Source organism: Streptomyces lancefieldiae, assembly GCF_031845825.1.
In the GTDB taxonomy this organism is placed as follows: domain Bacteria; phylum Actinomycetota; class Actinomycetes; order Streptomycetales; family Streptomycetaceae; genus Streptomyces; species Streptomyces lancefieldiae.
In genome coordinates this window covers 1-57671 of record NZ_JAVRFH010000009.1, presented here as the reverse complement: position 1 = coordinate 57671, position 57671 = coordinate 1, and the positions used below count along the sequence as shown (strand labels likewise).

Below are 57671 nucleotides of genomic sequence, written 5' to 3'. Positions count from 1 at the left end.
TCGTACTCGTCCCAGTACTTGTCCATCGCCTCGCCCCAGGCTTCGGCGTCCCAGCCGGCGTCGGCGTCCATCTCGCCCAGCTCCCCGACCTGGTCGAGGGCCGCGAGTTCGACACGGCGGAACATGGCGTTGCGGACCAGGACGCGGAAGGCGCGTGCGTTGGCGGTGACCGGGCGCACCTGGTCGGCCTTCTCCTGCGCCTCCTCGGCGGTCATCTCCTCCGGGTTGGCGAGCTGCTCCCACTCGTCCAGCAGGCTGGAGTCGACCTGGCGCACCATCTCGCCGAGCCACTCGATCAGGTCCTGGAGGTCGTCGGACTTCAGGTCGTCGGGGATCGTGTGGTCGAGAGCCTTGTAGGCGCTGGCGAGATAGCGCAGCACGATGCCCTCGGTGCGGGCCAGTTCGTAGTGGGAGACCAGCTCCGTGAAGGTCAGCGCCCGCTCGTACATGTCCCGGATCACCGACTTGGGCGACAACGGATGGTCACCGACCCAGGGGTGGCTCTTGCGGTAGGTGTCGTACGCGTGGAAGAGCAACTCCTCCAGGGGCTTCGGGTACGTGATGTCCTGGAGGCGCTCCATGCGCTCCTCGTACTCGACGCCGTCCGCCTTCATCGCGGCCACGGCCTCACCGCGTGCCTTGTTCTGCTGGGCGGCGAGAATCTGTCGCGGGTCGTCCAGTGTGGACTCCACGACGGACACCATGTCCAGCGCGTAGGACGGCGACTCCGGGTCCAGCAGCTCGAACGCGGCCAGTGCGAAGGTGGACAGTGGCTGGTTCAGCGCGAAGTCCTGCTGCAGGTCCACCGTCAGACGCACGATGCGCCCCTCGGCGTCCGGCTGGTCGAGTTTCTCGACGATGCCGCCGTCCAGCAGCGAGCGGTAGATGGCGATCGCCCGCCGGATGTGCCTGAGCTGCTGCTTGCGCGGCTCGTGGTTGTCCTCCAGCAGGTGGCGCATCGCCGCGAAGGCGTTGCCGGGCCGGGCGATCACCGACAGCAGCATGGTGTGCGTGACCCGGAAGCGGGACGTCAGCGGCTCCGGCTCGGAGGCGATGAGCTTCTCGAACGTGTTCTCCGACCAGGCCACGAAGCCTTCGGGAGCCTTCTTGCGGACGACCTTGCGCCGCTTCTTCGGGTCGTCGCCCGCCTTGGCGAGCGCCTTCTCGTTCTCGATGACGTGCTCGGGGGCCTGGGCGACGACGAAGCCCTCCGTGTCGAACCCGGCGCGCCCGGCCCGGCCGGCGATCTGGTGGAACTCCCGGGCCCGCAGCGTGCGCACCCGGCTGCCGTCGTACTTGGTCAGGGCGGTGAACAGCACGGTGCGGATGGGGACGTTGACGCCGACGCCGAGGGTGTCCGTTCCGCAGATCACCTTCAGCAGGCCGGCCTGAGCGAGTTTCTCCACCAGCCGTCGGTACTTGGGCAGCATCCCGGCGTGGTGCACTCCGATGCCGTGCCGGACGTAGCGGGAGAGATTGCGGCCGAACTTGGTGGTGAAGCGGAAGTTGCCGATCAGCTCGGCGATCCGGTCCTTCTCCTCACGCGTGCACATGTTGATGCTCATCAGCGCCTGTGCCCGCTCCACGGCCTGCGCCTGCGTGAAGTGCACGATGTAGACGGGGGCCTGCCGGGCCGCCAGCAGATCGGTGAGCGTCTCCGTGAGCGGCGTGTAGCGGTACTCGTAGGAGAGCGGCACGGGACGGATGGCCGAGCGGACCACCGCCGTGGGACGGCCGGTGCGGCGCGCGAGGTCCTTCTCGAAGAAGGAGACGTCGCCGAGCGTGGCCGACATCAGGACGAACTGGGCCTGCGGCAGTTCCAGCAGGGGGATCTGCCAGGCCCAGCCGCGGTCCGGTTCCGCGTAGAAGTGGAACTCGTCCATGACGACCTGGCCGATGTCGGCATGCTTGCCGTCCCTCAGCGCGATCGATGCCAGGACCTCGGCGGTGCAGCAGATGACGGGGGCGTCGGCGTTCACGGAGGCGTCGCCGGTCAGCATGCCGACGTTCTCGGTGCCGAAGAGCTTGCACAGCTCGAAGAACTTCTCCGACACCAGCGCCTTGATCGGCGCCGTGTAGAAGGTGACCTCGTCCCGGGCCAGGGCGGCGAAGTGGGCGCCCGCCGCGATCATGCTCTTGCCGGAGCCGGTGGGCGTCGACACGATCACGTTCGCGCCGGACACCACCTCGATCAGCGCCTCTTCCTGATGGGGGTAGAGAGCGAGACCGCGTTCCTGGGCCCACGACTCGAAGGCTTCGTACAGGGCGTCGGGGTCGGCGGTCGGCGGCAGCTGGTCGATGAGGGTCACGCCCCCATCTTGCCTGGCCTCGGCCGTGATGGGGGAATCGGCTGTCCGCATGAAGATCACGAAGGCTACGCTGGGTCGCCGACGAGGCATCAGCGGTCCCGGACAACTGGACAGCGGCACACGAGGAATGGGGCGGGCAACGGCGATGATGGGACCAGCACACTCACTCTCGGGCGCCGCGGCCTGGCTCGGTGTCGGGGCGGCGACCGCCGCCGCAGGGCACCCGATGCCCTGGCCGGTGCTGCTCGCCGGAGCCCTGATCTGCGCGGGCGCGGCGCTCGCCCCGGATCTCGACCACAAGGCGGCCACCATCTCCCGGGCCTTCGGTCCGGTCTCACGGGGGCTGTGCGAGATCGTCGACAAGCTGTCGTACGCCGTCTACAAGGCCACGAGGAAGCAGGGCGACCCGCGCCGCTCCGGCGGTCACCGCACGCTGACGCACACCTGGCTGTGGGCGGTTTTGATCGGCGCGGGCACGTCTGTGCTGGCCATCACGGGGGGCCGCTGGGCGGTCCTGGCGATCCTCTTCGTGCACATGGTGCTGGCCATCGAGGGCCTGCTGTGGCGGGCGACCCGCGGTTCCAGCAGCGATGTGCTGGTCTGGCTGCTGGCTGCCACCAGCGCGTGGATCCTGGCCGGGATACTGGACAGGACGGACGGCGGCGCGGACTGGCTGTTCACCGCACCGGGCCAGGAGTACCTGTGGCTGGGGCTGCCGATCGTGCTCGGCGCGCTGGTGCACGACATCGGCGACGCGCTGACCGTCTCGGGCTGCCCCATACTCTGGCCGATACCGGTGGGCCGCAAGCGCTGGTACCCGATCGGCCCGCCGAAGGCCATGCGGTTCCGTGCCGGCAGCTGGGTGGAGCTGAAGGTGCTGATGCCGGCGTTCATGGTGCTCGGCGGGGTGGGCTGCGCCGCGGCGCTCAACTTCATCTGAGGGGCCCGGGGGACCACAACCGTCTGCGTCCCGACGGCGGCGGTCCCGGCTCCCCGGGCGTGAGCCGCAGCCGCTCAGCCGGTCCCGCCGGCGTCTTGGCCCTCGCCGCTTCCGTAGCGCCGCTCGAAGCGCGCGACACGTCCTTCCGAGTCCACGGTCCGTGCCTTGCCCGTGTAGAAGGGGTGGCTCTCCGAGGAGATCTCCACGTCCACCACCGGGTAGGTCTCACCGTCGTCCCACGTGATGGTCTGGTCGCTGGTCGCGGTGGACCGGGTGAGGAAGGCGTACCCGGCGGCGCGGTCACGGAAGACGACGGGCTGGTACTCGGGGTGCTTGTCCTGCTGCATGGCGGCTCCTCTTACGGCGCGGATCATCGGGATGACGGCGCGGGAACGCCGCCGCGGGTGGGGTCAGCCGGGCAGGGAGTCCTCGTCGACGACGTGCACCGCGGCCTCTTCGGCGGAGGCGGCGGCACCGTCGATGCCCACGTCCATGGCGACCAACGCCGGCTCCTCGTCCTCGTGCGCCCCTTCGTCGGGCGCCACGAGCCGGCCGGAGCGGTCCGTGCCGACCTCGTTGTCCAGGAGTTCGCCGTCGGTGCCCTCGGAGTCGCCGAGGCCGTCTCCGTCGGGTGCGAGGACGTCCGGTTGCTCCTCGCTGAGCCGCTGCTCCAGCGTCTCGCCCCTGTGGCGTTCGGCGGCCGTCACACCGGTGTGCTCCACCGCCCAGGGGCGCTCGGGCGGGGACCAGCCACGGTCGAGGGGGTCGTCGACACCGTCGTACTCGAGAGTGTCCTCCGCGTCGAGCAGCCCGGTGTCCTCCCGCTGCTCGGAACCGTCGGGCTGGTAGACGTCATCTCCCCATCCGTCGACGCTGTTCACGGGTACCTCCAGGGGGGTGGGGACGGGCCCCTTCTCACCGTGGACCGCGGCGGGCCGCCGCTGCACGGGGCACAGGCATCGCCCGTCGCCGAGCCACACGGCTCCCGGGCCTTCCCCGAGCCGGTGCCTCCTCCCAGCCTTCCACTCCCGTTCGGGACCACGCAACGGCACGGACTCGAGCCGGGTACCCCGCAGCGCCCCCGGCCCGGCCCCGCCTCGTCCCCGGCCCGGCCCCGCCTCGTCCCCGGCGGGCCGGGGCCCGGGCCCCGGACGTCACGGGCGGGCCCGGTCGGTGAGCGGAGGGGGCCACCGATCACCGGCTTGGTCCGACCAGGTACCCGGTGCCGTCCGGCCCAGCACCGGGTGGGTCGGATCGAGTACCGGCCTTCGCCCGACCGTGCCCGGCCTTCGCCCGACCATGCCCGGCCTTCGCCCGATCACGCGGAGGCACCGGTCACGCGGAGGCACCGGTCACGCGGAGGCACCGGCCGATCGGACGGGGTCACCGGCGGGCCCGGTCTCCAGCGGACCGGTCATGGCCCGGACCGGTCATGGCCCAGCGGTCCCGGCCCAGACCGATCCTGGCCGACTGGTCACGGATCGGATCCGAGGCCGGCCGACTCAGTCATGGCCCGGACCCATCGCGGCCGGCCGGTCGTGGACCGGAGCCGTCCCCGGCCGGCCAGGATCGGTCCGGGCCATGACTGACCGGCCGAGCCCGGTCGTGGCCCGGCCGGGCGGGGGACCACCCCGCTCCGGTGGCCGACGGGCGGGCACCGGTCACCCGTGCCAGGACCGCCACAGCGCCGCGTAGGCACCGTCCGCCGCGACCAGTTCGTCGTGGCTGCCCAGCTCGCTGATCCGGCCGTTCTCGACGACCGCGATGACGTCCGCGTCGTGGGCGGTGTGCAGACGGTGGGCGATGGCGACCACCGTACGGCCGTCCAGGACCCGGGCCAGGGACCGCTCGAGGTGGCGCGCGGCCCGGGGGTCGAGCAGGGACGTCGCCTCGTCCAGCACCAGGGTGTGCGGGTCGGCCAGCACCAGGCGGGCCAGCGCGATCTGCTGGGCCTGCGCCGGTGTGAGCGCGAAACCGCCCGAGCCGACCTCGGTGTCCAGGCCCTCGTCGAGCCCGCGCGACCAGTCGTCCGCGTCGACCGCGCCCAGCGCCGCCCACAGCTCGGCGTCGGTGGCGCCCGACCTGGCGAGGCGGAGGTTGTCGCGCAGGGAGCCCACGAAGACGTGGTGCTCCTGGTTGACCAGGGCGACGTGGGAGCGGACCCGTTCGGCGGACATCCGGGACAGTTCCGCGCCACCCAGGGTGATCCGGCCCTCCCGGGGACCGTAGATGCCGGCGAGGAGCCTGCCCAGCGTGGACTTGCCGGCGCCCGAGGGGCCGACCAGGGCGACCCTCGTGCCCGGGGCGACCTCCAGCGACACCTTGCGCAGCACGTCCACGCCCTCGACGTAGCCGAAGTGCACCCGGTCGGCGTGCACGTGCCGTCCCTCGGGAGCCAGGGAGGAGTCCCCGGCGTCCGGCTCGATGTCCCGCACGCCCACCAGCCGGGCCAGGGACACCTGGGCCACCTGGAGCTCGTCGTACCAGCGCAGGATCAGACCGACCGGGTCGACGAGCATCTGGGCGATCAGCGCAGCGGTGGTCAGCTGACCGACCCCGATCCAGCCCTGCAGGACGAACACACCGCCGATCAGCAGGACGGAGGCGAGCACGGTCACATGGGTGACGTTGATGACCGGGAAGAGCACCGACCGCAGCCAGAGCGTGTAGCGCTCCCAGGCCGTCCACTCCCTGATCCTGCGCTCCGAGAGCTCGATGCGACGGGCATCCAGACGGTGGGACTCGACGGTGCGCCCGGCGTCCACGGTCTCGGCGAGCGCGGCGGCCACGGCGGCGTACCCGGCGGCCTCCGAACGGTAGGCGGCAGGGGCCCGCCGGAAGTACCAGCGGCAGCCGATCACCAGCAGCGGCACCGCGATCAGTACTGCGGGCGCCAGCGGCGGCGCCGTCACCACGAGCCCGCCGAGCAGCAGCACCACCCACACGACACCGATCGACAGCTGGGGCACCGCCTCGCGCATGGCGTTGGCGAGCCGGTCGATGTCCGTCGTGATCCGGGAGAGCAGATCACCCGTGCCGGCCCGCTCCAGCACGCCGGGCGGCAGCCCGACCGACCGCACGAGGAAGTCCTCGCGGAGATCGGCCAGCATCCGCTCGCCGAGGATGGCTCCGCGCAGCCGTACCTCCCGCACGAACGCCGCCTGGACGAGGAGCGCGCACACGAACAGTGTGGCGGTGAGCCCCAGGTGCAGTTCGCGTGCGTCGTCGGTCACCCGTTCCACGAGCCCGCCCAGCAGGTAGGGGCCCGCCATGGAGGCGACCACGGCGACGGTGTTGACGGTGACGAGGAGGAGGAACGCGCCGCGGTGCCGGCGCAGCAGTTCTCCCGCGTAGGCGCGTACGGTCGCGGGCGCGCCGACGGGCAGGGTGCTCGCCGCCGTGGGGGCCGCCGGGTCGTACGACGGGGGCGCGACGCCGATCATGCCGTCTCCTCGATCTCTTCAAGTCGGTGCAGTACGTCGTCCCGGTGCAGTACGTCGTCGCCGAGGACGCCGTCGTCCGGGTCCCTCTCGGAGTCCCGGTCCCTCTCGGAGTCCGGGTCCCTCTCGGAGTGCCGGTCCCTCTCGGCGCTCAGGGCTTCCTCCGGCCCGTTGCCGGGCTTGTCCCCGTCCCGGTGCGCCGAGGTCTCCTCGTCCGTCTCGCGGGTCACCACCGCGCGGTACCGGGGCTCGGTGTGCAGCAGGTCCCGATGGGTGCCGACCGCGGCGACCTCGCCGTCGTGCAGGAAGACGATCCGGTCCGCGCGGTCCAGCAGCAGCGGCGACGAGGTGAACACCACCGTCGTGCGCCCCGCGCGCAGGGTCCGCACGCCTTCGGCGATCCGTGCCTCGGTGTGGGAGTCCACGGCGGAGGTGGGTTCGTCCAGGACGAGTGCCTCGGGGTCCGTGATCAGGGACCGGGCCAGCGCGAGCCGCTGGCGCTGGCCGCCCGACAGCGAGCGGCCCCGTTCGGTGATGCGGGCGTCCATCGGGTCGTCCGCGCCGAGCGATCCCTGCGCGAGGGCCGCCAGCACGTCCCCGCACTGGGCCGCGGTCAGCGCCTCCTCGGCGCCGACAGCCCCGGACGCGGGCACGTCGAGCAGCTCACGCAGCGTGCCGGAGAGCAGCACCGGATCCTTGTCCTGGACCAGGACGGCGGTGCGGGCGGTCTCCAGCGGCAGCTCGTCCAGTGGCACCCCGCCCAGGAGGGCCGACGTGCCCTCCTCCGAGGGGTGTCCGCCGAGGCGTTCCGCCAGGCGGCCGGCCGCGTCCGGGTCGCCGCACACCACGGCCGTGAACCGGCCCGTCGGCGCGAGGAGCCCGGTGGTCGGGTCGTACAGGTCCCCGGTCGGGACCTCGGCGGCGCGCGACCCCGTCGTGTCCGTGGCCCGTTCCAGCGCCAGCACCCGCGCGGCCCGCTTGGCCGAGGGCCGGGAGAAGGAGTACGCCATGGCGATCTCCTCGAAGTGCCGCAGCGGGTAGGTGAGGATCATGACGGAGCTGTAGACGGTGACGAGTTCGCCGACGCCGATGCGGCCCTCGCGGGCCAGATGGACGCCGTGCCAGACCACCGCGATCAGCAGCAGCCCCGGCAGCAGCACCTGGATGGCGGAGATCAGGGACCACATCCGCGCGCTGCGCACGGCCGCGCGGCGCACCTCCTGGGAGGCGTCGCGGTAGCGGTCCAGGAAGAGCTCCTCGCCGCCGATGCCGCGCAGCACACGCAGCCCGGCGACGGTGTCCGAGGCGAGTTCCGTGGCGCGGCCGGCCTTCTCGCGCTGGACGTCGGCCCTCCGGGTGGCCCGGGGCAGGAGGGGCAGCACGGCGAGGGCCAGCACCGGCAGCCCCACGATCACGACGACGCCGAGCGCCGGCTCGTAGACGACCAGGGTCACGCAGACCAGCACGATCGTCAGGGCCGCCGCGGTGAAGCGGGAGACGGCCTCCACGAACCAGCCGATCTTCTCGACGTCGCCGGTGGAGACGGCCACGACCTCGCCGGCCGCGACGCGACGGGTCAGTGCCGACCCCAGCAGCGCGGTCTTGCGGGCCAGCAGCTGCTGGACGCGGGCCGCGGCGGTGATCCAGTTGGTGACGGCGGCGCGGTGCAGAAAGGTATCGCCGAGCGCGTTGCCGACGCAGCACAGGGCCATCAGGCCGCCGGCGAGGGCGAGCCGCGTGCCGGAACGGTCGACGACGGCCTGGACGGCGAGACCGACGCAGAAGGGCAGGGCGGAGACGGAGGCGAAGTGCAGCAGGCCCCAGGCCAGCGACTTGAGTTGCCCACCCAGCTGGTTCCGGAACAGCCACCACAGGAATCGGGGGCCCGAGCGTGCGTCCGGCACGCCCGGGTCGGGATACGGAAGGTCTTGGATCTGCATGGCGTCCCAGTGGCTCGTGTCAGGGGTGCCGTTGCAACACGGCATCAAGAGGCTGCAAACCGTGACAGGTTCGCGTCGCGGTGGGCCCAAAATCAAGCGGTTTTCCGCGGTGGGGTACGAATCCGGCTTCCGGGAGCGGGTGCGAGGATGGACGGATGCGGACTCGTGGTGCACGGCGGACGGCGGCCGGTACGGCGGCCCTTGGAATCCTGCTGACGGTGGCCGCCTGTGGCGGCCCGTCCGGGAGTCCCGCGGACGCCGGAGCGAGCCGATCCGCCGGTGGGCCCGCGGCGAGCGGCCCCGCGGCCGACCCGACACGGATTCCCGGCGTCGGCGACCGGCTCCACAAGCGCATACCGGCCGACTCGCGCCAGGTCGTGGCGGTGTACGGCGACGGCCGGGACTCCGCGGACTCCACGGTCGTGCTGTACACGAAGCAGGGGGCCGCCTGGCATCGCGCCCGCAGTTGGCCGGCGCACAACGGCACGAAGGGCTGGACGACCGACCATCACGAGAACGACAGGCGCAGCCCCGTCGGAGTGTTCACACTCAGCGACGCGGGCGGCGTGCTCCCGGACCCGGATCCGGCTCCCGGCACCGGGCTGCCGTACACCCGGTCCGCCGCCTTCGCGGCGCCGCGGTGGTGGTCCAGGTCGTACTGGCACGACTTCGACTACGTCATCGCCATCGACTACAACAGGGTCGAGGGCACCTCGCCGAACGACCCGACCCGTCCCGAGGGCGCGTCCAAGGGCGGAGGGATCTGGCTGCACATGGACCACGGCAGCGGTACGTCCGCCTGCGTCAGCTTGCCCAAACCCGCGATGGAGTATCTGCTGCGCACGCTGCGGCCGGACCGGCATCCGGTGGTGGTGATGGGGGACAGGGCGCACCTGAAGCGCTGACACGTTCTCACGGTCCCACCGTGCGGTGCCCCCGCCCGGCGTCGGGTCCGTCGACCAGCGTGTCCAAAAGCACGCCGAGCACCGCGCGCTGCTCGTCCGTCAGCGGGGCCAGGATCTCCTCCGCGGCGGACCGCCGGGCGCCTTGCAGCTCGCGCAGGGCCGCGCGTCCGTCGTCGGTGAGCTCGATCCGGATCACCCGGCGGTTGGCCGGGTCCGGGACACGGCATACCTTCCCGGTGGCCTCCAATCCGTCGACCAGTGTCGTCACCGCACGGGGCACGACCTCCAGGCGCTCGGCCAGATCGGTCATCCGGGGCGGCGAGCCGTAGTGCGCCAGAGTGCGCAGCAGCCGGGACTGGGCCGGGGTGATGCCGAGGCCGCGGTGCTCGAGATGGCGCTTCTGGATGCGGTGCACCCGGCGGGTGAGCCGCAGCAACTGCTCGGCGAGCAGGCCGTCGGGATCGGGGGCGGTCATGCGGGAACAATATCAGGACGACGTTCATTGTGAGTATAGGTAACAATGAGCTACGATCCGCAAGGTTGGTGACAGTCCGGGCATGCCGGCCGTCCGCAGGTTTCGCCGGTCCCCCTCGCCGTCCTCCGAAGGAGCCCATGCACCCCGATCGCGATTCCACCTGGACCGCACCCGCCGACGCCAAGGAACAGCCCCGGCAGGTGCGCCGCATTCTGAAGCTGTTCCGTCCCTACCGCGGCCGTCTCGCGGTCGTCGGACTGCTCGTCGGCGCCGCGTCGCTGGTCTCGGTGGCCACGCCCTTCCTGCTGAAGGAGATCCTCGACGTCGCCATCCCCGAGGGACGCACGGGCCTGCTGAGCCTGCTCGCCCTCGGCATGATCCTCGGCGCCGTCCTCACCAGCGTCTTCGGCGTACTGCAGACGCTGATCTCCACGACGGTCGGCCAGCGCGTCATGCACGACCTGCGCACCGCCGTCTACGGCCGGCTGCAGCAGATGTCCCTCGCCTTCTTCACGCGCACCCGTACCGGTGAGGTCCAGTCCCGCATCGCCAACGACATCGGCGGCATGCAGGCCACCGTCACCTCCACGGCGACCTCCCTGGTCTCCAACCTCACCAGCGTGGTCGCCACGATCGCCGCCATGGTCGTCCTCGACTGGCGTCTCACCGTCGTCTCGCTGCTCCTCCTGCCGGTGTTCGTGTGGATCAGCCGCCGCGTCGGCAGGGAACGCCGGAAGATCACCACCCGTCGCCAGAAGCAGATGGCCGCGATGGCCGCGACGGTCACCGAGTCGCTCTCCGTCAGCGGCATCCTGCTCGGCCGCACCATGGGCCGCTCCGACTCACTCGTCCGCGCCTTCGCGGACGAGTCCGAGGGCCTGGTCGACCTGGAAGTGAAGTCGAACATGGCGGGCCGCTGGCGCATGGCCGTCATCACGATCGTCATGGCGGCCATGCCGGCCGTCATCTACTGGACCGCGGGCATCGCCCTCCGGTTCGGTGGCCCCGACGTCTCCCTCGGCACCATCGTCGCCTTCGTCTCGCTCCAGCAGGGGCTGTTCCGCCCGACCGTGAGCCTGCTGTCGACCGGCGTCCAGATCCAGACCTCGCTCGCGCTCTTCCAGCGCATCTTCGAGTACCTCGACCTGCCGATCGACATCACCGAGCGGGACGAGCCCGTCCACCTCGACCACGTCAAGGGCGAGGTCCGCTTCGAGAACGTCGAGTTCCGCTACGACGGCAAGGGCGGGCCGGTCCTCGACGGCATCGACATCACGGTCCCCGCGGGAAGCAGCCTCGCGGTCGTCGGCCCGACCGGCGCCGGCAAGTCCACGCTCGGCCACCTGGTGCCGCGGCTGTACGACGTGACGGGCGGCCGGGTCACCCTCGACGGGATCGACGTGCGCGACCTCGACTTCGACACCCTCGCCCGCGCGGTCGGCGTCGTCTCGCAGGAGACGTACCTCTTCCACGCCTCGGTCGCCGAGAACCTGCGCTTCGCCAAGCCCGACGCCACCGACGAGGAACTCGTGGCCGCGGCGCGCGCGGCCCAGATCCACGACCACATCGCCGCCCTGCCCGACGGGTACGACACGGTCGTCGGCGAGCGCGGCCACCGTTTCTCCGGCGGCGAGAAGCAGCGCCTGGCCATCGCCCGCACCATTCTGCGCGACCCGCCCGTCCTCGTCCTCGACGAGGCGACCAGTGCGCTGGACACCCGCACCGAGGCCGCCGTGCAGGACGCCATCGACGCCCTGTCCGCCAACCGCACCACGCTCACCATCGCGCACCGCCTGTCCACGGTCCGGGACGCCGACCAGATCGTCGTCCTCGACGGCGGACGTCTGGCCGAGCGGGGCACCCACGAGGAGTTGCTGGAGCGGGACGGGCGTTATGCGGCGCTGGCCCGCCGGGACACCCGACTGGAGCCTACGAAATGACGATATGCCGTGTTTGTTCGCTCATGGGGGTTACCGTGCCCGCATGCAGACGAACACTCGGCCACGGAACACGAGAGGCAGCAGAAGAGCGATCCGACTGACGCGCCGGGGGCGTCTCGCCCTGATCGTGACCGGGGCCGTTGTCGCCGGGAGCGCCGTGGCGGTGCCGCTGCTGAGGACGGACGACGAGGGCGTGACCCGCCCCACGTCCCGCCCCACGTCCCTGTCGATCCCCGAGGGCCGGCGCGCGACCCAGGTCTACGGGGCCATCGACAAGGCCCTGGCCCTGCCCGTCGGCACCACCAAGAAGTCCCTGGCCACGGCCGACCTCAAACTGCCGAACGACGCCGAGGGCAACCCCGAGGGCTATCTCTTCCCGGCGACCTATCCGCTCGGTGGGAATCCGACCCCGCAGAAGCTGCTGACGGCCATGGTGGACACGGCGAACAGGAAGTTCACCGGCGCGCCGATCGCCGCGGGCGCCCAGCGCAACGGGCTCAACGTCTACCAGGCGGTCACCATCGCCAGCATCGTGCAGGCCGAGGCCACCGCCAAGGAGGACATGGGCAAGGTGGCCCGGGTGATCTTCAACCGGCTGGAACGCGGTATGCCGCTGCAGATGGACTCCACCCTCGACTACGCCCTGGGCCGCTCCACGCCGAGGACCACCACCGAGGACACCCGGATCGACAGCCCCTACAACTCGTACCAGCGCATGGGCCTGCCGCCCACGCCCATCGGCAACCCCGGCGACGAGGCGATGCGCGCCGCGACCAACCCGACCCCGGGCGACTGGCTGTACTTCGTCACGGTCAAGCCGGGCGACACCCGTTTCACCGCCGACTACGCCGAACACCGGAGCAACGTGGCCGAGTCCGACCGCGTCGAGCAGAGCCTCCCGGCCGAGGCCGAGCCCGAGGCCGCGGCGAGGTGACCCGGGGCGTCACGCGGCGACCGGCTCCTCCTCGGCGAGCAGCCGCCTGATGTCCCGTACGGCCGCGCGTCCCGCCCGGTTGGCGCCGATGGTGCTGGCCGACGGTCCGTAGCCGACCAGATGGATGCGTGGGTCGGTGACCGCGCGCGTCCCCTCGACGCGGATCCCCCCGCCCGGCTCGCGCAGCCGCAGGGGCGTCAGATGGTCGATGGCGGCCCGGAACCCGGTGGCCCACAGGATGACGTCGGCGGCCACGTGCCGTCCGTCGCTCCACTCGACCCCGTCGGGCGTGATCCGGTCGAACATGGTCCGCCGGTCCAGCACACCCGACTCCAGTCCCGCCCGGATCGCGTCGTTCAGCGGCAGCCCGGTCACCGACACCACGCTCTTCGGCGGCAGCCCCTGCCGCACCCGTTCCTCCACGAGCGCCACCGCCGCCCGGCCCGCGTTCTCGTCGAAGGGCCCTTCGCGGAAGACGGGGGGCCGCCTGGTCACCCACGTGGTGCCCGCGGCGTACGGGGCGATCTCCAGCAGATGCTGCGTACCCGACGCACCCCCGCCCACCACGATCACGCGCTGCCCGGCGAACTCCTGCGGACCGGCGTACTGCGCGGTGTGCAGCTGCCGCCCCCGGAAGGTCTCCTGGCCCGGGTAGCGCGGCCAGAACGGCCGGTCCCAGGTGCCCGTCGCGTTGATCAGCGCACGCGTCGACCAGGACCCGGCCGACGTCTCGACGAGCAGCCGACCGCCCGTCCCGTCGCGCACCGCGCGGACGTCGACGGGCCGCCGCACCCGCAGATCGAAGGCACGCTCGTACGAGGCGAAGTACTCACCGACGACCTCGGCGGAGGGCCGCGCCGGATCCGCGCCGGTCAGCTCCATGCCCGGCAACGAGTGCATCCCGTGCACCTTGCCGTACGTCAGCGAGGGCCAGCGGAACTGCCAGGCCCCGCCGGGCCCGGGGGAGTGGTCGAGCACCACGAAGTCGCGATCCGGCGCGGACCCGGTGCGCCGCAGGTGATACGCGGCGGCGAGTCCCGCCTGACCGGCACCGATGACGACGACCTCGACCTCACGTGTGTTGTTCACGTTTCTACCAACGGCACGGAGCGCGCCGATCTTCCCCGCGCACGAACGACGGACGATCACCGATCACCCCGCGCTCCCGCCCACGACCCGCCGCGTACGTCAGGATGGGAGGCATGCCAGATGTCTTCACCACCCGAGTCTTGAACCTCGCCACCGGCTCCGCCGAGCGGGTCGCCGACATCACCGGTGACTGCGAGTCCTTCCTGCGCGAGGCGGCGGCCGGCCGTGACGGCCTGCTCAACGTCTTCGTCCCGCACGCCACCGCGGGGATCGCGATCATCGAGACCGGAGCCGGCAGCGACGACGACCTGCTGGCCGCCCTGCACACCCTGCTCCCCGCCGACGACCGCTGGCAGCACCGCCACGGCAGCCCCGGCCACGGCCGCGACCACGTCCTGCCCGCCCTCGTGCCCCCGCACGCGACCCTGCCGGTGATCGGCGGACGACTGGAACTCGGCACCTGGCAGTCGGTGTGCCTGGTGGACACGAACGTCTCCAATCCCGACCGTCAGGTGCGGTTGAGTTTCCTGGGATGACCCAGGGCGGCCGAGATCGTCCCGGGTGCGGCCGCCGCGGCCGTCGGCGACGGCTCACCGCCATCGTTCGCGGCCAGGACCCCTGTCCGCCTGCGTACGCGTCTTCACGTTCGGGTCTTCATAGGGGCCCGGCAGTCCCGAGGTCCCTCACCGGTCTGGTGTCCTCCGTCGGCCGACGAGCCCAGCACACCGCGGTGGGGGCCCCTAGGGCGCCGGAGTCAGGGGTGGGGGAAGTCGGCGGTGCGCTCGTACGATGCGGTGGCTCGAGGCTGGTCGCTCATACGAGGGGGTCAACAGTGGCGGACCAGGTGGTGGCGGACGGCGCGCTTCTCGGCTACGTCCGGGAGATGTCCCTGCGGGAGGATCCGGTGCTGGCCGGGCTCCGGGCCGAGACGGCGCAGTTGCCCGGCGGCACGGCGTTGCAGGTGATGGCCGAGGAGGGCCAGCTGCTGGGGCTGCTGGCGAAGCTGACGGGTGCCCGTACGGTACTGGAGGTCGGCACCTACACCGGTTACAGCACGCTCTGCCTGGCGCGGGCGTTGCCTGCCGACGGCCGGGTGCTCACCTGCGACGTCACCGACCGGTGGCCGCGGATCGGGCGGCCCTACTGGGAGCGGGCGCGGGTCGCCGACAGGATCGACCTGCTGGTCGGCGACGCGGGGGCGACACTGGGCCGGCTGCTCGACGAGCGCGGGGCGGGCTGGGTGGACATGGCGTTCATCGACGCCGACAAGGCGAACTACCCGCGCTACTACGAGGACTGCGTGGCGCTGGTGCGCCCGGGCGGGCTCATCGCGGTGGACAACACGCTCTTCTTCGGCCGGGTGATCGACCCGGAGGCCCGCGACGCGGACACCGAGGCGATCCGCAAGCTCAACGAGATGCTCCGGGACGACCAGCGCGTCGACCTGTCCCTGCTGCCGGTGGCGGACGGTCTCACGCTGGCCCGCAAGCGCTGAGCGGGGACGCGGAGGCGGCGGCCGCACGGCGAGGTCCGCCGCGGCCTGCCGCGCGGACCAGGTGCGGCCCGACACGCGGGGAGCGTGTCGGGCCGCGGCGTGCGAACGGGCGGGACGGGTCTCAGCCGATCGGTTCGGCATCCTCGACGGTCGATGCGGTCGATGCGGTCGATGCGGTCGATGCCGTCGTGGCCGTCGTGGCCGTCGTGGCCGTCGAGGTCGCGGGGGTCGCGGAGGGCGCCGCGTGTTCCTTGGTCAGGTCGGGTCCCGCCAGGTCGATGGCGGCCGGCGGGGCATGGCGTCCGGGTACCAGGTGCAGCCGCTGGAGGTCCTCCTGGCCGGGTTCGTCCAAGGCGTCCAGACATGCGCAGGCGACGTTCTCGTACCCGGCGAAGCGGTAGGCGATCTCCATCATCCGGTTCCGGTCGGTGCGCCGGAAGTCGGCGACCAGGTGGACTCCGGCCCGTGCGGCCTGGTCGCTCAGCCAGTTGAGCAGGGCCGCGCCGGCGCCGAAGCCGACCACCCGGCAGGAGGTGGCGAGCAGCTTCAGGTGCCAGGCCCCCGGGTGCAGCCGGAGCAGCAGGACACCGACCGCCCCGTGCGGGCCGAACCGGTCCGACATGGTGGCGGTGAGCACTTCGTGCCGCGGGTCGTCCAGATAGGCGCGCAGCACCTCGTCGGGGTAGTGGATCCCGGTGGCGTTCATCTGGCTGGTGCGGAGGGTGAGTTCCTCGACGCGGGAGAGCATCTCGTCATCGGCCCGGTCGATGCGCAGCACCAGTTCCAGCGACCGCAGGAACTCCTCGTCGGGGCCGTTGAAGTCGGCCTTCTCCTGCTCCCGCTGGAAGCCGGCCTGGTACATCTCGCGGCGGCGCCGGGAGTCCACGGTGACGGTGGCGGGGCTGAACTCCTCCCGCTCCGTCAGCCGCAGCACCTCCTCCGCCGGATAGCAGCGCACCTGCGGCAGGTGGTACACGACCTCCGCGCGCTCGGCGGGCTGGTCGTCGACGAAGGCGAGCGTGGACTCGGCGAAGTTGAGCCGCTCACCGATCTCCCGTACCGAGTCGGACTTCACGCCCCAGTTGATCCGGGGCAGCACGAAGTACTCGGCCACCCCGAGCTCCTCCAGCCGCTGCCAGGCCGGCGCGAAGTCGTTCTTGCTGGCGATGGACTGCAGGATGCCGCGCGAGTCCAGGGTGCGGATCACCTCGAGGACCTCCGGGGCGATCCGGACCTCCCCGTCCTCGGACAGCGTGCCGTCCCACAGCGTGTTGTCCAGGTCCCAGACCAGGCACTTCACCGTGGGTTTCGGGTCGGACATCGGGTCTCCCGTCCGGTCAGCGCGTCATGGCGAGCGCGTGTTCGGCCAGCAGCAAACGGCTGATCTCGTTGCTGCCCTCGATGATCTCCATCAGCTTGGCGTCCCGGTGCGCACGGGCCACCACATGACCGTCCACGGTGCCGGCCGAAGCCAGGATCTGGACGGCCAGGGAGGAGCCGGCCGCGGCACCGGTGGCGCCGACGTGCTTGGCGAGCACCGCCGCCGTCGCCAGGTCCGGCTGCCGGGTGTCCCACAGGCGGCTGGCGTGCTCGCAGGCCCGGGTGGCGTTCCGCTCCGCCACCAGCAGGTCCGCGAGATGGCCGGCCACCAGCTGGTGCGCGGCCAGCGGCTGCCCGAACTGCTTGCGCGAGGAGGCGTGGTCGGCGGCCGCCCGGAGGCAGGCCCGGAGGATTCCGACGCAGCCCCAGGCGACGGACAGCCGGCCGTAGGTGAGCGCCGTGGTCACCAGCATCGGCAGCGAGTACGCGCCGCCGCCGAGGAGCGCGTCGGGTCCCAACCGTACGGAGTCCAGCGTCACATGGGCGTGCCCGGCGGCCCGGCAGCCCAACGGGTCGGGGATCACGTCCACCCGGACGCCGGGCGCGGTGCGGGGCACCACGACCACCGCGGCGGTCTCCTCACGGGCGTCGTCGTCTCCGTCGGCGGCGTCCTCGAAGCGGCCGAAGACCACCAGCCGGTCGGCGTAGCGGGCGGCGGTGATCCACTTCTTGGTGCCGTCCACGACCAGGTCCTCGCCGTCGCGGCGGATCCGGGTGGTCATGGCGGACAGGTCGCTGCCGGCCTCCGGCTCGCTGAACGCCACCGCGGCCAGCTCACCGGAGGTGAGCGCACCCAGATGGTCACGCCGCTGGGCGGCGTCCCCGAGCCGGGAGACGGTCCAGGCGGCCATGCCCTGCGAGGTCTGGACGCTGCGCAGGGAACTGCACAACGCGCCGGTGTGCGCGGTGAGTTCGCCGTTGGCGGCGCTGTCCAGGCCGAGTCCGCCGTAGGTCTGCGGGACCTGGGCGCACAGCAGTCCGCGAGAGCCCAGGTCCCGCAGGAGCTCCTCGGGCAGCACCCCGGCCAGGTCCCAGGCCTCCGCCCGGTCCGCCACCAGCTCGCTCAGCACCGTGCGCCCGGTGGCGAGCGACGGCGCGGAAAGGTCAGTCACGGTCGCCCGACCCGCCCGCTCCCGCGAGGCGCATCGTCAGCGCGACCAGCCGCTCGACGGTGCGGAAGTGCTGTATCCGCAGGTCGGGCCCGGCGATCTCGATGCCATAGGTGGTCTCCAGGTGGACCACCAGCTCCATCGCGAACAGGGAGGTCACCGGACCGTCGGCGAAGATGTCCTGGTCGGGGGCGATCTTCTGCTTGGTCCTGGTCTCCAGGAAGGAGAGCAGCCCGGAGCGGACCTCCTCCTCCCGCAGCGTCGGCGCCGTCCCAGCAGACCCGTTGGTGGTCACGAGATTCCTTCTCCGTAGTCGTAGAAACCTCGCCCGGACTTGCGGCCGAGGTCACCTGCGCGCACCTTCTCGCGCAGGAGCGCGCACGGACGACTGCGTTCGTCGCCGGTGCGCTCGTGGAGGGCGTCGAGGGCGTCGACCAGGTTGTCGATGCCGATCAGGTCGGCGGTCCGCAACGGACCGGTGGGGTGGCCCAGGCAGCCCTCCATCAGGCGGTCGACGTCCGCGACGCGGGCGGTGCCCTCCTCGACGAGGCGCGCGGCGTCGTTGATCATCGGGTGCAGCAGCCGGCTGGTGACGAAGCCGGGGCTGTCGGCCACCACCACGGACTGCCGTCGAACCTGGGAGAGCAGCCCCAGGGTGGCGGCCAGTGCCGCCTCCCCGGTCCGCGGGCCGCGCACCACCTCGACCATGGTGATGAGGTAGGTCGGGTTCATGAAGTGGGTGCCGAGCAGGTCCTCGGGGCGGGCGACGGCCTCGGCCAGCTCGTCGATGGGAATGCCCGAGGTGTTGGAGATCAGGGGCGTCCCCGGACGCATCAGCGCCGACACCTCGCCCAGGACCTTGGCCTTGAGCGCGGCGTTCTCGGTGATCGCCTCGATGACGGCGTCCGCCTCCGCCACCGCCTCGGGGGTCACCTCGGTGACCAGCTCGCCGGGGCTGCGGTCCTCGGGCAGCGCGCCCATCATCCGGGCGTGCCGCAGCTGGAGGCGGACGGCCGTACCGGCCCGTTCGAGGATCGCCCGGTCGACGTCGACCAGGGTGACGCGGAGCCCGGAACCCAGCGCGAGGGCGGTGATCCCGGTGCCCATCACCCCGGCACCCAGGACGACGATTCCTCGAGCCTGCTGATCGGTGGACAAGGAACCTCCAGGAACGGCACTGAGCTGGTGAACGCGACGGACCCGGCGGGTGAGGGACACGGGACGGCCGCACGCCGCGCCGGAGGGCGGGCCGGGCCGCCGCACCGCCCGGTGTCGCCGGTCACGCCTCCGGGAGGGAGGCGGGCGGCCCCCTCGGGAACCGTCCGCGGGCGGACCGGCCAGGTGCGTCCACCCGCGTGACAGATGCTGAATCTGCCAGCGGCCCCGGGGGCGGACAACCCCTAACGTCCGGTGCGGGCGGGCGTCGGTCCCGGGCCGGCGGTCCGCCCGCCCGGGCGCCTGCCGACGCCGTCCGAACGCCCGGTGCACTGCCGCGCGGAGACCGCCGTCCGCGGGGCGGCCCACGGCGTACCCCTACGGAGCACGAGCGCCCCGCCCACCCACGCGGAGGCGGCGGCGCCCGGCACCAACCAGGGGTGGGGCCGGCCCGGCTAGGGGTGGGGAGGCGGCGCCGGGCGCTCGTATGGTGGCGCTCGCCGAAGAGCAACAACACAACGGGCAGGGCTGTGAGCGTTCCCGTGAGGCGCGACCGGGGCGGCCGTACTGGCCGCCGGGTCCCCCGAGGTCCCAGGCCGTGGACGACGGCCGGCCGTGTCCGTGCGCGGAGCATCCGTGCGTGGGCGCAGCGGGCCGTGACCGCTGGAGGGGGAGCCCGGTCGGCGCCCCGGGCGGCCACGCGACTGCATAACGTGGGGGTTCAGGTGAGCACGTCCGAGGACCGGCTGGTCGAAGCTTTGCGCGCGTCACTCAAGGAGGCCGACCGGCTGCGTGAGCAGAACCGCAAGCTCACCGAGGACAACCGGGATCCGATCGCGATCGTCGGCATGGCCTGCCGCTTCCCCGGCGGCATCGGTTCCCCCGAGGACCTGTGGCGCCTGCTGGAGGCCGGCGAGGACGTCATCGGGCCGTTCCCCACCGACCGCGGTTGGGACCTCGAGCGGCTCTACGACCCGACCGGTGAGCGGCCGGGTTCGACGTACGTACGCGACGGCGGGTTCCTCCACGACGCGGCGGACTTCGACGCCGACTTCTTCGGCATCAGCCCCCGGGACGCCCTGCTGATGGACCCGCAGCAGCGCCTGCTGCTGGAGATCACCTGGGAGGTCCTGGAGCGGGCCGGCATTCCGCCGCGGTCCGTGAAGGGCAGCCCGCTGGGCGTCTACTCGGGCGTGATGTACCACAACTACCCCGGCAGCTACGGGTCCTCGGGACCGGTCGCGGGACGGCTGTCGTACACCTTCGGGCTGGAGGGCCCCGCCGTCACGGTGGACACCGCCTGCTCCTCCTCGCTGGTCACCCTCCACCTGGCGGCGCAGGCGCTGCGGCGGCGCGAGTGCACCATGGCGCTGGCCGCCGGTGTCTCGGTGATGTCCAGCCCGCGCACCTTCGTCGAGTTCAGTCTGGACGGCAACCTCTCCCGGGACGGGCGCTGCCGCCCCTTCGCCGAGTCCGCGGACGGCACCTCCTGGTCCGAGGGCGCCGGCGTGCTGCTGCTGGAGCGGCTGTCGGACGCGCGCCGCAACGGCCACCCGGTCCTCGCCGTGCTCCGCGGCTCGGCCGTCAACCAGGACGGCGCCACCAACGGCATCGCCGCCCCCAACGGCCCGGCCCAGCAGCGGGTCATCCGGCAGGCGCTCGCCGACGCCGGCCTGACGCCCGCCCAGATCGACGTGGTGGAGGCCCACGGCTCCTCCACCGAACTCGGCGACCCGATCGAGGCCGACGCGCTGCTGGCCGCCTACGGCAAGCACCGGCCGGCCGACCACCCGCAGTGGCTCGGCTCGGTCAAGTCCAACCTCGGCCACACCCAGGGCGCCGCCGGCGTGGCCGGGGTGATGAAGATGGTGCTGGCGATGCAGCACGGGCTGCTGCCCAGGACGCTGCACGTGGACCGGCCCAGCCGCCACGTGGACTGGAGCCAGGGCGCGATCCGGCTGCTCACCGAGCCGGTGGAGTGGCGGACCGACGGCGCGCCGCGCCGCGCCGGCGTCTCCTCCTTCGGCCTCAGCGGCACCAACGCCCACGTCATCCTGGAGCAGGCACCCGAGGAGCCCGCCGCGACCGACGCGCGACCCGCCCCCGAGCGGACCGCGGGTCCGCTGCCGTGGCTGGTCTCCGGGCGCAACCCCGAGGCGCTGCGGGCCCAGGCCGGCCGGCTTCTCGACTGGCTCCGGGACCGCCCCGACACCCACCCGCTGGACATCGGCCACGCGCTGGCGACCCGGCGCTCCCCGCTGGAGCACCGCGCCGCGCTGGTCGGCGAGGACCGGGAGGAGCTGCTGGCCGCGCTGGCCGCGCTCGCCGCGGGCGAGCCGGCACCCGGCACCGAGCAGGGCGTGTCCCGCGGTGAGCCGCTGCTCGCCTACCTGTTCCCCGGCGGCGGCGCCCAGCGGCTCGGCATGGGCCGTGAACTCAGCGCAGCCCACCCGGTGTTCGCCGCCGCGTACGACGAGGTGTGCGCCGCCCTCGACGCCCACCTCGACCGTCCGCTCCGGGAAATGATCGACAACGACGAGGAGGCGCTGGACCGGGTCGGCCACGCCCAGGCCGCCCTCTTCGCCTTCGAGGTGGCGCTCTTCCGGCTGCTGGAGTCCTGGGGCATCCACCCCGGACTGCTGGCGGGCCACTCCACCGGTGAGCTCTCGGCCGCGCACGTCTCCGGCGTGCTCACGCTGCCCGACGCCGCCCGCCTGGTGGCGGCGCGCGGCCGACTGATGCAGGGGCTGCCCGCCGGCGGCTCGATGATCGCGGTCAACGCCGACGAGGAGGCCGTACGGCCGCTGCTCACCGACGGCGTCGGGGTGGCCGCGGTCAACAGCCCCGGATCGGTGGTGATCTCCGGCGTCACCGCGGAGGTGGAGGCGGTCGCCGAGACCCTCGCCGGGCGCGGCCACCGCACCAAGCGGCTGCGGGTCAGCCACGCCGCGCACTCCCCGATGATGGAGCCGATCGCCGAGGAATTCCGCGCGGTCGCCGCCGAACTGACCTTCCACGCACCCCGCATCCCGGTGGTGTCCACCGTCACCGGCCGCCTCGCGGAGGGCGACGACCTGCGCACCCCCGACTACTGGGTGCGCCACCTGTGCCAGGCCGTCCGCTTCCGGGACGCGGTGGACACGCTGCGCGCCGAGGGCGTCGACCGCTTCCTGGAGCTGGGGCCGGCCGCGGTGCTCTCCGCCATGGCACAGGAGTGCCTGGCCGACGCGCCCGACGAACCCGTGGTGCTGCCGCTGCTGCGCAAGGACCGCAGCGAGCCGCTGTCCTGCGCCGCGGCGGTGGGGCTGCTGCACACCCGCGGGGTCCCGGTGGACTGGGCCGCCTACTTCGACGCCCGCCACGCCCGGCCGGCCGCCCTGCCGACCTACGCCTTCCAGCGGGAGCGCTTCTGGCTCCAGGCCTCGGCCTCCGGCGGGGACCCGACCTCGCTCGGCCTGGACCCGGTGGACCACCCGCTGCTGGGCGCCGCCACCGTGCTCGCCGACTCCCAGGAGCTGGTGGTCACCGGCCGCCTGTCCCTGGCCACCCACCCCTGGCTGGCCGACCACGCGGTGGGCGGCGCGGTGCTGCTGCCCGGTACGGCCTTCGTGGAGCTGGCGGCCGGCGCCGGTGCCCGGGTCGGCGCCGGCCGCCTGCGCGATCTGGCGCTGCACGCCCCGATGGTCGTCCCGCCGGAGGGAGCCGTCCGGCTCCAGGTCGTGGTGGGCCCGCCCGACGGGACCGGGGCCCGCCCGCTGAGCTTCCACTCCCGCCCCGAGGGCGCGGGGGACCACCAGCCCTGGACCCAGCACGCCACCGGCGCCCTGGTGTACGGCACCGGCGTGGCCGCCTTCGACCTGGCGCAGTGGCCGCCGGCCGGCGCGGAACCGATCGACCTGGGCGGCATGTACGAGGAGCTGGCGGCTCGCGGCTCGCAGTACGGCCCGCTGTTCCGCGGGCTGCGCGCCGCCTGGCGCACCGCCGCCGGTGAGGTCCTCGCCGAGGTGAGTCTGCCGGAGAACTCCCGCGCCACCGCCGAGGACTTCGGCCTCCACCCGGCCGTCTTCGACGCCGCGCTGCACGCGGTGGGCCTGACCGGCACCGAGGAGGGCGTCACCGCCCTGCCCTACGCCTGGACGGACGTGGAGCTGCTGGCCTTCGGCGCCTCCGCGCTCCGCGTCCGCGTCCGGCCGACCGACGCGGGCGGCTCCGGTGGCGACCGCACGGTCGCGCTGGACCTCGCCGACGTCACCGGGCGGCCCGTCGCCACCGTCGGCGCGCTCACCCTGCGGGCGGTCACCGACGAGCAGCTGGCCGCGGCCACCGCCCGCACCGCCGTCGGCGACGACCTGTTCGCCGTGGACTGGGCGGAGGTGCCCCTGCCCGACGCCCCGGCCCCCTGCGTGGTGTCCGCCGACGCCCTGGAGACGCTGGACGACGTGGCCCCCGCGCCGGACGCGGTGGTGCTGCGGCTGACCGGCGGCACCGGGCCGGACGCCGTGCGGGCCGCCACAGGGCGACTGCTGGCCGTCCTGCACGACTGGTCTTCCGACGCGCGGCTGGCCACCACCTCCCTGGTGGTGCTCACCTCGGGCGCGGTCGCCCTGCCGGACACCGCCGGTGAGGGCGTCACCGACCTCGGCGCCGCCGCCGCCCTCGGCCTGGCGCGCTCCGCCCAGTCCGAGGACCCGGGCCGTATCGTCCTGGTCGACACCGACACGCCCCCGCCCGCCGACGCCCTCGCCGGCCTCCTTGCCGGTGTGCTCGCGCTCGGCGAGCCCGCCGTCGCGCTGCGCGGCGGCACCGCCGCGGTGCCCCGACTGGCGCGCGTGGCCCCGGCCCCCGACGCCGCCCCGGCCGCCTTCGATCCCGAGGGCACCGTCCTGGTCACCGGCGGCACGGGAGCGCTGGGCCGTCTGGTCGCTCGGCACCTCGCCGAACGCCACGGCGTACGGCGGCTGGTGCTGGCCGGCCGCCGTGGCCCGGCCGCCGAAGGCGCCGCCGAGCTGGTGGCCGAACTGGCCGGGCTCGGCGCCACCGCGGAGGTCGTGGCGTGCGACCTGGCCGACCGCGCCGCCGCCGAGCGGCTCCTGTCCGAGCACCCCGTACGCGCCGTGGTGCACTGCGCGGGCGTCCTGGACGACGGTGTCATCGCCTCCCTCACCCCCGAGCGCCTGGACACCGTGCTGCGTCCCAAGGCGGACGCCGCCTGGCACCTGCACGAGCTGACCGCCGCCCGGTCCGACGGCCTCACCCACTTCGTGCTCTTCTCCTCGGCCGCCGGCGTGCTGGGCGCGCCCGGCCAGGGCAACTACGCCGCGGCCAACGCCTTCCTGGACGCCCTGGCCGCGCACCGCCGAGCGGCCGGGCTGCCCGCCCAGTCGCTGGCCTGGGGCCAGTGGGCCCAGGCGGGCGGGATGGCGCCCGAGACCGCCCGTTCCGGACTGCCCGCGCTCTCCGCCCAGGAGGGGCTGGCACTGCTGGACGCGGCGCTGGCCTGCCCGCGCCCCGCGCTGGTGCCCGTCAGACTCGACCTGGCCGCGCTGCGCGCAGACGCGGGCCGGGTCAGCGACCTCTTCCGCTCCCTGGTGCCCACCGCCCGCCGGGCCGCCGCGCCCGCCGCGGGCGCGGGCACCCTGGTCGACGAGCTCGCCGCGCTCCCCGCGGACCGGCGCCGGGCCGCGTTGCTGGACCTGGTGCTCGACAAGGTGGTCCAGGTGCTCGGCCACGGTTCGAAGGACCTCATCGACGCCGAACGCCCCTTCCGCGACCTGGGGTTCGACTCACTCACCGCGGTCGAGCTCCGCAACGGACTGAGCGCGGCCACCGGGCTGCAGCTCGGCAGCACCCTCGCCTTCGACCATCCCTCGGCCGCCGCGCTCGCCGACCACCTCCTCGGGGAACTCCTGGGCGACCTGACGGAGGCCGCCCCGCAGGCCCAGGTCGTGGCCGCGGACGAGGAGCCGATCGCCGTGGTGGGCATGGCCTGCCGCTTCCCCGGGGGCGTGACCTCGCCCGACGAGCTGTGGCAGCTGGTAGACGAGGGCCGTGACGGCTCCAGCCCCTTCCCCGAGGACCGAGCCTGGGACATGGACTATTGGCGGGAGGTCTTCGAGGCCTCCGGCACCGCCCTGCGCGGCGGCTTCATGCCCCACGCCACCGAGTTCGACGCCGGCTTCTTCGGAATCGGTCCGAACGAGGCCGTCATGATGGACCCGCAGCAGCGCTCCCTGCTGGAGGTCTGCTGGGAGGCGCTGGAACGGGCGGGAGCCGACCCGCTGGCGCTCAAGGGCAGCACGACCGGTGTCTTCGTCGGGGCGATGACCACCACCTACGACCCCGGTCCGCTCAGCACCCTGGAGCACAACGGCCTCTACTTCGGCATCGGTTCGCTCACCAGCATGGTGTCCGGCCGGATCTCCTACACCTTCGGCTTCGAGGGCCCCACGCTCTCCGTGGACACCGCCTGTTCCTCCTCGCTGGTCGCGATCCACCTCGCCGCCCAGGCGCTGCGCAACGGCGACTGCGGGCTGGCGCTGGCCGGCGGCGTGTCCACCGCCTCCTCACTGGAACAGTTCGCCCGCTACGACAGCGGCACCAGTTCGGACGGCCGCTGCAAGTCCTACTCGGCCTCCGCGGACGGCGTCGGCTGGGCCGAGGGCGTGGGCGTGCTGGTGCTGGAGCGCCTCTCCGAGGCCCGCCGCAACGGCCACCGGGTGCTGGCGGTCGTCCGCGGCTCCGCCGTCAACTCCGACGGCGCCTCCAACGGCCCCACCGCCCCCCACGGCCCCTCCCAGGAGCAGGTCATCCGCCGGGCGCTCGCCGTCGCGGGCCTGGAGTACGCGGACGTGGACGCGGTCGACGGGCACGGCACCGGCACCACCCTCGGCGACCCGATCGAGGTGAACGCGCTGCTTTCCACCTACGGCCAGGACCGCCCCGAGGGCCAGCCGCTGTGGCTGGGCTCGGTGAAGTCCAACCTCGGCCACCCGCAGGCCGCCGCGGGCGTCGCCGGGGTGATCAAGATGGTGCAGGCGCTGCGCCACGGCCGGCTGCCGCAGTCCCGGTTCTCCGACGAGCCGACCCCGCACGTCGACTGGTCCCGCGGGCAGGTCGAGCTGCTGACCGAGTCGATCCCCTGGCCCGAGCGGGGCCACCCGCGCCGGGCCGGGGTCTCCTCCTTCGGCTACAGCGGCACCAACGCCCACCTCATCCTGGAGCAGGCACCGCAGGAGGAGCCCGCCGCCGAGGCCGCACCCGCGCCCGATCAGGCCACCGGAACCGGCCGGACGCCCGCCCCCTGGCTGCTGAGCGCCCGCACCGGGGAGGCCCTGCCGACCCAGGCCGCCGCCCTGCTGGCCCACCTCGAGGCCCACCCGGACCTGGCGACCGACGCGATCGGCCGGTCCCTGGCCGCCCGCCGTCCGCAGTTCGCCCACCGAGCAGCCCTGGTCGGCAAGGACCGCGGGGAACTGGTGGCGGCACTCACCGCGCTCGCCGAGGACCGCACCTCTCCGCGCCTGGTGCGGGGCGCCCCGCGCCAGGGCGGGAGCGCCGCCGGCCGGACCGTCTTCCTCTTCCCCGGCCAGGGCACCCAGCGCCCGGGCATGGGCCGGGAGCTGTACGAGAGCCAGCCCGTCTTCGCGCACGCGGTGGACGAGCTGTGCGCCCTCTTCGACGACCACCTCGACCGCCCGCTGCGCGAGGTGATGTTCGCCGACGAGGACTCGGTGCTCGCCCAGCTGCTGGACCAGACGGTGTTCACCCAGGCGGCCGTCTTCACCATGGAGGTGGCGCTCTTCCGCCTGCTGCAGGCCTGGGGCCTGCGGCCGGACCTCGTCCTCGGCCACTCCATCGGTGAGCTGGCCGCGGCCTACGTCGCCGGGGTGTTCCCGCTGCCGGACGCGGTCCGGCTGGTGGCCCACCGAGGCCGGCTCATGCAGGAGCTGCCCGAGGGTGCGATGCTCGCGGTGGACGCCGAGGAGGACCAGGTGCGCCCGCTGCTGACCGACGGGGTCAGCATCGCCGCGGTCAACGGTCCCCGCCTGGTCGTGGTGTCGGGCGAGGAGGACGAGGTCCACGAACTCGCCGCCCGCTGCAAGCAGCAGGGCCGGGGGGCGATGCGGCTGGCCGTCCGGCACGCGGCCCACTCCCCGCTGGTCGACGAGATGACCGACGAATTCCTCGACATCGCCGAGGAGCTGAGCTACGAGGCACCGGTCTACGGCTTCATCTCCACGGTCCTCGGCAGGCAGGCCGACCCCGAGGAGCTGACCGACCCCGAGTACTGGGTGGCGAACTGCCGCCGTACGGTGCGTTTCCTGGACGCCGTCCGGGCCGCCGAGGCGGCCGGGGCGGACCGCTTCGTGGAACTGGGCCCGGACAGCACCCTGTCCGGCATGGTGCGGCTGTGCCTGACCCGCGCGCCGGAGGACGTCGCCGTGGTGCCGCTGCTGCGCTACGGCGTGGCCGAGCCGCAGGGCGTCCACCTCGCGGTGGGGCAGCTGTACACGGACGGCCTCACCCTCGTTCCCGAGCGGCTGTTCGCCGGCCGGGCCGCCGGGACGGTGCCGCTGCCGCCGTACGCCTTCCACCGCAAGCGGTACTGGCCGGACGTCGACATGGGCGCGGTGCGGGACAGCGGCGGTGCCGGGACGACCGGTGCCGACGCCACCACCCACCCGCTGGTCGGCACCTCCTTGACGGTCGTCGACTCCGCGCAGGTGCGTGCCGGAAGGCTGTCGCTGACCACCCACCCGTGGCTGGCGGACCACGGCCTCGGCGACACCCCGCTCCTGCCGGGCGCCGCGTTCGTCGAACTGGCCCTGCAGGCGGGCGCCGACACCGGTTGCCACCGGATCGACGACCTGACCGTGGGGACACCGCTGGTGCTGCCGCGCCGCGGCAAGATCCAGCTCCAGGTGGTGGCCGGGGCCCCCGATGAAAGCGGCGCCCGTCCGGTGTCCGTGCACTCCCGCCCGGACGAGGAGGGGGCGCCCTGGACGCGGCACGCCACCGGGCGGCTGGTGCCCGGAGCGGCACCCGAGCCCGAGGCCCTCGCCACCTGGCCACCGACCGGCGCCGAGGAGATCGACCTGGACGGGCTGTACGAGGGCTTCGCCGAGGCCGGCCTCTCCTACGGCCCGGCCTTCCGGGCGCTGCGGGCGGCCTGGCGGGTCGGACCCGAGGTCTTCGCCGAGGTGCGCCTGGACCGGGAGACCGGCCGGCAGGCCGACCTGTTCGGGCTGCACCCCGCGGCCCTCGACGCGGCGCTGCACGCCGTGGGGTTCGCCGAGGGCGTCGACGTCGCGGGCGGACTGCCCTTCTCCTGGACCGGCGTGGACCTCTACGCGACCGGAGCGCGCAGTCTGCGCGTGCGGATCACCCCCACCGCGGGCGACACCGTCGCCCTGGTGCTGGCCGACCAGGCCGGCACCCCGGTGGCGTCGGTGGAGGGCCTGGTACTGCGGGCCGCGGACTACGGCGAGGCGGCCGCCGCCGCACCGACCGCCCCCGCGGACTCCCTCTACGGCTGGGAGTGGACCCGGGTACCCGTCGGCTCTCCGGACCCGGACCTCGGATGGGCGATCGCGGGAGAGGACACCGCGCTGGCCGGCATGGCGCTCGGCACCACCGGACTCACCGTCGAGACCCACCCCGACCTGGCGTCGCTGATCGCCTCCGGGTCCCGGCCGGGCGCGGTGGTGCTGGACCGCACCGCACCGGCGGTCGGCAGCACCACGGCCGAGGCGGTGCACACCGCCGCCGCGCGGACCCTGGCCGACCTGAAGTCCTTCCTGGCCGCCGACCACCTCGCCCACGCCACCCTGGTGGTGCTCACCCGCGGTGCCGCGGCGCCGGCCGGCGAGGCGGTGACCGACCTGGTCGGCGCCGCGCTGTGGGGGCTGCTGCGCTCGGCCCAGTCGGAACACCCGGACCGGATCGTGCTGGTGGACATCGACGACCACCCCGCCTCGCTGCGGCTGCTGCCGGCCCTGCCGGCCGGCGGCGAACCCCAGTGGGCGATCCGCGAGGGCGACGCCTACGGCGGACGCCTGGTCAAGGCACCGGCCCTCGGGGCGCCGTCGCCGGACGGCGACGGCCCGAAGACCGCCCCCGCGGCGGTCTTCGGCCCGACGGGCACCACCCTGGTCACCGGGGCCACCGGTGCGGTCGGACGGCTGCTCAGCCGCCACCTGGTGACCGGACACGGCGTACGGCGACTGCTCCTGCTCTCCCGTGGCGGCGAGGCCCCGGAGCTGGTCGAGGAGCTGACCGGCCTGGGTGCCGAGGTCACCCTGGCGGCCTGCGACGCGGCCGACCGCGAGGCGCTGGCCGCGGTGGTGCGGGACCTGCCCGCCGAACACCCGGTCACCGCGGTGGTCCACCTGGCCGCGGTGGTGGAGGACGGCACCGTCACGGGACTCACCGAGGAGGCGCTGCACGCGGTGCTGCGCCCCAAGGTGGACGCCGCGCTGGCCCTGCACGAGGTGACCGCGGGACTGCCGCTCACCGCCTTCGTGCTCTTCTCCTCCGTCGCCGGCCTCCTGGGCAACCCGGGCCAGGCCAACTACGCGGCGGCGAACACCTTCCTGGACGCGCTCGCCGCCCGGCGCCGCGCGGACGGGCTGCCGGGCCAGTCGCTCGCCTGGGGACTGTGGTCGGCGGTCGGCACCGCCACCGCGTCGGTCGGCGAGGCGGACCGCGCGCGGATGGCCCGGGAGGGGATGGCGCCGCTCACCGACGAGCAGGGCACCACGCTCTTCGACGTCGCCACCGCCCGGCCCGAGGCGCTGCTGGTGCCCATGCGCATCACCGGCGGCCGGACCGCGCCGGGGGAGTACGTACCGCACGTCTTCCGCTCCCTGGTGGCCCCGGCCCGCCGCTCGGCGGCCCGGGTGGCCGCCTCGCCGACGGACGCCGCCGCGCTGCGCCGACGCCTCGCGGGCCTCGCACCGGAACCGCTGGCGAAGGCGCTGGTCGCACTGGTGCTGGAGCACGCGGGCGCGCTCCTGGGCTACGGCGACCACGAGACCATCGAGCCGCACCGCAACTTCCTGGAGTCCGGCTTCGACTCGCTCACCGCGGTCGAGCTGCGCAACCGCCTCAACAGCGCCACCGGCCTCGCGCTGGCGCCCACCGCGGCCTTCGAGCACGGCAGTCCGGTCGGGCTCGCCGCGCACCTGGCGGACGAACTGCGCGCCGCCGAGGACGCGGGGGACACCTCCGGCACCTCCGGCGACGCGGGCGGCCCCGCCTCCGGGCAGCCGGGCGACTCCGTCCCCGAGCTCTTCCGGGAGGCCGTGCGGGCCGGCCGGGTCCAGGACGGACTGGGCCTGCTGCACTGGGTGGCCAACCTGCGGCAGACCTTCTCCTCGGCCGCCGACCTGGAACGGCCCCCGGCCGCGGTCCGGTTGACCGAGGAGACGGACCGGCCGGGCGTCATCGCCCTGTGCACCCCGGCCGCGATGGGCGGCCCCTACCAGTTCGCCCGGCTCGGGGCCTCCTTCCGGGGCGTCCGGGGTCTGTCCGCGCTGCCGATGCCGGGCTTCGGCACGGGGGAGCGGCTGCCGGCCACGGCGGACGCGGTGCTCGACGTCCTGGCGGCGTCCGTCCGCGAGGCGTCGGGGGAGGCGCCGTACGTCCTGCTCGGCTACTCCTCCTCCGGGGTGCTGGCGTACGCGCTGGCCGCCCGGCTGGAGCGGGAGGGCACACCCCCCGCCGCGGTGGTCCTGCTCGACACCTATCTGATGACCGGGACGGAGGACGGCGACGGCGACGGCGGCGGGCAGGACGCCGCGCAGTCCGGCTTCGCCGCCGACGTGGCGATCGGCGCCCTCACCAGGGAGGACTGGTACGGCCGGACCGGCACCCGGGACTCCCTGACGGCGATGGCCCGCTACATGACCCTGCTGCCGGAGTTCTCCACGGCCGAGATCAGCACGCCCACCCTGCTGGTGCGGGTGACCGACCGCTACACCGTGGACGCCTCGGAGACCACCGCCGAGCCCCGCGACACCTCGGCGGAGGACGGCTGGCAGACCACCTGGACCCGGGCCACCGCCGTGGAGACCGTGCCGGGCGACCACTTCAGCATGGTCGAGGGCGACGCCGCGACGACGGCGGCCGCCGTGGAGAGGTGGCTGAACACGCTGAGCTGACCACCGCCACCGCGCCGGTCGGGCCGGCACCGCTCCGCCCGGTGGCCTCCCCTCCCTCCGCCCCGACCCCTGGAGCCGTCCATGCGCGTCCTCGTCACCGCCGCCCTGCCGTCCCTCCTGCACCCGCTGGTTCCGCTCGCCTGGGCGCTGCGGACCGCCGGGCACGAGGTACGCGTGGTGGGGCGGCCGGAGGTCGCCCGGGCGGCGCGCACCGCCGGCCTGGTCGGGGTGGAGGCCGGTGACGAACTGACCGGCGCCCCCTGGACGGCTCCCGGGGCGGCCGAGGCCGCGGCCGCCGACCCGGTGGTGTGGACGGCCGGTGAGCCGGCCCGGGCGGCACGCGTGCTCGCCGCGCACCTTCCGCTCCTCGACCACCTCACCGACGACGGCGTGCTGGAGGGGGTGGTGACGGCCGCCCGCGACTGGCGGCCGGAGCTGGTGCTCTGGGACGCCCACGCCCTCGGCGGTCCGGTCGCGGCGCGCGCGGTGGGCGCGGCCCAGGTACGGGTGCTGTCCGGGCCGGACCACTGGGGCCGGCTGGTGGGCTCCGCCGTCGGAGGGGCGGAGGACGGCCCCGACCCGCTCTCCGCGCACCTGACGGCCCGCGCGGACCGGCACGGGGTGGCCTGCGGCACGGGACGGCCGGTGCTCGGGGACGCCACCGTCGACCCGCTGCCCGGCTGCCTGCAACACACACAAGGACTGGACCACCGCCCGGTCCGTCCGGTGCCCTACGACGGTCCGGCGGTCTTCCCCGCCTGGCTCCGCAAGGAACCCCGGCGCCCCCGCCTGCTGGTCACCCTGGGCGAGCCGGGACTGCCCGCCGCACCGGCGGCGGCCGGGGACCCGGGGCCGGGCGTCACCGTCGCCGACGTCTTCGCCGCGGTGGACGCGCTCGACGTCGAGGTGGTGGCCACCATGGACACCGGCCGCATCCCACCCGGCACCAGGATCCCGCACCAGGTACGCCTGCTGGACCGGCTGCCGGCGCACCTCCCGCTGCCGTACTGCGCCGCCGTGGTGCACGACGGCGCCCCGGAGACACTGGTCACCGCCGCGCTCAGCGGCGTCCCGCAGCTCGCAATCCCCGGGCCCCGCTGGGGCACCGCCGGGGTGATCGACGCCGTCGAGCGCGCCGGCGCGGGGCTGGCCGCCGACCCCGCGGCGCTCGGGGACCAGCTGACCCGGCTGCTGGAGGACCCCCGGCTGCGGTCCGGCGCCGCCCGGTTGAAGGAGGAGACGGCGGCCGGACCGAGCCCCCGTGAACTCGTGCCGGGCCTGGAGGAACTGGCGGCGGGGGCGGCGGGCCGGTCGGCGGACCCGTCCACGCCGCGGCCGACCACCGTCACGAAAGGCGTCCGCGCGGCATGACCCGACACCAGATCGACCCCCGGCAGTTCTCCGACTCCGACCTCGCCCGGCACCTGCTGACCGTCCGCGGGGTCCAGTGGATGAACGGCGACCGCGGCGCCCCCCTCGCCCTCCTGCTGCGCGACCACGGCGTCGACCCGCACACGCTGCACGCCACGCTGCGCGGCACCCCGGTACTGCGGCAGACCGACCTCGACGTGTGGGTCACCGCCTGCCACGAGCCGGCCGCCGCGCTCCTCGCCGACCCCCGCCTCACCAGCCAAGACACCGCACTGGGACGCCGCCGCCGGCGGGTGTACTCGCTGGGCGCGGGGGCGACGGTCAAGTACGTCCTCACCGTCGACGACACCGCCCTCGCGGCGGACCACGCCGACAGCGCCCGGTCGGCGGAGCTGACCCGCGACTGGCTGAGCGGCCCCGCCGTGGAGCGCCACCGGGCCCGGACCGCCGCTGCGTTCACCGGCCTGGCACTGCCCGACGGCGAGCGGGACGCCTTCGACCTGCTGACCGACTTCGTCCGGCCCGGCACGGTCGCCGCGCTGGCCGGACTGCTCGGGCTGCCGCCCGGATCGGTGGAGCGCTACGCCGCGCTGCTGCCGGCCACCACCCACGTCCTGGACTCCCTGCTGTGCCCGCCCACCCTCGCCGCCGGACGCGCGCTGGTGGAGGGGTACGACGGGATCGCGGCGCTGGTGGACCAGGCCCTGGCCGCGCCGCCGGAACTGCCGGACGGGGCGCTCGCGGGCCTGCTGCGCGCCGCGGGTGGGGACACTGCCCCGGTGCGGTCGGTCGCGCTGCTGACCCTGGTGGTCGGTGCCCGGCTCGCGACCGGCCTGGCCTGCAGCACGGTCGCCGCGCTGCTCGCCCACCCCGACGAGTGGGACGCCGTGCGGCGGGAGCCCGCACGGGCCGAGGCCGCGGTGGCCGAGACCCTGCGCTACGACCCGCCGGTGCGCGTCGTCGGCCGGATCGCCGGCGAGGCCATGGAGATCGCCGGGCTGCCGATCGCCGCGGGCGACCTGGTGACGGTGCTGGTGGACGCCGCCCAGCGGGACCCGGCGGCCCACCCGGAACCCGACCGGTTCCTGCCCGGACGCACCGCGGGCGCCGCGCCGCTGGTCTTCGCCGACCCCCGCATCTCCCTGCTGGAACCGGTGGTGCGGCTGGTGGCGACGGAGGCGGTCCGCGTCCTGGTCGCGCGCCGTCCCCGGCTGACCCCGGCCGGCGAACCCGTCCGCCACATCCGGGTGCCGGTCACCGGGGCGGTGGCGCGCTTCCCGGTCCGTACCGCCGGGCGCACGGCCGCGACGCAGGACGGGGCGGTCGCCGCGCCGCGCTGAGCCAGGACCGTCCGTATCTCGAGGCAGGGTGGAAAATTGCGCGTTCTCTTCACGGTGTTCGCCTCCCGGGCCCACACCTACAACCTGGTGCCGCTCGCCTGGGCGCTGCGCGCCGCGGGCCACGAGGTGTGCGTCGCCACGCACCCCGACACCCTGGAGACGGTCACGGCCACCGGGCTGCCCGTGGTCGCCGTCGGGGAGCGGCTCGGCATGGGCAGCACCTCGCAGGCCAAGGGCTCCTCCAACCACGAGGTGCTCAGCCGTGGTCTGAGCGCCCCCTACGAGGAGCAGCGCGAGGGAGGGTGGGACCACGCCCTGGCGGAACTCACCATGGCCTGCGGCGTGCGCTACGAGTACCTCGCCGACCAGTCCTACCTCGACGACCTGGTGCGCTTCTGCGACTTCTGGCGACCGGACCTGGTGATCTGGGACGCGCTCACCTTCGCCGGGGCGATCGCCGCCCGCTCCTGCGGGGCCGCGCACGCCCGGATGCTCTTCGGTCTCGACCTGATCAACCGCCTCTACCAGGACTACCGCGCGCTCCGGGCGGAGCAGCCGCCCGAGCGGCGGGACGATCCGCTGGGCGACTGGCTCACCGGTCGTCTGGACCGTATCGGCACGCGCTTCACTCCGGAACTCGAGGAGGAGCTGGTCACCGGGCAGTGGACCATCGACCCGCTGCCGCCGTGGATCCGGCTGCCCACCGCTCTGCACCACGTACCGGTGCGCTACGTCCCCTACAACGGTCCGACCGGGGTGCCGGACTGGCTCGCCGAGCCGCCCGCGCGGCGCCGGGTCTGCCTCACCCTGGGCCTGTCGATGCGGGAGGACGTCGGTGACGCCACGGTCTCCGCCGGCCACCTGCTGGGCGCCTTCGAGGGCCTGGACGTGGAGCTGGTGGCCACCCTGGACGCCTCCCAGGTCGGCTCCGTCACCGTGCCGGAGAACGTCCGGCTGGTCGATTTCGTCCCGCTGAACGAGCTGCTGCCCACTTGCTCCGCCGTGGTCCACCAGGCCGGGCTGGGCACCCACGGCAACGTGATGGTGCACGGCGTTCCCGAGGTGATCGTCGCCGACCCGTTCTGGGACGAGCTGGAACGCGGCCGGATGAGCGAGCGGCACGGTACGGGCGTCTGCCTGGCCCCGGGCGACCTCACCCCCGAACGGCTGCGGGAGGCCGTCCTGCGGGTCCTGGACGATCCCTCCTACCGGCACGCGGCCGCCGAGGTGCGGCGGAAGCTGTCCGAGGTGCCCGCACCGGCCGAGGTGGTCCCGGTGCTGGAGGAGCTCACCGCCCGCCACCGGCGGGGATGAGCGTCGGTGCGCCCGCCGTCACCGGGGGGCGCACCGGCCGCTCAGTTGCCGGCGGCCGCGACCGCGGCGGTCACCGCCTCACCGTGGTCGACGATCTCCCGGATCAGCGCGCACACCCGGTCCACCTCGGCGGAGCCGACCGCGTTGCCGGTGGGCAGCATCACCACCCGGGAACCCAGCGCCTCGGTGCGGGGCAGCGGCAGCGGGGCGTGCCGCCGCGGCGCCCGCACATAGGGCTCGGTGCGGTGGCAGCCGGGGTCGAAGTGGGTGCGCACCAGTACGTTGTCCGCGGTCAGGGCCGCGGCCAGGGCGTCCCGCCCCACCCCTGCCGCCCGCTCGTCGACCTCGACGACCACGTACTGGTGATTGATCGTGTTCTCCGGCAGGGGCTCGCGCAGGACGACGCCGGGCACGTCGGCCAGACCCTCGGCGTAGCGGTTGTGGTGGCCCCGGTTGACGTCGATCAGATGGGACATGTTCTCCAGCGAGGTGATGCCCATCGCGGCGGCCACCTCGGTCATCTTGGCGTTGGTGCCGAGGGAGGAGACCACCGAGCCCTCACCTCGCCCGTAGTTGTGGATCGCCCGGACGCGCTCGGCCAGTTCCTCGTCGTCGGTGACGACCGCGCCGCCCTCGAAGGAGTTGATGAACTTCGTGGCGTGGAAGCTGAAGACCTCCGCGTCGCCGAAGCTCCCCACCGGGCGGCCGTACCGGCTGCTGCCGATCGCGTGGGCGCTGTCGTAGAAGAGCCGGAGCCCGTGTTCGTCGGCGAGCGCGGCGAGGTCCTCCGTCGGCGCCGGGTGGCCCCACAGGTGGACGCCCATGATCCCGGTGGTGCGCTCGGTGATCAGCCGGCGGGCGTGCGCCGGATCGAGGTTGCCGGTCTTCTCGTCGATGTCGCAGAAGACGGGGGTGACCCCTTCCCACTGCAGGGTGTGCGCGGTGGCGATGAAGGTGAACGACGGCAGGACCACCTCGCCGCGCAGCCCCGCGGCGCGGATCAGCACCTGCAGCGCGACGGAGGCATTGCACATGGCCACGCAGTGCTTCACCCCGGCGGCGGCCGCGATGTCCCGCTCGAACTGCTTGACCAGCGGACCGAAGGCGGTCAGCCACCGGCGGTCGAGGGCCTGCTGGATGCGTGCCATGGTGCGCCGCTCGTCGGGCACGTTGGGGCGCCCGATGTGCAGCGGTTCGTCGAAGGACGGGGTGCCGCCCAGGACAGCCAGTTCAGCGGGCACCGGCGCCTCCCCGCTCGGCGGCGAAGGAGCGGATGGACTCCACGACGTAGTCGGTCATCTCCGGGGTGATCCCCGGGTAGACGCCGATCCAGAAGGTGCGCTCGGTGACGATGTCGGAGTTGGTCAGCTCGCCGGAGACCCGGAACGGATGCTCCCGGTAGGCCGGGTGGCGGGTGAGGTTGCCGGCGAACAGCAGCCGGGTGCCGATCCGCCGCGACTCCAGGAACTGGACCAGGTCCGCCCGCCGGAACGGCGCGTCCTCGGTGAGGGTGATCACGAAGCCGAACCAGCTCGGGTCGCTGTCCGGGGCCGGCGAGGGCAGCCGCAGCCACGGCACTCCGTCCAGCCCCTCCCGCAGCCGCTGCCAGTTGGCGCGGCGTGCGGCACCGAAGTCGTCCAGCTTGGCCAGCTGGGTGAGGGCCAGCGCCGCCTGCACGTCGGTCGCCTTCAGGTTGTAACCGATGTGGGAGAAGATGTACTTGTGGTCGTAGCCGTGGGGCAGCGTGCCCATCTGGTAGGAGAAGCGCTTGCGGCAGGTGTCGTTCTCGCCCGGCTCGCACCAGCAGTCCCGGCCCCAGTCCCGCAGCGACTCCACCACCCGGGCGAGCGCCAGGTTGTCGGTCAGCACGCAGCCGCCCTCGCCCGCGGTGATGTGGTGCGCGGGGTAGAAGCTGACGGTGCTCAGGTCGCCGAAGCCGCCGGTGAGCCTGCCGTGGTGGTAGGTGCCCACCGCGTCACAGTTGTCCTCGACGAAGAACAGCCCGCGCTCCTGGGCGAGTTCGGCGATGTCCCGGGCGGGGAAGGGGTTGCCCAGCGCATGCGCGATCATGATGGCCCGGGTCCGCGGTCCGATGGCCTCGGCCACCCGCTCGACCGTGGTGTTGTACGTGTCCAGGTCGATGTCGACGAAGACCGGTGCGAGGTGGTTCTGCACGATCGGGTTGACCGTGGTCGGGAAGCCGGCGGCGACCGTCACCACCTCGTCGCCGGGTCTGAGCCGCTGGTCGCCCAGCTCGGGGGCGCAGAGGGCGGAGAGCGCCAGCAGGTTGGCGGAGGAGCCGGAGTTGGTGAGATGCGCCTTGCGCAGCCCCAGCTTCCGGGCGAAGAGCCTCTCGAACTTCCGGGAGGAGACGCCGGCGGCGATCCGCATGCTCAGCGCCGCCTCCACCAGCGCCACCCGGTCGTCCTCGTCCAGCACGGCGCCGGAGGGCAGGATCGGGGTCACCCCCGGCTCGAACGCGGTGTGGCCGCCGATCTCCCGGTCGTACTTGCGCACCATCTCCAGGATCGCGGTCCTGGTCTCGGTGGCGTCTGCCGTCATCTCTGCTCCCGTCATCGGTGGGCCGTCCGTCGTACGGCGTCCATGAGCGCCGCACCCCGTACGGCGGCCGCCAGATGCGTGTCGAGGCCCCCGCCCGCGCGGACGGCCGCGGCGAAGTGCTCGAGGCTGCTGCGGAACTGGTGGGCGGCGGGCAGGGTGAGTTCCTCGACCCGGTTCTGCCGCTCGACGCGGACCACCGGCTGCCAGCTCTCCGGCGGGGTGAACGCCCGTTCCAGCACCAGTCGCCCCTTGCTCCCCCACAACTCGTAACTGGACCGGTAGCCGTGGTCGAAGCCGAAGACCAGATGCGCGGTCACGCCGCGGGCGTCGCGCAGCAGCACGTCGCCGCGCACCTCCACCCCACGGTCCGGGTCCACCGGCAGATCGGCGCCGAGCACCTCCAGCGGCTCGGTGAGCAGCAGCATCGCGGCCTGCAGCGGGTAGTAGCCGGCGTCCAGCAGCGCACCGCCGCCCAGATCGGCGCGGTAGCGCACGTCCTCGGCGGGCAGCGGGGGGAAGGCCATCGTGGCGTGCATCACCCGCAGCGCGCCGATGGCGTCCTCCTCGACCAGCTGCCGCACGGTCTCGTGCTGCGGATGGTGGGCGAACATCCGGTTCTCCGTCAGGCAGAGCCCGCGCTCGGCGGCCAGCGCGGCCAGCTCGGCGGCCTCCGCGTGCGAGGCGGTCAGCGGCTTCTCGGCCAGTACGTGCTTGCCCGCGCGCAGCGCCCGGGCGCACCAGTGCGCGTGCAGGCCGGTGGGCAGCGGCACGTACACCGCCTCCACGTCCGGCCGCGCCAGCAGCTCGTCGTAGCCGGTGACCGCCGCGCCGCCGAACCGCCGGGCGAACCGCTCCGCCGTGGCGGTGTCCCGGCTGGCCACCGCGACGAGGTCGACGTGCTCGGAGGCGAGTACCGCCGGCAGGGTGCGCCGCCAGGCGATCGACGCGCAGCCCAGGACCCCGAGGCGCAGCGGACCGGTGCCGCTCAGCTGAGCCCCAGGGTCAGGCGCATCGCGCAGACCAGGGTCCTGGCCTGGACGTTGACGTAGTTGCGGTGAGCCAGCAGTCCGGTCAGCTGGCGCAGCGTGAGCCATCGGTAGTCCTCGGGTAGCGGCTCGGGCAGGTCGTCGTCGGTCTCCAGCACCATGTAGCGGTTCTCGGCGTTGCGGAACCGGCCGCCCTCCTCGGAGAGCACGGTGTCGTAGTGGATCCGCTCCGGTGCCGCGTCACGCACCAGGTCCGCGAAGGGCGGGCTGCCGTCGGGATAGCTGGAGGGCTGGTACTGCACCGTGGGGCCGATCTCGACCACGTCGACGAAGCCCGGTTCGGCCCGCGCGTGTGCCAGGACCTGCACCTCGCCCGCCACCCGGCGGATCAGGAACGCGACGACGCCGAGCCCGCACGGCTGGAAGAGCGGCTGTGTCCAGGAGGACACCTCGCGGGTGGTGGCCCGCACCGACACGGCGACCACCTTGAAGTGGTGGCCGTCCTCGTGCGCGATCTCGTCCGCGCGGTGCTCCCACCGTTCCACCTCGCGGAGCGGGATGCTCTGGGTCCGCACGTTGTGCGTGGCACAGATCTCGGTGAACCAGCTGCGCAGCGCGGTGTCCGCGGCCGCGTCGCCGGAGGTGTGCGACAGCGGGAGGCAGGAGAGCACCGTACGGGCGTCCATGTTGACCAGGTTGTCCACCCGCAGGAGTTCACCGATCTGGTCCAGGGTGAGCCAGCGGAAGTTCTCCCGCAGGGGCACCTCCTCCTCGACCTCCACGATCATGTTCCGGTTCCGCTTGCGCAGGAACCAGGAGCCGTGCTCGGACTGCAGGACGTCCACCAGCACCCGGTCGGGCCGCAGGTCGGTGAAGTACTCGATGTACGCCACCTGGGAACCCTGGTGCGCCCGGGTGAAGTTGCTCCGCGTCGCCTGCACGGTGGGGGAGAGCTGGAGGACGTTGATGTTCCCCGGCTCCATCTTGCACTGCATCAGGTAGTGCGGAACGCCGTCGAAACGCTTGACCAGGATGCCGAGGATGCCGATCTCCGGCTGGTTGATGATCGGCTGCGACCAGGAGTGGACGGGGCCGCGCTCCGAGTGGACCCGGAGGCCCTCGACCGTGAAGAACCGTCCCGAGTCGTGGCGGATGTCGCCGGTGCCGGGATCCATCCGCCACCGGCGGAGGTCCGCGAAGGGAATGCGCTCCACCCGGAACGCGGACCGCTCGGTCAGCTCCTTCCACCAGGAATGGAACTCGTCCAGGCTCCGGTCCGGACCGTAACGCGCTTCTGACATCACAATCACCTCGACGATCCGAGCGACGGCTGCGGGGGTGCTGGCGGGGTCCGTGCGCCCCGAGCGTCGGGACCGGCCGGAGGACAGGCGGACGGACAGCGGCGGGAGGGAGCTCACAGGGTGCGGACGGCCACGGCCGCGACGCCACGGGTGTTCCTGGGGCCGTCCCGCGCGGTGGTCGTGGGGAGCGGCGATCTTCGCCGAGGCTATGACCGGGGCGCGGTCCGGCCAACCCCTAACCGTCGTCCGCCGCCCCGCCCCCGCCTGGCGGCCGCGCGGGGACCCGGAGGCTCCCACCGGCGCTCGGCCACCACCCCTAGGGCGGTGGCTAGGGGCCGTGGGGCCGGGCACGCCGGGGCTATCGTCCGTGGTCCCGGGATCTCCGGGGCGCGTCCCGCATGCCCAGGAGGGGTTGAGATTGAGAGTCCTGCTCGCCACGCCGTCCTCGTCCGACCGGCTGCACACCCTGATGCCGTGGGCGTGGGCCCTGCGCACCGCGGGCCATGAGACCCAGATCGCCGGACGGCCCGACTTCGTCGAGGCCGTCACCGCGACCGGCTTCGTCGCCGTGCCCGTCGGTCCCCAGGCCGCCGACGGCGCACGGCTCGATCTGCCCGAGGACGTCGAGGGGATCGCCGACCACGCCTCCCGGTGGCGCCCCGAACTGGTGCTCTGGGACGGTGCGGCACCGGCCGCGGCCGAGGCGGCGGCGCGATGCGGCGCCACGAGCGTGGCCGCGCTGGGCCCGTACGACCATCCCGCCCACCCCGGCGCCCACGTCACCTACGACTGCCTGCCGCCCTCCCTGCGCGCGCCGGATCGCACGGCACAGGACGGAGAGCGCACCGGTGTGCGGTACGTGCCCTACGACGGCCCCGGCGAGCTGCCGTCCTGGCTGGGCCGGAAGGTCCGCCTCCCCCGGGTGCTGGTGCTCGGGGAGCTGACACCGCAGACCGTCGCCGGACTCTTCTCCAGCGCCGCGGGGCTCAAGATCGAACTGCTCTGCCGGCTCCGGCAGGACCGCATCCCCGCGGGTGTCCGGTTGCCCTCCCACACCCGCCTCCTGGACTCCGTGCCGGTGATGGCGACACTTCCCACCTGCACGGCGGTGGTGCACGACGGCTCCGCCGCGCTCACCATGGCCGCGGCCACCCTGGGTCTGCCGCAACTGGTCGTCGGGGGCGGCCCGCACAGTACGGTGCCGGCCGTGGCGCACCGGCTGGCCGCGCACGGTGCGGCCCTGGTCGCCGCCCCGGACGGGCCGGTGCCCGGACTGCCGTCCCTGGTGGAGGACCCGGAGCCCGGGGAGCGTGCCCGGCTGCTGGCCAAGGAGATCAACGGGCTGCCCACACCGCGCGAGGCGGTCGCGCGGCTGGTTGAGCCGACCGCGCGCTGAGGCCGTCCGGCGAGGCGCGAACACCCGTGCCGGGCCCGGGGGTTCCGGTGCCGGTGCGGCGGCGCAGATTAGGGGTGGGTGAGGCGGTGCGCTGTCGGTAGCGTCCGCCGTGGCGCGCCGATCTGTCGAACCGGACCTCGGGTTCGCGACGTCACGGCGCATTCTTCCGCGTGCCGGACGACGGTGGGGAAATCTCGTGAAGCGGGGTCGCGATGGTCAATGAGGAGAAGCTGCGCGCCTATCTCAAGCGTGCGACCGCCGACCTCCAGCAGACGCGGCAGCGACTGCGGGAGGTGGAGGCACGGAGCCACGAACCGATCGCGATCGTGGGCATGAGCTGCCGCTATCCGGGCGGCGCCACCACCCCCGACGCGCTCTGGCAGTTGGTGGCCGACGGCGTCGACGCCGTCGGCCCCTTCCCCGCCGACCGCGGATGGGACCTGGAGCGGATCTACGACCCGGAGCCGGAGAAGCCGGGGAGGACGTACGTCCGCGAGGGCGGCTTCCTCTACGACGCGGCCGAGTTCGACGCGGAGTTCTTCGGGATCAGCCCGCTCGAGGCGACCCGCATGGACCCGCAGCAGCGGCTGCTGCTGGAGACCTCCTGGGAGGCCGTGGAGCGGGCGGGCATCGTCCCCGGGACGCTGCGCGGCAGCCCGACCGGCGTGTTCGCGGGCCTGATGTACCACGACTACACCGGTGGCGCGCCCGGCGGCAGCCTCATCTCCGGCCAGGTCGCCTACGAGCTGGGCCTGGAAGGACCCGCGGTCTCGGTGGACACCGCCTGCTCCTCCTCCCTGGTCGCCCTCCACCTGGCGGTCCAGTCGCTGCGGACGGGCGAGTGCGACCTCGCCCTGGCCGGCGGGGTGGCGGTGATGAGCACGCCGGAGATCTTCCTCGACTTCAGCCGCCGACGCGGCCTGGCCCCCGACGGCCGGTGCAAGTCCTTCTCCGACGACGCCGACGGCACCGCGTGGGCCGAGGGCGTGGGCGTCCTGGTGCTGGAGCGCCTCTCCGACGCCCGCCGGCACGGCCGCCGGGTGCTCGGGGTCGTCCGCGGATCGGCCGTCAACCAGGACGGCGCCAGCAACGGCATCATGGCACCCAACGGCCCCTCCCAGGTCAAGGTGATCCGGCAGGCCCTGGCGGACGCGGGCCTCACCCCGGCCGATGTGGACGCCGTCGAGGCGCACGGCACCGGCACCGCGCTGGGCGACCCGATCGAGGCGCAGGCCCTGCTGGCCACCTACGGCCAGGAGCGGCCGGCCGACCGGCCGCTGCTGCTGGGGTCCGTCAAGTCCAACCTCGGGCATCCGCAGGCCGCCGCGGGGATCGCCGGTGTCATCAAAATGGTCATGGCGATGCGCCACGGCATCCTGCCGAAGACCCTGCACCTGGGCGAGCCCTCCCGGCACGTGGACTGGTCCTCCGGTGCGGTGAGCCTGCTGGCCGAGGCCACACCCTGGCCGAAGGTGGACCGGCCCCGCCGGTCGGCGGTGTCCTCCTTCGGCTTCAGCGGCACCAACGCGCACATCGTGCTGGAGGAGCCGGAGCCCGCGGACGTCCCCGCCGAGGAACGGGGGGCGGTGCCCGGCGCGGACACCGCGCAGGTGGTGCCGCTGCTGCTCTCCGGGCGCTCCGACACCGCGCTGCGGTCCGCCGCCGGCCGCCTCGCCGCGCACCTGGAGCGGACCCCGTCCGGCACATCGGAGGCCACCGCGGGCCTCGGCGACACCGGATACGCCCTCGCCACCACCCGCTCCGCCTTCGAGCAGCGGGCCGTCGTGCTGGCCGGCGGCCCCGACGGCGCGGCGGACCCCGCCGCCGCCCTGCACGCGCTGGCCGCGGGCACGGCCACCCCCGAGGCGGTCACCGGCACCGCCGACCTGACCGGCCGCACCGTCTTCGTCTTCCCCGGCCAGGGCTCCCAGTGGGCCGGCATGGCCACCGAACTCCTCGACGGCTCACCGGTGTTCGCCGCACGGCTGGCCGCCTGCGAGGAGGCGCTGAACGCCTTCGTCGACTGGTCGGTGACCGAGGTCCTGCGCGGCGAGCCCGGTGCCCCGTCCGCGGAGCGGGTGGACGTGGTGCAGCCGCTGCTGTGGGCGGTCATGGTGTCGCTGGCCGAGCAGTGGCGGGCACACGGTGTCGAGCCGGACGCGGTCGTCGGCCACTCCCAGGGCGAGATCGCCGCCGCCTGTGTGGCCGGGGCGCTCTCGCTGCACGACGGCGCGCGGGTGGTGGCGCTGCGCAGCCGGGCCATCGCCGAGGTCCTGGGCGGGAGCGGCGGCATGCTGGCGGTCGGACTCCCGGCCGCCGGGGTGGCGGACCGGTTGGCCGGCTACGGCGAGCGGATCTCCCTGGCCGCCGACAACGGCGCCGGCTCGGTGGTCCTCTCCGGCGACGTCGACGCGCTGGACGAACTGCAGGCGGCCCTGGCGGCCGACGGGGTACGGGCCAAGCGGGTCCCGGTGGACTACGCCTCGCACTCCGCGCACGTCGAGGCGCTGCGGGAGCGGCTGCACACCGACCTGGCGCCGCTGGCCCCGGCCGCCGGCCGGATCCCGATGATGTCCACCGTCACCGGGGACTGGGTGGACGGCGACGGCCTGGACGCCGGCTACTGGTTCCGCAACCTGCGCGGCCTGGTCCGCTTCGCCCCGGCGGTGGAGCGGCTGGCCGGGACCGGGCACGCGGCGTTCGTGGAGGTGAGCCCGCACCCGGTGCTCACCATGAGCATCCAGGAGACGCTCGCGGCACGGGACGGCGACACGGTGGTCGTCGGCACCCTCAGGCGCGAGGAGGGCGGACCACGGCGGTTCGCGACGTCGCTGGCCGAGGTGTACGTACGCGGCGTCGCGGTGGACTGGACCCCGTTCTTCCCCGGCGCGCGGACGGTGGAGGTACCGACCTACCCGTTCCGGCGCAAGCGCCACTGGGAGGTGGACGAGGGCCACCGGACGCCTGACGCGGCGGCGGCCCCGCCGCACGGGGCCGTGGAGCCGGCCCCGGTGGCGGCGTTCTGGCAGGACGTCACCGCCGGGGACACCGCCGCGGTCGCCCGGACCCTGGGTATCGGCGCCACCGGACCGGTCGGGCTGGACACGGTGGTGCCCGCGCTCGCCGACTGGCGGCACCGTACACAGCGGAGCTCCACCGTGGAGTCCTGGCGCTACCGGCTCACCTGGTCCCCCCTCACCGTGTCCGGCGCCGGCGCCCGCATGACGCTCGGCGACGGCTGGCTGGTGGTCCGCCCGGACGGTTCCGCGCGCGCCGCGGCGGTGGCCGACGGGCTCGGGGAACGCGGCGCGACCGTGGTCACCGCCACGGCGGACACCGATCACCTTGCGCTGGCCGGACTGCTGCGCGGGGCCCTGGACGGCCGCGAACCGGCCGGCGTGGTCTCGCTGCTCGGCCTCGCGGACGGGACCGACGACACGGCGGCCGAGGGCGGTTTCGCCCTGCCGCCGGGCCTCGCCCGCACACTGACCCTGCTCAGGGCCCTGGCGGACGTCCCGACCGCCCCGCTGTGGTGCGTCACCTCCGGCGCCGTGGCGGTCGACCCCTTCGAGGACGTGGCACCGCAGGCCGCGGCGCTGTGGGGCCTGGGCACGGTGCTCGCCCTCGACCTGCCCCGGCACGGCTGGGGCGGTCTGGCCGACCTCGGCGGCCCGCACGACGTCACCGCACGGGCCGGCGGATCCCCGGAGACGGACGACGCCGGGGTCCTGGACAGGCTCTGCGCCGTCCTGACCGGCGCGGTCCGCCCGGACGGTGCGGGCCGCCGCTCCGGGGCGCCGGAGGAGGCGGTGGCGCTCCGCAAGCACGGCACCTTCGCCCGCCGGCTGGTCCGCGCACCGCTGGGCGAGGTCGCCGGCGAGCCCTGGCGGCCGCACGGCACGGTGCTGGTCACCGGCGGCACCGGGGCGGTCGGCGCACATGTGGCCCGCTGGCTGGCGCGCGCCGGGGCGGAGCACCTGGTGCTCACCGGCCGCCGCGGCCCCGACGCCCCCGGCGCCGGGGAACTGGCCGACGAACTCACCGCGCTCGGCGCCGAGGTGACCCTGGCCGCCTGTGACGTGGCCGATCCCGCCGCGGTCACCGCGCTGCTCGCCGGCCTGCCCGCGGACCGTCCGCTGACCGCCGTCCTGCACGCCGCCGGCGTCCTCACCGAGGAGCCGCCGCTGTCCGCCACCGACCCCGCGCGGTTCGCCGAGGCGATCCGGGCCAAGGCCGGCGGGGCGGCCGTGCTCGACGCGGCGCTCGGCGACCGGCCGCTGGAGGCGTTCGTCCTCTTCGCCTCCGGCGCGGCCGTGTGGGGCACCTCCGGGCAACCCGCCTACGCCACCGCCAACGCCTGGCTGGACGGACTCGCCCAGCGCCGCCGGGCCCGCGGCCTGACCGCCACCTCGGTGGCCTGGGGGTCCTGGGCCGGCGGCGGCATGGTGGCCGAGGAGAGCGACGCCCACCTGCGCAGGATGGGCCTGGCCGCGATGGACCCCGAACTCGCCGCGGAGGCCCTGGCGCAGGCCCTGGACCGGGGCGAGAGCCACCTGGTGGTCGCCGACATCGACTGGGCGCGCTTCACCCCGGTCTACACCCTCGGCCGGGAGCGACCGCTGCTCCACGAGCTGCCGGAAGCCCGCCGTGCCGCCGCCGGCGAGGACGGACCGGACGCCCCCGGGGGCGGCGGCACGGACCTGGCCGACCGCCTGGCCGGACTGCCCGAGCCCGAACAGCGTCGTCGCCTGGCGGAGTTGGTCGCGGGCCAGGCCGCGGCCGTACTCGGCCACGACGGGGGGTCGGCGATCGCGCCGGACCGCGCCTTCAAGGAGTTCGGCTTCGACTCCGTGTCCGCGGTCGACCTGCGGAACCGGCTCGGTACCGCCACCGGGCTGCGACTGCCGGCCACCGTGGTCTTCGACCACGCCACGCCCGGCGCCCTCGCCGACCACCTGTGGACCCTGCTGTGCCAGGACGCGGCGGACGCGGTCGTTCCGCTGACCGTCGAACTGGACCGGCTGGAGGCCAGGCTGGCCGGGATGTCGGCCGAGGAGCTGACGGCCGACCGGGTCACCGCCCGGCTGAACACCCTGGTGGAGCGGGTCGCCCAGTCCCTCGGCGGGACGGGCACCGTCGTGGAGCGGCTCAAGGACGCCTCCACCGAGGACCTCTTCGACCTGATCGACAACGAACTCGGCGCGAGCTGACCGCACGCGGGAACGGACACGAGGGTTGATGGCTAACGAAGAAAGACTCGTCGACTATCTCAAGCGTGTGACGGCGAGCCTCCACCAGACACGGGAACGCGTACGCGAGCTGGAGAACGCCGAGCACGAGCCCATCGCCGTGGTGGCGATGGGCTGCCGTTACCCCGGCGACCTTGGTGACGTGACGTCCCCCGAGGAGCTGTGGCGGCTGGTCGCCGAGGAGCGTGACGCCATCGGGCCGTTCCCCACCGACCGCGGCTGGGACGCCGAGGCGCTGCACGACGCCGACCCGGACCGGCCGGGCACCAGCTACGTCGCGCAGGGCGGCTTCCTGCGGAGCGCGGGCGACTTCGACGCGGCCTTCTTCGGGATCTCGCCGCGGGAGGCGCTGGCGCTGGACCCGCAGCAGCGGCTGGCGCTGGAACTGGCCTGGGAGACCGTGGAGCGCGCCGGTATCGCCCCGCACTCCCTGAACGGGTCCCGGGTCGGCGTCTTCGTCGGCAGCGGCAGCCAGGACTACTACGACGAGGTGGCCCCCGACCGGATGGCCGAGGTGGCCGAGGACTACCTCAGCACCGGCACCGCCGGCTCGGTGATCTCGGGCCGGATCGCCTACACCCTCGGCCTGCAGGGCCCCGCCCTCACCGTGGACACCGCCTGTTCGTCCTCGCTGGTCGCCCTCCACCTCGCCGCCCAGGCGCTGCGGGCCGGGGAGTGCTCGCTGGCGCTGGCCGGCGGTGTCATGGTGATGGCGACGCCCTCGCCCTTCCAGGCGTTCAGCAGGCAGCGCGGACTCGCGCCGGACGGGCGCTGCCGCGCGTTCTCCGACGACGCCGACGGCACCGGCTGGTCGGAGGGCGCCGGCCTGGTGCTGCTGGAGCGGCTCTCCGACGCCCGCCGCAACGGCCGCGAGGTCCTGGCGGTGATCAGCGGGTCCGCGGTCAACTCCGACGGCGCCTCCAACGGCCTGACCGCCCCCAACGGCCTCTCCCAGCAGCGCGTCATCCGCCAGGCGCTCGCCCGGGCCCGGCTCTCCCCGGCCGATGTGGACGCGGTCGAGGGCCACGGGACGGGCACCCGCCTCGGCGACCCCATCGAGGCGCAGGCGCTGCTGGCCACCTACGGACAGGACCGCGACCCCGAGCGCCCGCTGTGGCTGGGTTCGGTGAAGTCGAACATCGGCCACGCCCAGGCCGCCGCGGGGATCAGCGGGGTCATCAAGACGGTGATGGCGCTGCGCCACGGCGTCCTGCCACGGACCCTGCACGTGTCGGCGCCCACCCGGGAGGTGGAGTGGGCCGCCGGATCGGTGCGCCTGCTGGAGCGGGCCCGCCCCTGGCCCGAGGGCGACCGCCCGCGCCGGGCCGGTGTCTCCTCCTTCGGCGTGAGCGGCACCAACGCCCACGTCATCGTGGAGTCAGCACCGGCACCGGCACCCGGGTCCGCACCCGCACCCGAGCCCGCGTCGGCCCCGGCCGGGCCCGCCACCGTTCCCACCTGGCCGGCCGGCCTCCCGGTGCCGCTGCCGGTCTCGGCCGCCGGCCCCGCCGCGCTGCGCGCCCAGGCCGCGCGCCTGGCCGCGGCACCGGCCGTGACGGACGCCGGCCTCATCGACCTCGGGCACTCCCTGGCCCGCGGACGCTCCCCGCTGCGGCACCGCGCGGTGCTGCTCGCCCCCGTGCCCGGGGGCACCGGCGGGACCTGTGCCGCCGAGGGGCTCACCGCGCTGGCCGACGGCGCCCCGGCACCGGGGCTGATCACCGGTGAGCCGCACGGCGGACTCACCGCCTTCCTCCTGTCCGGGCAGGGATCCCAGCGCGCCGGCGCGGGGCGGGAGCTGTACGCGTCCTTCCCGGCGTTCGCCCAGGCACTGGACGCCGTCTGCGAGGTCCTCGACCCGCTGCTGGACCGACCGCTGCGCCCCCTGCTGCTCGACCAGCCCGCCCCCGGCGCCGACGGAGAGCACCCGGCCGGCGACGCCCCGCTGGACCGGACCGGCCACACCCAGCCCGCGCTCTTCGCACTGGAGGTCGCGGTTCACCGTCTGCTGGAGTCCTGCGGGGTCGCGCCCGACATGCTCGTCGGCCACTCCGTGGGGGAACTCGCCGCCGCCCACCTGGCCGGGGTGCTCTCGCTGCCCGACGCCGCCGCACTGGTGGCCGCCCGCGGCCGGCTGATGCAGGCGCTGCCCCCCGGCGGTGCGATGGTCGCGGTGGAGGCCACCGAGGACGAAGTACGCCCGCTGCTCACCGAGGGGGCCGGCCTGGCCGCCCTCAACGGTCCCCGCGCGGTGGTCGTCTCCGGCCACGAGGACGCCGTCGCCGCGGTGGCCGAGCGGTTCGCCGCCGACGGGCGCCGCACCCGGCGGCTGCGGGTCTCGCACGCCTTCCACTCGCCGCTGATGGAACCGATGCTCGACCGGTTCGCCGAGGTCGCGCGGTCGTTGACGTACCACGCCCCCCGGCTCCCGGTGGTCTCGGGCGTCACCGGCCGGGTGGCCACCGCAGAGGAGCTGTGCTCCCCCGAGTACTGGGTGCGGCAGGTGCGCGCGACGGTGCGCTTCCACGACGGGGTGTGCGCCGCGCGGGAGGCCGGGGCGACCCGCTTCCTGGAGGTGGGGCCCGGCGGCGTGCTCGCCGGGCTGGTGTCCGGCTGCCTGGCGGAGGACGGTGAACCCGCCACCGTGCTCCCGCTGCTGCGTACCGACCGCCCCGAGGCGGAGGCGCTGATCACCGCGCTGTCCCGGCTGTTCGTCAGCGGCGCGGACGTCGACCTCGGCGGGCTGCTGGACGGCTACGGCGCCACGGCCGTGCCGCTGCCCACCTACCCCTTCCAGCGCCGGCGCTACTGGCTGGACGGCCGCGGGGCGCGCGACCAGGTCACCGCGGCCGGCCTGGCCGTCCCCGGCCACCCCCTGCTCGGCGCGGCGATCACCCTCGCCGACGGTGACGGCGTCCTGCTCACCGGCCGGCTGTCGACGGCCCGCCAGCCGTGGCTGGCCGACCACGTGGTCGCCGGCACCACGATGCTGCCCGGCACCGCCTTCGTCGAACTCGCTCTGCGGGCGGGCGACCAGGTCGGCTGCGGCCGGCTGGAGGAGCTGACGCTCAGCGCCCCCCTGCCGCTGCCGCGCCACGGAGGGGTCGCCGTCCAGGTCGCACTCGGCCCGGCCGACGCCGAAGGACGCCGGCCGGTCACCGTCCACTCCCGGGCGGGTGCCGCGGACACCGAGGGCGACGACGGCGGCGTCCTGCCGTGGACGCTCCACGCGCAGGGCACCGTGCAGCCCGCCACGGGTCGGCCCGGGGACGCCCTCACCACCTGGCCGCCGCCGGAGGCCACCGAGGTCCCGGTCGACCGGCTCTACGACGAGTTCGCCGCCACCGGACTGGAGTACGGCCCCGTCTTCCGCGCCCTGCACGCCGCCTGGCGGCGCGGCGAGGAGATCTACGGCGAGGTCCGGCTGCCCGAGGACGTCCCGCACGGCGCCGAGTGGTTCGCTCTCCACCCCGCGGCCCTGGACGCCGGCAGCCACGCACTGCGGGCGGCCGGCGACGGGGACGGCGGCGTCGGGCTGGTGCCGTTCTCCTGGTCCGGTGTGGAGCTCCACGCCCACGGCGCCGACGCCCTGCGCATCCGCTTCACCCCCCGAGGACCGGAGACCTTCGCGGTGACGGTCGCCGACGCCACCGGCGCCCCGGTGGCCACCATCGAGGCCGGCGCCTTCCGCCCGCTCGGCCCGGCGGACGGCAGCGCGGCGGCGGGCGGTCCGCTCCACCGGCTGCGGTGGCGGGCCCTGCCGGCCCCCTCCGTCCCGGCGGAGCTCCGGCTGGGTGAACTCCGGCCCGGCGCCCCGGTGGCCGGGGCGGCCGGAGGGGCCGACGCCGTGCTGCTGCGCGTCCCGCCGGGGGAGCCGGTACCCGCCGCGGGCGCGGCGGAGGACGCCGCCGCGGTCACCGCGACGACCGGCCGGGTGCTGGAGGCCCTGCACGCCTGGCTGGCCGACGCCTCCACCGCCGCCACCCCGCTGCTCGTCCTGACCCGGGGCGCGGTCGGCGTCGGCGACCGCCCCGCCGAGGACCTCGCCGGTGCCGCCGTGTGGGGACTGGTCCGGGCCGCCCAGGCGGAGCATCCGGGCCGCCTGGTGCTCTGGGACGCCGACCCCGACGAGCCGGAGCCCGGCACCGCGGACCCCGTCGCCGCGCAGGCCGCCGCCGCCGTCCTGGCTACCGGAGAGCCGCAGGTCGCCACCCGGGCCGGCACCGCGTACGCCGCCCGTCTGGTCCGCGACGTGTCCCCGGCGCCCGCCGGGGACACCCCGCCCGCGTTCGGCACCGGAACGGTCCTGATCACCGGTGCCACCGGCGCCCTCGGCGCTCTGGTCGCCCGGCACCTGGTCACCCGGCACGGCGTACGCCGGCTGCTGCTGCTCGGCCGCCGCGGGCCGGAGGCCGTGACCGACCTGGTCGCCGAACTCACCGCGCTCGGCGCCGAGGTGCGCGCGGCGGCCTGTGACGTCGCCGACGCGGAACAGGTCGCCGCCGCCCTGGCCGGAACACCCGGTACGCACCCGGTGACCGCGGTGGTGCACGCCGCCGGCGTCCTCGACGACGCGCTGCTGACCTCCCTCACCCCGCGACGGCTGGCGCAGGTGCTGCGCCCCAAGGTCGCCGGCGCCCTCACCCTGCACGAGGCGACCCGCGACCTGGACCTGTCCGCCTTCGTCCTCTTCTCCTCGGTCTCCGGGGTGCTCGGGGCGCCGGGACAGGCCAACTACGCCGCCGCCAACGCCTTCCTGGACGCCTTCGCCGAACGCCGCGCGGCGGCCGGCCTGCCCGCACTCTCCCTCGCGTGGGGCCTGTGGGGCGAGGCCGGCGGGATGGGCGGGACGCCGGCGGCCGGCGACCTGCGCCGCCACGCCCGCGGCGGGCTGGCACCACTGGCCACCGAGGAGGCGCTCGCCCTCCTCGACGCCGCACTGTGCGCCGACGGCCCCACCGCCGTACCGGTCCGGCTGGACCTGGCCGCGCTGCGCGACCTGGGGACGGAGGCACCCGCCCCGCTGCGCGGCCTGGTGGGCACCGGCCGCCGCCCCGCCGCTCGCGCGGCCTCGGCCGGGAAGGGACCGGCGCCGGAGGCGGACTCCTTCGCGGCCGTCGTCGCCGCGCTGCCGCAGGCCGAACGCGGCCCGTTCCTCCGGGAGGCGGTGTGCCGCCGCACCGCCTCGGTCCTGGGGCACGGGTCCGCCGCGGACATCGACCCGGGGCTGGAGTTCCAGCGCCTGGGCTTCGACTCGCTCACCGCGATCGAGCTGCGCAACGGACTGGCCGCCGAGACCGGTCTGCGGCTGCCGGCCACGCTGATCTTCGACCACCCGACCCCCGCACTCCTGGCCGGCCACCTGCTCGACGAACTCCTGCGCGCCGAGGGCGCGCCGGACACGGCCCCGGCGTCCGGCGCGGGCGCGCGGGCCGCCGTGACCGGCCCGGACGAGCCGATCGCCGTGGTCGGGCTGGCCTGCAGGCTTCCCGGCGGGGTCTCCTCCCCGGAGGACCTGTGGACGCTGCTGACCGAGGAGTCCGACGCCATCGGTGACTTCCCCGCCGACCGCGGCTGGGACGTGGAGGGCCTGTACGACCCCGAGCGGCTGCGACCGGACACCAGCTACGTCCGCACCGGCGGCTTCCTCCACGACGCGGGCGACTTCGACCCCGGGCTGTTCGGCGTCGCGCCCAAGGACGCCGCCCTGATCGACCCGCAGCAGCGGTTGCTGCTGGAGGCGGCCTGGGAGGCGCTGGAACGGGCCGGTATCGACCCGCGTTCCCTGCGTGGCAGTGACACCGGCGTCTACGCCGGGGTGCAATACCACGACTACGTCGGCGCGGCCAGCTCCGGCTCGATCGTCACCGGGCGGATCGCCTACACCTTCGGTCTCGCCGGACCGGCGGTCTCGGTGGACACCGCCTGCTCCTCGTCGCTGGTGGCGCTCCACCTCGCCGCGCAGGCGCTGCGGTCGGGCGAGTGCTCCCTGGCGCTGGCCGGCGGTGTGGCGGTGATGGCGACACCGGAGACGTTCGTGGAGTTCAGCCGGCAGGGCGGGCTCGCCCCGGACGGCCGGTGCAAGGCGTTCTCGGCGGACGCCGACGGCACCGGCTGGTCGGAGGGGGTGGGTCTGATGGTGCTGGAGCGGCTGTCGGACGCCCGGCGCCACGGCCACCCCGTCCTCGCCGTGGTCCGCGGCTCGGCGGTCAACCAGGACGGCGCGTCCAACGGCCTCACCGCCCCCAACGGCCCCTCCCAGCAGCGGGTCATCCGGGCCGCGCTGGCCAACGCCGGGCTCACCGCCGCCGACGTGGACGCGGTCGAGGCCCACGGCACCGGCACCCGCCTCGGCGACCCGATCGAGGCGCAGGCGCTGCTGGCCACCTACGGCCGGGAGCTGCCGGCCGACCGCCCGCTGCGGATCGGTTCGGTGAAGTCGAACATCGGCCATACCCAGGCCGCCGCCGGCGCCGCCGGAATCATCAAGATGGTGCTGGCGCTGCGCCACGAGACGCTCCCCAGGAGCCTCCACCTGAGTGAGCCCTCGCCCGAGGTGGACTGGTCGCAGGGCCACGTACGGCTGCTGACGCGGGCGGAGGCCTGGCCGCGCGGGGAGCGTCCGCGCCGCGCCGGCGTCTCCTCGTTCGGTGTCAGCGGCACCAACGCCCACGTCATCCTGGAGGAGCCGCCCGCCGGCGACCGGGCCGCACCGCAAGGGGAGCCGGACGGTGCCCCGTCCGGCGTCCCGGTGCCCTGGGTGCTCTCCGGCCGTACCCGGGCGGCGCTCGCCGCGCAGGCGGAGCGGCTGCTCTCCCACCTCAACGACGACCCCGACCGGGACCTCGCCGCCACCGGCTACTCGCTGGCGGTCTCCCGCGCGGCGCTGGAGCACCGCGCGGTGGTGGTCGGCGCCCGCGTTCCCGACTTCCTGCGCGGACTGATGGCGGTCGCCGACGGGGAGGACGCCCCCGGCACGGTCCGGGGCGTCGCCCGCGGCGGCGGACGCACCGGCTTCCTCTTCTCCGGCCAGGGCTCCCAGCGCCCGGGCATGGGCCGGGAGCTGTACGCCGCGTACCCCGTGTTCGCCACCGCGCTGGACGCGGTGCGCGCGGAGCTCGACCCCCGCCTGCCGGCGCCGCTGACCGACGTGATGTGGGCCGAGCCGGGCACGCCGCAGTCCGCCCGGCTGGACGAGACGGTCTTCACCCAGGCCGCGCTGTTCGCCGTGGGGGTGGCGCTGCACCGGTTGCTGGAGTCCTGGGGGATCACCCCCGACGCGGTGGCCGGCCACTCCGTGGGCGAGATCGCCGCCGCGCACGTGGCCGGAGTGCTCTCGCTCCCGGACGCCTGCGCGCTGGTCGCCGCCCGGGGCGGACTGATGCAGACGCTGCCCGCCGGCGGGGCGATGCTGGCGATCGCCGCCACCGAGGAGGAGGTGCGGGCCGTGCTGCCCGGGGGCGTCTCGGTCGCGGCCGTCAACGCGGAGACCGCGGTGGTGGTGTCCGGTCCGCGGGAGGCCGTCGAGCCGCTCACCGAGCGCTTCGCGCGGACCAGGCGGCTCCGGGTCTCGCACGCCTTCCACTCGGCGCTGATGGAACCGATGCTGCCGGCGTTCGCGGAGGTCGCCGGGAAGCTGTCCTGCACCGAGCCGCGCATCCCGCTGTTCTCCACCGTCACCGGCGAGTCGGCCCGGGAGGAGCTGACCACGCCCGGCCACTGGGTCCGGCAGGTGCGTGAGCCGGTGCGCTTCCACGACGCCGTGAGGGCGTTGGAGGAGCACGGCGTCACCCGCTTCGTGGAGCTGGGCCCGGGCGGGACCCTGGCTGCGCTCGTCCAGGAGACGGTGCAGGAGCGGGTGCCGGACGCCGTGGTCACCCCGATGCTGCGCAAGGACCTGCCGGAGCCGGCGGCCGCGCTGGCGGCGCTGGGCGTGCTGCACACCAGCGGTCTGGAACCGGAGTGGGCGGGGATCTTCACGACCCGGCGGCTGGTCGAGCTGCCCACCTACCCCTTCCAGCGGCAGCGCTACTGGCTGGACGCGGGGTCCGGCGGGTCCGGCCCCGAGGAGCACCCGCTGCTCGGCGCCGCGACCGAGCTGGCCGGGGCCGGCGGGCTGCTGTTCAACGGGCGGGTCGCGGTGGGCAGCCACCCTTGGCTGGCCGACCACGTGGTGGGCGGATCCGTGCTCTTCCCCGGCGCCGCCTTCGTGGAGATGGCGATCCGGGCCGGGGACGCGGTGGGCTGCCCGCGACTGGAGGAGATGATCACCGAGGCGCCGCTGGTGCTGCCGGACCGCGCAGGCGTCCGCCTCCAGGTGGCGCTGGAGGCGGCCACGGACGGCGGCCGCCGTCCGTTCACGGTGCACAGCCGGATCGAGGGGGCGCGGGAGGGCGAGCCGTGGATCCGGCACGTCACCGGCTTCCTCGCCCCGGACCCGGCCGCCGGGTCCGCCCCGTTCGACAGCGACCTCACCTCCTGGCCGCCGGCCGGCGCGGAGCCCGCCCCGCTGGAGGGCCTCTACTCCTCGCTGACGGAGCGGGGCATGCGCTACGGCCCGGCGTTCCAGGGGCTGCGCGCGGTGTGGCGGCGCGGTGAGGAGGCGTTCGCCGAGGTGGAACTGCCGCCGGCCGCGCAGCCGGGGGCGGACCGCTTCGGTGTGCACCCGGCCCTGCTGGACGCGGTGCTGCACGCGATCGGTTTCAGCGGGACGGCCTCGGACGAGCCCGTGCTTCCGTTCTCCTGGGAGTCGGTGGCGCTGCACGCGGTCGGTACCGCGGCGGTACGTGTCCGGGTGCGCCCGCTCGGCAGCGGCAGCAGCGCGCTGGAGGTGGCCGACACCAGCGGGCAGCCGGTGCTCTCGGTGGGCGCGCTGCGACTGCGTCCGGCCGCGCTCACGAGACCCGGGACGGCCGCACCGCCGGCCGCCGACACCCTCTTCGGGGTCGAGTGGCAGCGTGCCGCGCTGACCCCGGCCCCGGTGCCGGCCGGGTGGAGCGTGGTCGGGACCGACGGCTGGGGCCTGGCCGAGGCGCTCGGCCTGACGCCGACGGCCGACCCGGCCTCGGCGGTGGGCACCGTGCTGCTGCCGTGCGGCGCCCCGCACGATACCGCCGAAAGCGGTCCGGAGCCGGTGCACGAGGAGGTGGTCCGGGTGCTGGCGGTGCTGGCCGCCCGGCTGGCGGACGAGCGCTTTGCCGAGCACCGGCTGGCCGTTCTCACCCGGGGAGCGGTGGCGGTCGACGGCAGGGAGACGGCCGATCCGGTCGGTGCCGCGGTGCACGGCCTGGTCCGTGCGGCGCAGTCCGAACACCCGGACCGCATCGTGCTGCTGGACCTGGACCCGGACGGCCCGCTGCCCGGTCCGGCCCGGCTGGCCGCCGCGCTCGCCTCCGGCGCCCCGGAGGCGGCGATGCGCGGCGACACGCTGCGCATCCCCCGGCTCGCCCGGGTCGCCGCGCCGCCCGCCACCGGTTCCGGCTGGGATCCCGAGGGCACGGTCCTGGTGACCGGCGCCGGTGGCGCCCTGGGCAGCGCGGTCACCCGGCACCTGGTCACCGCGCACGGCGTACGGCATCTGCTGCTGGCGAGCCGACGCGGCCCGGACACGCCGGGCGCCGCCGGGCTGGACGCGGAGCTGACCGCCGCCGGCGCGCGTGTCACCCGGGTCGCCTGCGACGTCGCCGACCGGGAGGCGCTGGCCGCCGTGCTCGGCGCGGTCCCCGCGGCGCATCCGCTGCGGGCCGTGGTGCACACCGCGGGAGTCCTGGACGACGGCGTGATCACCTCGCTCACCCCGGAGCGGGTGGCGGCGGTCCTGCGCCCCAAGGTGGACGCCGCCTCGCACCTGCACGCCCTGACCGCCGGCCTGGAGCTGACCCACTTCGTGCTGTTCTCGTCGGCCGCCGGGCTGCTCGGCGGGCCGGGGCAGGGCAGCTACGCGGCGGCCAACGCCTACCTGGACGCGCTGGCCGCCCGCCGCCGGGGCGCCGGACTGCCGGGTGTCTCGCTGGCCTGGGGCATGTGGGACACCGCGGCCGAGGGCATGGCGGACGGGCTCGCCGCGGCCGACACCGCCCGCATCGCCAAGACCGGTATCGGCGGCCTGAGCACGGCCGAGGGGCTCAGGCTGTTCGACGCGGCGAACGGCCTCGACCGGGCGGTGCTGGTGCCGATCAAGCTGGACACCGGGGTGCTGGCCGGACTGCCGCCGGAGGAGACGCCCGGGCTGCTGGCCGGGTTGGTCCGCACCGCCGTCCCACGGCGTACGGCGGGGACGGCCCCGGCGGAGAGCGGGTCGCTGCGCGAGCAACTGGCCGCGATGGCGCCGCACCAGCGGAGGCCTGCGCTGCTGAAACTGGTCCGCACCCACGCGGCCGGCCTCCTCGGCTTCGCCGACCCCTCGGAGATCGACCTGGACAGGCCGTTCAACGAGGCGGGCTTCGACTCGCTGACCGCCGTGGGCCTGCGCAACAAGCTCACCCTGGTCACCGGGCTCAAGCTGCCGGCCGGGATGATCTTCGACTACCCCACGCCCCGGGACCTGGCCGCCCACCTGGCCGACGAGCTCGTCCCCGACGAGCCGGCCGAGGCCGCCGAGGCTCCGGGCCGGACGGCACCCGAGGAGGCCGACGAGGCGGGCGTACGGGCGTCGTTGGCGTCCATCCCGCTGGACCGGCTGCGGAGCGCGGGGCTGCTCGACCGCCTGCTGGAGCTGACCGCCGCGATGGAACCCGCCGGGTCCGCCGACGGGGCCGTGGAGCCGTCCGGCGGGGGGCGGGGCGCTCCCAGGGCGCGGTCGTAGACGACGTCGACCAGTTGCTCCTTGCTCGGCACATAGCGGTAGAGGGACATCGCCGTGTAGCCGAGCTTGCCGGCGA

The 57671-nt window shown here is 74.6% G+C and carries 26 protein-coding genes and 2 pseudogenes (1 of these 28 running past the window's edge); 13 read left to right on the top strand and 15 right to left on the bottom strand.

The window, feature by feature from the left end; all coding sequences use genetic code 11:
• Positions 1 to 2309: the 5' portion of a DEAD/DEAH box helicase gene (locus RM812_RS11465; protein WP_311572355.1), read on the bottom strand. Its footprint begins 205 nt before the window's first position; only the first 2309 of its 2514 coding nucleotides appear in the window; its start codon is at positions 2307 to 2309; its stop codon lies off the left edge, out of view.
• 145 nt (positions 2310 to 2454) lie between these two features.
• On the opposite strand from RM812_RS11465, the gene RM812_RS11460 reads away from it, so the two are divergent.
• Positions 2455 to 3249, top strand: a complete 795-nt coding sequence (locus RM812_RS11460) for a metal-dependent hydrolase (RefSeq protein ID WP_311572354.1) — start codon at positions 2455 to 2457, stop codon at positions 3247 to 3249.
• A gap of 74 nt (positions 3250 to 3323) precedes the next feature.
• Here RM812_RS11460 and RM812_RS11455 read toward each other — a convergent pair whose 3' ends face one another.
• From RM812_RS11455 to RM812_RS11440, 4 genes are all read right to left on the bottom strand, one after another.
• Entirely contained in the window at positions 3324 to 3596 is a 273-nt protein-coding gene (locus RM812_RS11455) for a type B 50S ribosomal protein L31 (protein ID WP_311572353.1), read from the bottom strand.
• A 63-nt stretch (positions 3597 to 3659) separates the two neighbouring features.
• Positions 3660 to 4130, bottom strand: coding sequence for a DUF5709 domain-containing protein (locus RM812_RS11450; RefSeq protein WP_311572352.1), 471 nt, complete (start codon positions 4128 to 4130; stop codon positions 3660 to 3662).
• Positions 4131 to 4910: 780 nt separating this feature from the next.
• Positions 4911 to 6692 (bottom strand): ABC transporter ATP-binding protein, encoded by a 1782-nt coding sequence (locus RM812_RS11445; protein ID WP_311572351.1) that lies wholly within the window; start codon positions 6690 to 6692, stop codon positions 4911 to 4913.
• Positions 6689 to 8629 carry an ABC transporter ATP-binding protein gene (locus tag RM812_RS11440; RefSeq protein WP_311572350.1) on the bottom strand — a complete coding sequence of 647 codons (1941 nt, stop codon included), beginning with the start codon at positions 8627 to 8629 and terminating at the stop codon, positions 6689 to 6691. The genes RM812_RS11445 and RM812_RS11440 overlap by 4 nt, the downstream gene beginning before the upstream one ends.
• A gap of 155 nt (positions 8630 to 8784) precedes the next feature.
• Here RM812_RS11440 and RM812_RS11435 point away from each other — a divergent pair, with 155 nt between their 5' ends.
• Positions 8785 to 9534 (top strand): hypothetical protein, encoded by a 750-nt coding sequence (locus RM812_RS11435; RefSeq protein WP_311572349.1) that lies wholly within the window; start codon positions 8785 to 8787, stop codon positions 9532 to 9534.
• 7 nt (positions 9535 to 9541) lie between these two features.
• On the opposite strand, the gene RM812_RS11430 is transcribed toward RM812_RS11435, so the two are convergent.
• On the bottom strand, positions 9542 to 10009 hold the full coding sequence (locus RM812_RS11430) for a MarR family winged helix-turn-helix transcriptional regulator (protein ID WP_311572348.1): 468 nt from the start codon (positions 10007 to 10009) through the stop codon (positions 9542 to 9544).
• Between the two features lie 137 nt (positions 10010 to 10146).
• On the opposite strand from RM812_RS11430, the gene RM812_RS11425 reads away from it, so the two are divergent.
• Both RM812_RS11425 and mltG read left to right on the top strand, forming a co-directional pair.
• Positions 10147 to 11949, top strand: coding sequence for an ABC transporter ATP-binding protein (locus RM812_RS11425; RefSeq protein ID WP_311572347.1), 1803 nt, complete (start codon positions 10147 to 10149; stop codon positions 11947 to 11949).
• Between the two features lie 43 nt (positions 11950 to 11992).
• The gene (gene mltG, locus RM812_RS11420; RefSeq protein ID WP_311572346.1) at positions 11993 to 12883 is read left to right on the top strand and encodes an endolytic transglycosylase MltG; all 891 of its coding nucleotides are present in this window, start codon (positions 11993 to 11995) and stop codon (positions 12881 to 12883) included.
• 9 nt (positions 12884 to 12892) lie between these two features.
• On the opposite strand, the gene RM812_RS11415 is transcribed toward mltG, so the two are convergent.
• Positions 12893 to 13972 (bottom strand): NAD(P)-binding domain-containing protein, encoded by a 1080-nt coding sequence (locus RM812_RS11415; RefSeq protein ID WP_311572345.1) that lies wholly within the window; start codon positions 13970 to 13972, stop codon positions 12893 to 12895.
• 113 nt (positions 13973 to 14085) lie between these two features.
• On the opposite strand from RM812_RS11415, the gene RM812_RS11410 reads away from it, so the two are divergent.
• Together RM812_RS11410 and RM812_RS11405 are read left to right on the top strand one after the other, a co-directional pair.
• Positions 14086 to 14508, top strand: coding sequence for a YjbQ family protein (locus RM812_RS11410; RefSeq protein WP_311572344.1), 423 nt, complete (start codon positions 14086 to 14088; stop codon positions 14506 to 14508).
• 296 nt (positions 14509 to 14804) lie between these two features.
• Complete coding sequence (locus RM812_RS11405) at positions 14805 to 15467, top strand: O-methyltransferase (protein WP_311572343.1); 663 nt, start codon at positions 14805 to 14807, stop codon at positions 15465 to 15467.
• A gap of 121 nt (positions 15468 to 15588) precedes the next feature.
• Here RM812_RS11405 and RM812_RS11400 read toward each other — a convergent pair whose 3' ends face one another.
• Genes RM812_RS11400 through RM812_RS11385 form a run of 4 tightly spaced genes read right to left on the bottom strand, consistent with a single transcriptional unit; the run spans position 15589 to position 19114 of the window.
• Positions 15589 to 16788, bottom strand: a complete 1200-nt coding sequence (locus RM812_RS11400; protein WP_311572342.1) for an HAD-IIIC family phosphatase — start codon at positions 16786 to 16788, stop codon at positions 15589 to 15591.
• Between the two features lie 16 nt (positions 16789 to 16804).
• A complete protein-coding gene (locus tag RM812_RS11395) occupies positions 16805 to 17959 on the bottom strand; it encodes an acyl-CoA dehydrogenase family protein (protein ID WP_394816442.1) in 1155 nt (384 codons plus the stop codon).
• Positions 17952 to 18251, bottom strand: a complete 300-nt coding sequence (locus tag RM812_RS11390) for an acyl carrier protein (RefSeq protein WP_311572341.1) — start codon at positions 18249 to 18251, stop codon at positions 17952 to 17954. Before RM812_RS11390 ends, RM812_RS11395 begins: the two co-directional genes overlap by 8 nt.
• Entirely contained in the window at positions 18248 to 19114 is an 867-nt protein-coding gene (locus RM812_RS11385; RefSeq protein ID WP_311572340.1) for a 3-hydroxyacyl-CoA dehydrogenase family protein, read from the bottom strand. The genes RM812_RS11390 and RM812_RS11385 overlap by 4 nt, the downstream gene beginning before the upstream one ends.
• 749 nt (positions 19115 to 19863) lie before the next feature.
• Here RM812_RS11385 and RM812_RS11380 point away from each other — a divergent pair.
• The 4 genes and pseudogenes from RM812_RS11380 to RM812_RS11365 all read left to right on the top strand — a co-directional run.
• Positions 19864 to 31272 (top strand): annotated as a pseudogene (locus RM812_RS11380) (type I polyketide synthase); the annotation flags it as partial.
• A gap of 81 nt (positions 31273 to 31353) precedes the next feature.
• The gene (locus RM812_RS11375; RefSeq protein ID WP_311572338.1) at positions 31354 to 32643 is read left to right on the top strand and encodes a nucleotide disphospho-sugar-binding domain-containing protein; all 1290 of its coding nucleotides are present in this window, start codon (positions 31354 to 31356) and stop codon (positions 32641 to 32643) included.
• The gene (locus RM812_RS11370; protein WP_311572337.1) at positions 32640 to 33983 is read left to right on the top strand and encodes a cytochrome P450 family protein; all 1344 of its coding nucleotides are present in this window, start codon (positions 32640 to 32642) and stop codon (positions 33981 to 33983) included. Before RM812_RS11375 ends, RM812_RS11370 begins: the two co-directional genes overlap by 4 nt.
• Positions 33984 to 34019: 36 nt before the next feature.
• Positions 34020 to 35297 carry an activator-dependent family glycosyltransferase gene (locus RM812_RS11365; RefSeq protein ID WP_311572336.1) on the top strand — a complete coding sequence of 426 codons (1278 nt, stop codon included), beginning with the start codon at positions 34020 to 34022 and terminating at the stop codon, positions 35295 to 35297.
• 41 nt (positions 35298 to 35338) lie between these two features.
• Here the strand turns inward: RM812_RS11365 and RM812_RS11360 are convergent, their stop codons facing one another.
• From RM812_RS11360 to RM812_RS11345, 4 genes are read right to left on the bottom strand one after another with little or no spacing between them, the layout of a single operon-like run.
• Positions 35339 to 36538 carry an aminotransferase class I/II-fold pyridoxal phosphate-dependent enzyme gene (locus tag RM812_RS11360; protein ID WP_311572335.1) on the bottom strand — a complete coding sequence of 400 codons (1200 nt, stop codon included), beginning with the start codon at positions 36536 to 36538 and terminating at the stop codon, positions 35339 to 35341.
• On the bottom strand, positions 36528 to 37859 hold the full coding sequence (gene rfbH, locus RM812_RS11355) for a lipopolysaccharide biosynthesis protein RfbH (protein WP_311572334.1): 1332 nt from the start codon (positions 37857 to 37859) through the stop codon (positions 36528 to 36530). The genes RM812_RS11360 and rfbH overlap by 11 nt, the downstream gene beginning before the upstream one ends.
• 11 nt (positions 37860 to 37870) lie before the next feature.
• Positions 37871 to 38815, bottom strand: a complete 945-nt coding sequence (locus tag RM812_RS11350; RefSeq protein WP_311572529.1) for a Gfo/Idh/MocA family protein — start codon at positions 38813 to 38815, stop codon at positions 37871 to 37873.
• Positions 38816 to 38844: 29 nt separating this feature from the next.
• On the bottom strand, positions 38845 to 40146 hold the full coding sequence (locus RM812_RS11345; protein ID WP_311572333.1) for an NDP-hexose 2,3-dehydratase family protein: 1302 nt from the start codon (positions 40144 to 40146) through the stop codon (positions 38845 to 38847).
• 412 nt (positions 40147 to 40558) lie between these two features.
• Here RM812_RS11345 and RM812_RS11340 point away from each other — a divergent pair, with 412 nt between their 5' ends.
• The 3 genes and pseudogenes from RM812_RS11340 (at position 40559) to RM812_RS11330 (ending at position 57595) form a co-directional block, all read left to right on the top strand.
• On the top strand, positions 40559 to 41542 hold the full coding sequence (locus tag RM812_RS11340; protein ID WP_311572332.1) for a nucleotide disphospho-sugar-binding domain-containing protein: 984 nt from the start codon (positions 40559 to 40561) through the stop codon (positions 41540 to 41542).
• A 215-nt stretch (positions 41543 to 41757) separates the two neighbouring features.
• Positions 41758 to 46752: pseudogene (locus RM812_RS11335) on the top strand (type I polyketide synthase); the annotation flags it as partial.
• A 28-nt stretch (positions 46753 to 46780) separates the two neighbouring features.
• Positions 46781 to 57595, top strand: coding sequence for a type I polyketide synthase (locus RM812_RS11330; RefSeq protein ID WP_311572330.1), 10815 nt, complete (start codon positions 46781 to 46783; stop codon positions 57593 to 57595).
• Positions 57596 to 57671: the final 76 nt, after the last annotated feature.

Coding starts and splice junctions, on each gene's coding strand:
- RM812_RS11460 (WP_311572354.1), top strand. CDS start 2,455: ATGATGGGACCAGCACACTCACTCTCGGGCGCCGCGGCCTGGCTCGGT.
- mltG (WP_311572346.1), top strand. CDS start 11,993: ATGCAGACGAACACTCGGCCACGGAACACGAGAGGCAGCAGAAGAGCG.
- RM812_RS11425 (WP_311572347.1), top strand. CDS start 10,147: ATGCACCCCGATCGCGATTCCACCTGGACCGCACCCGCCGACGCCAAG.
- RM812_RS11400 (WP_311572342.1), bottom strand. CDS start 16,788: ATGTCCGACCCGAAACCCACGGTGAAGTGCCTGGTCTGGGACCTGGAC.
- RM812_RS11445 (WP_311572351.1), bottom strand. CDS start 6,692: ATGATCGGCGTCGCGCCCCCGTCGTACGACCCGGCGGCCCCCACGGCG.
- RM812_RS11435 (WP_311572349.1), top strand. CDS start 8,785: ATGCGGACTCGTGGTGCACGGCGGACGGCGGCCGGTACGGCGGCCCTT.
- RM812_RS11330 (WP_311572330.1), top strand. CDS start 46,781: ATGGCTAACGAAGAAAGACTCGTCGACTATCTCAAGCGTGTGACGGCG.
- RM812_RS11430 (WP_311572348.1), bottom strand. CDS start 10,009: ATGACCGCCCCCGATCCCGACGGCCTGCTCGCCGAGCAGTTGCTGCGG.
- RM812_RS11455 (WP_311572353.1), bottom strand. CDS start 3,596: ATGCAGCAGGACAAGCACCCCGAGTACCAGCCCGTCGTCTTCCGTGAC.
- RM812_RS11345 (WP_311572333.1), bottom strand. CDS start 40,146: ATGTCAGAAGCGCGTTACGGTCCGGACCGGAGCCTGGACGAGTTCCAT.
- rfbH (WP_311572334.1), bottom strand. CDS start 37,859: ATGACGGCAGACGCCACCGAGACCAGGACCGCGATCCTGGAGATGGTG.
- RM812_RS11375 (WP_311572338.1), top strand. CDS start 31,354: ATGCGCGTCCTCGTCACCGCCGCCCTGCCGTCCCTCCTGCACCCGCTG.
- RM812_RS11370 (WP_311572337.1), top strand. CDS start 32,640: ATGACCCGACACCAGATCGACCCCCGGCAGTTCTCCGACTCCGACCTC.
- RM812_RS11440 (WP_311572350.1), bottom strand. CDS start 8,629: ATGCAGATCCAAGACCTTCCGTATCCCGACCCGGGCGTGCCGGACGCA.
- RM812_RS11410 (WP_311572344.1), top strand. CDS start 14,086: ATGCCAGATGTCTTCACCACCCGAGTCTTGAACCTCGCCACCGGCTCC.